The organism is Mucilaginibacter sp. OK268, assembly GCF_900103125.1.
GTDB lineage: Bacteria > Bacteroidota > Bacteroidia > Sphingobacteriales > Sphingobacteriaceae > Mucilaginibacter.
The window spans coordinates 57,672-115,342 of the sequence record NZ_FNJV01000014.1 but is presented as its reverse complement, the minus strand read 5'-3'; the positions used below and the strand labels follow the sequence as shown (position 1 = coordinate 115,342).

Below are 57,671 nucleotides of genomic sequence, written 5' to 3'. Positions count from 1 at the left end.
ATTTGGTGCAATAAAGCAATCCTCGCCCCAAACAGGGCTTTTATCTTTAACAGGCAGTATAACAGGCATCTTATAAATTATTGAATTAATGATTTACTGAATTATTGATTTGATGTACTTTTTATTTATGTTTGGATACAAATTTAAGCGGAAATAGCTCAGCTGGTAGAGCATCAGTTTCCCAAACTGAAGGCCGCGGGTTCGAATCCCGTTTTCCGCTCTTTATTCCCACCACGTCATTGCGAGGTACGAAGCAATCCCTAAAATACAGAGCCGCCCTACTAATCGGGGATTGCTTCGTACCTCGCAATGACGCGTTTATTATTATCTATTTGTAATATTTAAAATACAGTATCCTCAACTTTCTCCGCATGCACCGGATAATCTGTTGTATAATGTAATCCCCTGCTTTCCTTGCGCAACATAGCCGATTTTACTACAATAAACGATACTTGTATTAAATTGCGCAGTTCACAAAGCTTTACGGATAATTTTGTTTTTTTATAGAAAGATTCTGTTTCCTCGTATAATAAACCTAACCTCCTTAAGGCTCTTTCCAATCTGAAATCAGAACGTACAATACCTACATAGTCATTCATTAGTTTTTGCATTTCGCGTACGTTGTGCGTAACCAGGATATCCTCATTTGATAACTGTACACCCTTTTCATCCCAATCCGGGATATTATCCGGGATAACAAAATCTTTAAATTTACTTACCGCATCATCATATATACGGTGCGCAAAAACCAAAGCCTCTAATAAAGAATTGGAAGCCAGACGATTAGCACCATGTAAGCCCGTCGAAGAACATTCGCCACAGGCATATAAGCGCAGTATAGATGATTGCCCAGTATGATCAACCATTACACCACCACACATGTAATGACAGGCTGGCGCCACAGGGATCATATCCTTGGTCATATCAATACCTATCTCCAGGCATTTAGCATATATATTAGGAAAATGATTTAAAATATCTTTTTTACTACGATGCCTGATATCCAGGTAAACAAAATCTTCACCCGATTTTTTGATCTCCGCATCAATAGCACGAGCAGTAATATCACGTGGAGCCAATGATTTGCGTGGATCATATTCCTGCATAAATTCTTCGCCATTGGTACGTCTCAACACACCACCAAATCCGCGAACAGCTTCTGATATTAAAAAGGAAGGATACTCACCCGGATTATATAAAGCTGTAGGATGAAACTGTATAAATTCCATATTCCTTACTTTTCCTTTAGCCCTGTAAACCATAGCAACACCATCACCGGTGGCAATAGTTGGATTAGTAGTTACCGCATAAATATGACCAGCACCACCCGAAGCCATCACGGTTACCTTTGATAATATCTTTTCAACAATATTACTTTCTGTGTTGAAAGCATAAATACCATAGCAAGTGATATTCGTACTGGATTTACCAACCAGCTCGCCCAAATGATGCTGAGTAATCAAATCAACAGCGAAATAATGCGTTAATATTTCAATATTTGGGTTCTTATGGATCTCTTCTAATAAGGATCTTTCTATTTCCCAACCGGTTACATCTTTATAATGTAGCACCCTGAATTCGGAATGTCCACCCTCTTTAGCCAGGTCATAAAAGCCTTCATTTGTCTTGTCAAAGTTAGTTCCGTAATCAATAATTTCATTGATACGTGCTGGACCTTCTTTAACAACAGCTTCCACAACTTCTTTGTCGCAAAGCCCATCACCCGATATCAAGGTGTCTTCTATATGTTTTTCAAAAGAATCTTCTTTTTTATCCACAACCACCGCTACACCTCCCTGGGCATACTTAGTGTTTGATTCATCTTCGTTTGATTTTGTAACTATCAGAACCTTACCATGCTTTGCCGCTTTTAGCGCAAAACTCAATCCGGCGATACCGGAACCCACAACCAGAAAATCAACTGTTTTGGTCATATTTATGTGTAAATTGTGTAAAAGTATAATTAATGTTAACAACAGGTATAAAACCTGTTAATTTCATGTAAACAAATAGCTAATAAATAATCAAATAGTTGATAACTCCCATTTTTGATGCTAATATGAATAATTTTTGAGCGACTTTTGAGGTACTAAAGTCATATAGCTAACATTTTACTCACCCACAAAATATTAACATAAAACTTTTTTAAATAAAATTTGATTGTCATACGAATCACAAAATCAATCAAATATAAGATCAAAAGATGTGGATAACTGTTAGTAAAATGTGAAAACTAATTAATGAGACAAAATATATCACGACTTTTGCACATAACTAACACACCAATAAACAATAGTTTTATTTATATAAAAAATTAGTTGTTATTAATTGAAATGTTGAAATGGATATCTTCGAAGAATTAAATGTGAAAGGATTTGTGGACGAGTACATCGACCCCACGCTTGATCTTTTTGATGAGATTGAAAAACTTAAAAAGGAAAAAAATGCAGTTATTTTGGCTCATTATTACCAGGAACCCGATATCCAGGATATTGCGGATTATATTGGAGATAGTTTGGGGCTTTCGCAACAAGCCGCAAAAACTGATGCCGATATTATCGTTTTCGCCGGGGTACACTTCATGGCCGAAACTGCCAAGATACTTTCACCAAACAAAAAAGTTTTATTACCCGACTTAAAGGCAGGTTGCTCATTAGCTGATAGTTGTCCGCCCCATTTATTTAAAAAGTTTAAGGAAAACTATCCCGATCACCTGGTGATCACCTATGTAAACTGCACGGCCGAACTGAAAGCTTTAAGTGATATTGTTTGTACATCGAGTAACGCTGTAGCCATTGTAGAGAGCTTACCAAAAGATCAAAAGATCATATTTGGACCGGATAAAAACCTGGGTGCTTACGTGGCTAAAAAAACAGGAAGAGACCTGGTATTGTGGAACGGAGCCTGTATGGTTCATGAAATTTTTTCCAGGGAAAAGATCACTAAACTCAAGGAAAGATACCCCAATGCTAAACTGCTGGCACACCCTGAATGTGAGGAAGTTATACTTCAAATGGCCGATTATATAGGTTCAACAACCGGGATACTAAAATATGCCGGCAGTCATCCGGATAAAGAATTTATAGTAGCTACCGAAGCAGGTATATTACACCAGATGCAAAAGGAAAACCCGGATAAAACGTTTATTCCGGCGCCGCCAAATAATAATTGCGCTTGTAACGATTGTCCGCACATGAAACGTAACACACTGGAAAAATTATACCTGTGTTTAAAGAATGGATCACCGGAAATTACAGTCCCTGAGCATATTATTGAACGTGCGGTAAAACCGATTGAACGTATGCTGGAAATATCGGCACGGTTGGGGTTATAAGAGGTGGGATTTTGTTAGGAGCCTAAAAATCCTAAAATTTTTTCCGCCTTTGGCGGATATATTGGGTTATTACGCCGTCAGATATTTGTAGTGATTAGCAGGCTAAAATCCTAAAAAAATTTCCCGCCTTCGGCGGTAGACATCATGTTTGTTTTTAGCGACGGCCCGGAAATTTTATGAAGTCCGAAATGTTCCGGCGTCAACAATACGGCAGAACATTTTTGTACTTTTGCAGATTATCATATTTAAGAAAAAATGTTTGAAAATCAGGATAGGACGAATTTAGAGGACTTGGGTGAATTTGGCCTCATAGGACATCTTACAAAAAATATAAAACTGACCCAGCAAAGTACCGTGAAAGGCGTTGGTGATGATGCCGCTGTACTTGATTTTACGGGTAAAAAAGTGCTGGTAAGTACCGATATGTTACTGGAAGGCATCCACTTTGACCTGGCTTATACCCCGTTAAAACATTTGGGTTACAAAGCTATACAGGTAAACCTGAGCGATATTTATGCCATGAATGGTACCGCTTCGCAGGTTACGGTATCTATCGGTATGTCGAGCAAGTTTCCTTTGGAAGCTATTGAAGAACTATATGAGGGCATTTATATTGCCTGCGAAAAATATAATGTAGACCTGGTTGGCGGTGATACCACCTCGTCAAAACAAGGCTTGGTGATCAGTGTAACCTCTATTGGTTATGCGGACGAAGCCGATGTAACTTACCGCAATACAGCCGGTGAAGGCGACCTGATCTGTGTATCAGGTGATCTGGGCGGCGCCTATGTTGGTTTGCAATTGTTGGAACGCGAAAAACTGATCTACCTGGAAAATCCAAAAATTCAGCCCGATCTGGAAGGCAAGGATTATATTGTAGAGCGCCAGTTAAAACCAGAGGCCCGTCGGGATATTGTAGAATTGTTGAAAAGCATCGACGTAAAACCAACGGCCATGATCGATGTATCTGACGGTTTGGCCTCGGAGATATTGCACATCTGCAAGCAAAGTGATAAGGGTTGTAATCTGTACGAAGATAAGATCCCGCTTGACCCAATGACCTTTGAAACAGCCCGGGAGTTTAACCTTGATCCTACCGTTTGCGCGCTGAGTGGCGGCGAAGACTACGAACTCCTTTTTACCGTGAAACAAGCCGACTACGACAAGATCAAGTTCAAGATGGATATCACTATCATTGGGCATATCACCGAGCCCTCAGCAGGCTGTAACCTCATTACAAAAACAGGTAACGTACATGCCCTGAAAGCCCAGGGATGGAATGCTTTTAAAAAGGATTGATGAGGAATGTTTAATAGTCTTTTCAAAAAATTCACCGGGCAGGATAACGATAAGCCAAAACAAGTTGCTACCGCGGTAATGTTGTTATATATTGGGTTCATCCTGTCAATGATCACAGATTGGCTCGATGGTATTGGCATTATCCCCTTTCTTGTTGTTTTTATTGTGATCACCGCTGTGATCACGGCTATTTCGGCAGGTAAAAAATGGGCCCGCATCCTGATACTTCTTTTTGTTATTTTCAACCTGATCTCTTTCGGGTTCAATATAGCTCAGTTACTAAGCCATAGTGTAAAAGAAAAATTCACCAATCTGGTTATGGTACTATACGGTATCGAGATAGTTATTGAACTGATAGCCTTACGCCTGCTGTTTTCCAAACCAGCTAATATTTGGTTTAATGAGCAAAGGGAAATGAGAGGAGATGTTTAAAGCATCTTGTCATGCCGAATTTATTTCGGCATCCCATATGCTAAGCCGTTTTGCAATACTGACTAACCTGTCCTGTGGGATGCTGAAACAAGTTCAGCATGACCTGTTTTTATTATAGGGCCCCTACTCTTCCCCAATAAATTTCTGATCGATCTGTTTATCAGCTTTAGCCCCAAGCTTTTTGATCTTCTCGGCAGTGGTGGTTAAATTTCCGCGGCCTTCTGATAGCTTGTTCAGGGCGGTATTATAAGCGTTTTGGGTTTGGTTGATGTTGCGGCCAATGCTATCCATATCGCCCAGGAAACCTACAAATTTGTCATACATATCACCACTCAGACGGGCAATTTCCAGCACATTACGGTTTTGGCGTTCCTGTTTCCACATACTGGCAATGGTACGTAACGTAGCCAGCAGTGTTGATGGACTCACGATCACTACTTTTTTATCCCAGGCATAATTAAACAGCTCACCATCCAATTGAACGGCTATGCTGAAAGAGGATTCAATAGGTACAAAAAGGAGCACAAAATCGGGTGAGTTGATCTTGTACAAGTCGTGATATTTTTTGGAGGATAAGCCACCGATATGATTACGGATAGATTCGATATGGGCTTTGGAAAAAAGCTTCCGGTCTTCCTCTGTATCGGCATTAACCAGGCGCTCATAGGCTATCAGGGATACTTTAGAGTCGATCACCAGGTGTTTATCATCGGGCAGGTCAATGATCACGTCAGGCTGATATCGGGTACCATCGGTGGTTTGCATGGCTGCCTGAACGCGGTACTCCTGGTCGCGTACCAGGCCCGAGCGTTCCAGTACCCGCTCCAGGATCACTTCGCCCCAGTTGCCTTGCTTTTTGTTGTCGCCTTTGAGGGCTTTGGTTAAATTTTGTGCCTCGTCACTGATCTGCTTGTTCAGGTCCATCAGCTGGGTGATCACTCCTTTCAGTGTATTGCGCTCAGCGGCTTCCATATTGTAAACCTTTTCAACCTTATCCTCAAAAGCTTTCAGATTTTCCTTCAGCGGGTTCAGGATCATATCCAGGTTGTTGCGGTTCACATCAATAAACTCCTTCGATTTTTCTTTCAACAGCTTTTCGGCTACATTTTCAAATTCGCGTTGAAACTGTTTGCGGATCTGCTCCACCTCTACTTTTTGCTCCTGCAGTTTTTCCTGTTGCGATTGATAGTAGGACTTAACACTTTCCAGTTGTTGATTAGCCTGGGCCAGTTGAGTGCGTTCAAATAGCAATTCATCCAGCAGCCGGGTTTTCTCGTCTTTCAGCAACTGGATAATGTTTTCTTTTTCTGCAGATATGATATCACCTTTTTCTTCGGCTTTGGCCAGGTTAATTTTAAGCATATCCTGCTCGTTCCGGAGCCGGTTCAACTCCTCCGGCGATATCAGCTCCAGCGCTTTTGGTTTCTTTAAAAACAAAAAAACAGAGAGCAACAGGATCACCAGGGAAACAACTAATAAAATATCACCACTCATTTTGATAAAAATATTAGTAAAATTATGATAATATTTTTAGTAATGCAAGGGTAATACGGGAAGGAGAAGATTCTATAAGAATAGAATGACCGAAATATCTACGGTGTAACTGTATACCAGGGAATCTTAAGCAATCCCTTTTTCAAATGAACATTTACAGTTGACCCGACAGGCTCCTGAAAATATTCACTTTCTGATACATCAACATTTCCTATGTTTGATTTCGGGCCCCAGGGACTTATGGAAATATGATAATGTGTGCCTTTACTATTTGTAATGCTATGACTTAATACCGTAGCTTGATAAATCTTTTCTGCCGAACGGTCAAAATCGCAATTGGTTAATGTAACAAAGCTGAAACCGTATAGACACCCGGTTATTAAACCGGCGAAAATTAAAGAAGACCCCATGGTTGTGGCACTATTGTTCGGGTCAGAAAGCTTTATGAACATACCTAATGCCAGAGCTGCAATAATAAAAGGGAGCCAAAAATGATTGAATTCAAGAATAGAGTAATCGGCCGCCGATTTGATAAACATCGGAATGATAGCGCCGAATGTACCCATCCAAATGGTGTAATATGGAGTACGCGGCTTAGCAAAAAGTTTGATTAAACCTTTACTGGTAAGAATGATAACCACTGCTATAATCGGATAAATTAGAAGGGCTGCATCAAAAAGTACACTTTTTTTAAAAACAAAAAGAAGGATTAAAAGAATACCCCCAATAACATTGTAAATAATGGCGGTTATCCGGGCTTTATGAATTGCGCTTTTTCTATCAGTTTCTGTGATCCCTAAGCAGGGATCATTCAAAATACTTTGTAAATCGGTTTGATAATCTACCTGGTCAAGATCTGTAAAGTTTTCGCGAAGCCACTTAGTCAACTCGCCTGAACTGGCGTAGTCTATATAATTGTTGATCGTAATTTTGGAGGAAGATGAGTCATTGGGGATAATATTGATCACTTTTTGACCTATCCTACAGCCTTTGATATCAATCAAAGAAAGCTCCCGGGTTCTGAATAGATTGGTGTGCACAATGCGATCATCGCACACAAAAATTTTTCTTTTAAGCGTGCCTATTACAATAAGTATTGATGACCCGGCTAAAAACATACCAAAAACGGAAAATCCCGGATTCCTTGAAATAAGAGCTATCCATAGGAAAACACCCAATATTAACGTTATTAGGGCCAGAACAAAGTAAGAGATTTTAGATCCCGTGGATACCGGAAATTCGCGGTTCATACAATGATAATTAGGTAGAACAAGATAGTAAAAACCTACTTCGCTTTCTCTACCCTTAAACCCACGTCGCTCACCTCATGCAGGGGGTTGTCGCGCATGTTTTGTTCTATCTCAAAACGATAATTGCCTTTAGCCGGGAATTTAATATTTGTTTTGAATGGCACCTGGTAGCTGTATAAATTGCCAGATCCTTTGCCAAACCATTCACCATCTTTGCCGGCAAGCTTTACTTCGTAACGGGTAACGCTTACCTTTTTATCGGGCGATGTTTCATAGATAAGCACAAACAGGTTGGAGTACTTATAATTGTCGGTAACCCGCAAATTCAGGTACAGGTTATAGGTTGCCGCATCATCATCAATTTTGCAATCAAACCTTATCCGGTTCACATAGCTCCAGTTATGATCGGTAATGGCGGTATTATTATCCATAACCCAATTGGAGTTGGAGCAGCTACCCAACAGCATAATCAACAAAACACCTGTTATTGTACAAATGGTTTTTAGGGCCCGTTTCATTCTGATTTACTATCCGGAGGTGGGTTGTTATTGTTTTTATTAGGACGGTTTGGTCTGCGCCGGTTGTTTCGGTTACGGTTTTCCTGTGCCGGTTTATCACCCGGGGTCTGCGGCGGGCGGTTAGCCTGCTGTTGTGGCGGCCTGTTGGCTTGCGGCGCTTTAGGGGCGTCAGGATTTTGTTGCGGAGCCGGTTTATCTGCCGATGGAGCAGCTCCCTGCTGGCGTGGTTGATTGGCTTGGTTGCCGCCACGGTTATCAGGTGCAGGGCTGCCTGGTTTGCGGTCCTTATTACGGTTCCGGTTATTGTTATTCTTCTTTTTGTTATTGTTGCGGCGCTCATCAAGCCTGGTCAGGCTATCCTGGCCAACCACATTTTCATAATCAAGCACTTTTGCCGGCTGAGTTTCTACCTCTACCAGTTCGCCCAAATCGGCAGGAATAATCCCCTCTTTATTTTGCTGCTGAATTTCTTTTACCTTACTAATGGGCAAAGGCACCCATGATTCTTCACGGGGATAGCTAAACCACATGATCTTTTTAAAGATATCCGTTTTTTGTAAACGCGCGTCGCCTTTTTCGGTACGCAGCACATTCACATTATCCGGGATATATTTCAGGGCATCCATGTAGGTATCCAGCTCGTAATTAAGGCAGCATTTCAGCTTACCACACTGGCCGGCAAGCTTTAAGGTGTTAAGCGAAAGATTCTGGTAACGTGCCGCCGAAGTAGATACGGTTTTAAAATCGGTAAGCCAGGTGGAGCAACACAACTCGCGACCACAGGAACCGATACCGCCTAAACGGCTTGCTTCCTGCCGCATGCCTATCTGCCGCATCTCGATACGAATACGAAAAGTTTCGGCCATCTTTTTGATCAGTTCCCTGAAATCAACGCGGCCTTCGGCCGTATAATAAAAAGTGGCTTTGGTTTTATCGCCCTGGTAATCCACATCGCTCAGTTTCATGCTCAGGTTAAGATCAAGGGCCAGCTTGCGCGATTTATGCATGGTTTCCCATTCCATATCTTTGGCGGCTTTCCACTTATCCACATCAGCAATGGTAGCTTTGCGGTATATCTTTTTAACCACGTCGGCCTCTTTTACATGGCGTTTAACCATTTGCATACGCACCAGTTCGCCGGTTAACGATACGTGACCGATATCATAGCCACCGGTAGTTGCTTCTACAGCTACCAGCTCGCCGGCTTCCAGGTAAATATTGTCGGTATTTACAAAAAACTCCTTTCGCGAACCTTTGAATTTTACTTCAATAACCGGGAACGGCTTATAATTTGTTGGCATATCCATGTGGGACAGCCAATCGTAAACATCTAATTTGCTGCAACCATTAGTAAGGCATGAACCATTACTTTTGCAGCCCGCAGGCGAACATCCGCCACCTGTTGAGCAACTTCCACAACCCATAATTAATTTGGTATATATTGACTCCCCTGAGGGATGGTTTTTAAATTTAGTATTTTAATAATCTGTAAAGATACATCTAAAAATAAAATTTTAGGGTTTGCATTTCTCTCTACATGATAATGCGCTTTTTCCAGCTCATCGCTTATATATTGTGCCTTTTCGATGCTTAGTACATTGGTCATTTTTTGGGCGGTTTCCAGCTCCTTTGCCGGCAAGTGCACCAGGTTACCGGCGCCGGCCATCAGCAGGCAGCACTCACGTATAAAACTGATGCCGTAGCGTAAAAAGTTTTTCTGGTTTTCGCGGCCCATTTTAGCAAACTGATCAACAAAGGTTAAAACCTCCAGCCCCTTGTTGCTAAAGCAAAGGCGCAGCCACTGTACAAAAAGATTATGATAGCCTTTATTATCCTGCTGCAGCATGGTCAAGGCCTCGGTTAAGTTGCCATTGCTCAAATAAGAAATTTCCGCGGCGGCGTCCTCGGTTTGGTTATGCTCGGTAAGCAGGGATTGTTTTATTTCCTCGTAAGTAAGACAAGGGATCTTAATCAGTTGCGTACGCGAAAGGATGGTATTCAGTATCTGATCCTGATTTTGCGCTACCAGGATAAACAGCGTGTTGGGCTGCGGTTCTTCAATAATTTTCAGTAGGGCATTACCCTCTTTATCCAGGTATTCAGGCAGCCAAAGGATCAGGATCTTATAAACCGACTCAAAAGGCTTAAAGCTTAGTTTTTTAATGATCTGATGACACTCGGCTATATTGATATTAGCCTGTTTGTTTTCGGCATCCAGGTAGCCGCGCCAGGTGTCCAGGCTCAGGTACGGATTGGCTGTAAATGCATCGCGCCATTGCTCGATAAAAGTAAGGGCGGTATCATCCTTATGTTTAGCGAAAAACGGGTATGAAAAATGCAGATCGGGATGCATCAGTTTTTGGTACTTGCGACAGGAGCTGCACTCGCCGCAGGAATCATCGGGCTGTTTATTGTCGCACGATAAAAATTGCGCGTAAGCAACAGCCAATGCCAGGCTGCCCGACCCTTCGGGACCCAAAAATAACTGCGCATGGCTTACCCGGTTCTCTTTTACCGAGTTTACCAACCGTTGCTTTATAGCTTCTTGTCCAACTATATCTTTAAACTGCATTTGGTGCAAAATAAGAATTAGATTTGAGATGTGAGATATGAGATGTGAGACTGCGTTGTTTTTTGACAAAGAGGAAGGGTAAAAAGGGGAAAAATCAGCAATACAAAAAGTGCCAGGTAAGTCCGGAGCAATAAAAAAATCTCACATCTCATATCTCACATCTCATATCTTTACAAAATGAGAATAATGGCTTTTGATTATGGTACCAAGCGTATAGGCATCGCGGTAACCGATCCCTTGCAGATCATCGCTACTGGGCTGGATACCATACACCCGCAATATATTGTAGACTATCTGAAAACGTATCTGCAAACCGAGCAGGTAGAGCGCTTTATTGTAGGCGAACCCAAACAGATGGATAATACTCCATCACAATCGGCCGGGCATGTGAAGGGTTTTGTGACCCTGCTTAAAAAGAATTTTCCTGATGTCCCCATCGAAATGCTCGATGAGCGCTTTACCTCCAAAATGGCATCAGCCACCATTGCCCAAAGCGGCATGAACAAAAAGCACCGGCAAAATAAGGAGCTGGTTGATACCATATCGGCCGTGATATTATTGCAGAGCTACATGGACCGCAGATTATTTTGAACCATGATTTGCTTGATTTGGGGATTTCTTGATTCATTACATAATATCTGAACCAATGATTAATAAGATTTTATAATCAACACGATTTTGGAAAAGAAGATTCTTATTAATCCTTTAATCAAGCGAATCAAGGTTCAGAAAATAAAGCATGATTAAACGCTCAGAAACGTCCCAATAGCTTATTATTATGTACGCGTTTAAATTGCAGGCTTTTTGATCCAAAGTTAATTAACAAGCCTATTTCCATTTTGTAGGCTTCTAAATAATTCATGGCTTGAGCCAAGTGTACTTCTTCCAAGGATGTGATGGCTTTTAGCTCAACCATAATAGTGCTCTCAACAAAAAAGTCAACCCGCCTTGTGCCTATTTCAATTCCATCATAGTAGATAATCATATCCAATTCTCTGGAGTAAGCCAAACCTGCTTTTGATAATTCTATGGCTAATGCCCGTTGATAAATCACTTCTTGAAAACCATTTCCCAAGGTATTATGAACTGTCATGGCACATCCAATTATTTTTTCGGTCAACTCTTTATGCTGCATAATGATCAATAAACTAAAATCAAGATAATCAATAAATCCTACTAATCATGGTTCAGAAATCCCATTAAAAACAAAATACCTATCTTTGCGCCATGGATATTCTACCCCATGACCTTCAGGCATACTTAGATGACCATTGCGATCCCGAGCCGGCAGCATTGCAAAAGCTCAACCGGGAAACGCATTTAAAAGTGCTCCGTCCGCACATGTTGTCGGGACATTACCAGGGGCGTTTGCTCAGTTTTTTGAGCAAAATGATACAGCCCAAACTCATCCTGGAGATAGGTACGTTTACCGGCTACTCTGCCATTTGCCTGGCCGAAGGCCTGGTGGAGGGCGGCATCCTCCATACCATTGAAGTGAACCGCGAGATGGAGGAGATCATCAATTCACACTTTAAATCAACAAATGTTGAAAATAAAATAAAACTGCATTTTGGCCAGGCAGAGGCCATTATTGCTGATTTAGAGGAAGATAATTTCGACTTGGTGTTTATTGATGCTGATAAAAAGAATAATTTTACTTACTTTCAAATGACTTTTGACAAAGTCAAGTCCGGAGGATTAATAATAATTGATAATGTTTTGTGGAAAGGAAAAGTGTACGGCGACGAAAATGATACCGATACTGAAAACATTCGCAAACTAAATGACCAGATAGCTGTTGACCCCAGGGTAGAAAAATTGATCCTGCCGGTACGCGATGGGCTGCTGGTTATCAGAAAAAAATAAATTATGAAAAAAATCTTACTGATTACAACACTGTTGATCTCAACATTAGCTGCTTCAGCACAGAAAAATACCCCAACTTCTTACATAGAAAAATTCAAAGACGATGCCATCCGCATCATGCACGAAACCGGAATTCCCGCAAGCATAGTTTTAGGTGTGGCCATGCATGAGTCGGCCAGCGGAAACAGTACCCTGGCCCAGCATTTAAACAACCAGTTTGGCGTAAAAGGCGGCGGCGGAACGGTTTTTTACAAAGGGCATAAAAAAGTACATACAGCCTATAAAAGATATGATTCGGTACTGGATTCTTTCCAGGATTTTGCCCGCATCATGACCGAGCGCAAACAATTCAGTCACCTGGCCGACGCGCTTACCCATTATGATTACCTGGGCTGGGCCAAAGGCATACAACGCGGCGGTTATGCCGGCAGCCGTAAATGGGCCTCGCAGGTATTGGGTATCATTAAAAAATATGACCTGCATGATTTGGACGAAAAGCCCGAAGATCAGCCCAAAGCGGCGGATAAACCCCAATTAGCAGAAACAAATTAATAAAGGATTGAGAGTCAAGAATTAAGAGTCAAGAATCAAGATGGAGGAATAACGAATCCTTTCTTCCTGATTCTTGACTCTTAATTCTTGACTCTTTTTTTTAACCGTATGCAAAAACAAATCTATCTACTACTCGTAGCGGCTATTTGCCTTGCCTCCTGCTCGGCCAAAAAGAAAACCATCTCCAACAGACAGGTTCGGCAGAATAACAATACCATCAAAAAACAGAACCAGGATGCTATTGCCAACTACCAGTCATATACATCTCTTTCCTATATCGAACGGTTTAAAGGCATAGCCATACAGGAAATGAACCAGTATGGCATCCCGGCAAGTATTACCCTGGCTCAGGGTTTATTTGAATCAGGCAGCGGTAACAGCGACCTGGCTAAAGTTGCGAATAACCACTTCGGCATTAAATGCACCAGCGACTGGAAAGGGAAAAGCTATTTTAAGGACGATGACAGTGCCAACGAATGTTTCCGGGTGTATGACAATCCCGACGACTCCTACCGTGACCACTCCGCTTTCCTGAAACGTAAAAACTACGCCCGTTTATTTGAGCTGGATAAAAACGATTACGAGGGCTGGGCCCGCGGGTTAAAACAATGCGGGTATGCTACAAATCCCAAATATCCGGATTTGCTGATCAATATTATTGTACGCTATCATCTTGACCAGTATGATCGCCCGGAGGGAGAAATTGCCAAGATCAAACGTGAAGACCAGGTGCTAACGCAGATCAACAATAATATTGGCAAAGCCGATACCGACACTATTGCCAAAACTAAACCAGACGATAAAATATATACCGTTAAGCAGGGTGATACACTATACAACATATCCAAGCGTTTTGGAATAACAGTTGATGAGTTAAAAGGGTTAAACAATATAGTTGATGACCACATCGCTATTGGCCAGAAGCTGGTAGTGGTAAAGTGATAATAGAGTCAAGAGATTAGAATCAAGAAATAAAATATAAAAGCGTCATTGCGAGGTACGAAGCAATCTCTATACTATACAGAGTAATCCAGCAGAGGTGATTTGCTTATGTAGAGATTGCTTCGTACCTCGCAATGACGGGTTTGAAAGTATGTGTCTTGATTCTTGACTCTAACATCTTGCCTCTTTCTCAAAAAGCTGTTAATTGTTGTTAAATAATATGACCAGGAACGGCCGAACGTTTATTTTTGGCGTCAGAATGAAAATATGGCTGCTATTGTTTTTATGTGCGTTATCTGTAACGGTTTTTGCCCAGCAAAAAACGGTTGACGGTATTGTATTTGATAAGGACAGCAAAGGCCGTATTGCCAAAGTGAATGTGCTGAACGCTACAACGGGCAAATCGGTTTATAATACCTTTAAGGGCGAGTTTAACATTGAGGCCAAACCCGGCGACGTGCTTATTTTTACCAAATCCGACCATTACGCCGATACCCTGCAATTGCAAAACAATGCTTCGCTGGCTGTTTATATGAAACGCTCGGCCATACAGCTTAAAGAGGTTTTTGTGCGCGATACCCTGCTCAACCCTCAAAAGCAGCTGGAAGCCACAAAAAGAGACTACACTAAAATTTATGGATCGCTGGATAATCACGACCTGCTTTCGGTTGCGCCGGGCATGGGTGCGGGCCTTGGCATTGATGCTTTGTGGAACTCGTTAAGTCGAAGCGGTCGCAATGCCGAAAAACTGCGCGGCATTATTGAACGCGATTACAGGCAAAACGTAATCGACTTTAGGTTTAACCGTACCTATGTGGGCAATATCACCCATTTGAAAGACCAGCAGCTTACCGATTTTATGCAGCGTTACCGTCCCGGCTATTACCTGGTGACCACCGCCAGCGACTATGAATTCATCACCTCTATCAAATCAAACCTGAGGCGCTTTTTACGTTCGCCCCGGGCGTTTGCTTTACCGCAGTTGGTTACACCAAAGCCGCAAGACCTGGCAAATTGATTATGCTGTTTCAGGCAGATCAATATCATCAGATATTAAATAGCTATTGCCGGGATTTATAGTCTCATAACAAAAGAAACAGTTGGGCTAAGTTCAAAAATTAACCTATCTGCCAATATTTTTTCTTTGGGCGTTAAATAATAACATAATATTATCCATTAGTTAACGGGTATTGTCCATTTTTAGGGTAAATATATTTACAGATATTAGAGTAATATTTAACCTATAATATAACCAAACCAATAACCTAAACCAATGAGTCACCTTATCCTGAGGATGTTATGTCCTGTTTTTATTTTGGTGCCAGCCGGTTGGTTCTTTGTAAAAAGCATCAATTAATCAACTAAATAAATAAAAACAAAAACTATCTAACCATGAAATCAAAATCACTATTGCCTGTGCTGCTGGCCATGATCGCTATGCTGTTTACCCAGTGTAAAAAACAGGAAGACATTATTGGCGGCCCAAATGCAAGCAAAGCAGCAAAACAAAAGGTTAACACTGTAATGTGCGCGGATTGCGCCGAAAGCCCTTCCAAGATCACCGGCTCGCAGGCCCAGGCATTGGCCGCAACCTATGCCCCGACCTTAAAATTTGACCGCGCCACACCAGATTATCCAACCAGCGTGGAAGACGTGTGGGCAAGTACTGATCCTAATAGAATTGTCTGCAACGGAACATTAGTGCTGGTTAACCGCGACGCTCCCCGCAGTACCAATTTCCCAACTTATTTCGAAGTACAGCAAAACCCGAACGACGTGAATAAGGTTTTTATTGATTATTGGTGGACATACAAAACCCAATCGACCTGTTTCGAGAACCTGGGAGGCCATGATTATGATTGGGAACACATCGTTATACAGGTAAATACACAAACCAACCGTATTATTACCGTAACCTACTTTCAGCATGCCGGATGGTATACCCGCGACTGGCGAAGCGTAACGCCTGGTACCCGAGTGCAGGTATATGTCGCTAAAACCAGCCACGGTAGTTTCCATTTTGGCAATTCTATTTCTTTCCCGGGTTATGCCTGCTCCTACTATGGCGATTACCGGAACCCTAATGGTACGGCAAACGATGTGCCTACCGGCGGTAACCTGGTTGAAATGAGCTGTAATGTTACCCAATTGAGCTTTAATGGTTTCTGGGGTACAGGCGTAGGTAAAGGACCATTGTACCGCAACCTTGCCTATTGGTCATACTCAACCTGTAACGGGCACGATGGTATTACCGGTACCGATGGCTGCAGCCAAAGTAGTTTCCCGGATGGAACGATTTTAGGCGGTATTTAAGCTGAATTAAAAACAGACTGATAGAAACAAAAAAGGGCCGCTATAATTAGCGGCCCTTTTTTGTTGAAGTGATCTGTGCGGTTAATAATACCTTGACAGTAATAATTGCAATAAATTTATGGCGGTAACTAAAGGAAATATAATGATTAAATAAGTGGCGACTGGTTTAAATTTGTGCAATTTATTGGATAAGGTTGGGTTGATTAGCCCAAGTGCAAGGAATGGAAAAATTGGTAACAGATACCGGCCCTGCATCCCGCTTAAAACCGGGGAATCCAGCGCTGTCCAGGTGATGTATTGAACAGACATTACGGCAATTAATGAAGCCAATACCGCGATAAGAAAAGCTATTCGGAGCGCAAAATGTTCATCTTTTTTAAACCGGCCATAAATAATGAACCCGACAGTCAAGATGGAGAATGCCATGATATAATAAAACTGCGAAAAATTGGCATCGAGCCAGCCCAGTATACCAATAAATGATTTAATGTTGAAAAGAACCGCGTCTTTATCAACATCAAAAAACATTGCCGCAAATCTGAATGGATGCTGAAAAATGTGTAAGATCTGGAGTTTTGCATTAATATGAAGTGAAGGAGGGGCGAAAATTACACCTAAATTAATACGATCTATATAAAGCCATGTAGCAATGATCAGGAAAGGGATGCCTAAAAGAAGCCCTTTTAATTTAGGATTCAATCTTAGAAATAAAAAAACGATCGAAAAGAGTGCATAAGGGGGCTTCGCCATTCCTATAATACTCATCAGTATGATTAGGACATAAATATGCCATTGCCGATATTGGGGTTTTTCACCAAATTCTGCATGATCAATAAGGGCTACCAATAAAAAGGAACAACTAATTAAAATAGCGTCCTGGCTTACCGACGCGAATAATTCGATGGTCATGGGGAAAAGCAAAACGATGAAAAGCAAAATATTACTTCGCCGGGCCAATAACAAAGCGAAAAAGCTTAAGGTTATGGCAAATACCCCATTACATAACCTTGCAACAAAAAGGGTTTTAACAACAGACAGGTTAAGTAGCCTGCCCAAAGCAACGCCTAAGGCGGGCATGGCGTAAACTAAAGGAGTATAAATAGCGGTATTGCCAAAATTTGAATAGGCTATACCAGAGTCCCATTTAATGTCTTTGGCGGCACGAAGCAAATGATCATTTACTTTAACATCAGCGTTTGCTTGTATGGAGAAAAAAAGATCGGCTGCTGCAGGTATGCCTTTATCAGTCTTGAATCCTCCCGGCTTTGGATATAGCACTGTCGAATCAGGTGATGCTGATCTTTTAGGTTGATGTTTGTAATAAAAAGAAGGGACGAGCTCGCCTCTTGAAACCTGCTCGGCCCTCATAAAATGGTTAGGTTCATCCGGGTTTTGAAATGGCGGGATCATAGCCGCGGCCATATAAACCATCGGGATGGCATAAAGCAAATAGATATAGTGTAATTGTTTACGGAGCTTTAAATAAAAAGTATGAATATTAATCATGCAGGGTAGTTTCACAGTAGATAAAAGGAGCTGGCCGCAAAGTTAATTATCTTAACATTACATTTAACTTCTGATTAGCCTAATTGTTGTAACAGCTTACCGCTGAATTATGATACCCGCTACCATAACAAACACCCTGCATGAGCCGATCAAAAATTAGGATCGAAATTAAAATAGATCGGGTTTGACAAACCCACCATATTGCCGCTGAGCGCCATGGAGCCCGGAACTTGCGGATACGCGGTTGGCGGTCCCTGTACCTCTACACGGTAGTAGCTGCGGCCTTGAGTTTGCGGTGTGTCCGTGAACTCTACCGAAGCTGTTTTGCCGTTTACCTGGAAGGTGCCGAATTTGTCGCCATTTTTTATGACGTTAACCGTATAGGTGGAGTCGGCAACGGCTTTCCCGGTTAACCGAACCTGGAATTTCACGGGTTTGCCTGTAGCTTTGGTGTTATCGCCCATCATCATATCCATTTTACCATCCTGATCAATGTCAGCATAAAATTCAACCCTTGGGGCGTATGGGTTGGAGCTTACGCAAACCCGGCCGTTAGTAAGCGCGTCTATCACAGCTTGCGAGGTGCGTGCTGTAGCAAATACCCAGGTGGTAGGTGTGCCTACATAATTGGCTTTGGCCTGGTAGGTGTTTTTGGTGGGCTGCTCCGTTCCTTCTGGCGTGCCATGATGTGCGTCGCTGCCACCCCTGCCAGTTAGTTTACGACCGGAGGAAAGCATATCGTCCCAGATCATGATGGCGTTGGCGTTTTTTGACCAAATGGCCGAGTTCCATACTTCGATGGAGTTCACCATATCATATGAATATCCAAAATGGTCCTTCCCGCTTGGATGATTAGCCGACAGGTGGATGCCCAATTCCTTTTTCACCGCGCCAATTACCACGTCGCGCTGGTCGCGCACATCATACAGCCGTTGGTGATCATAAGGTTTGGCCGAAAACGCGTTGCCATGACCGCGAACGGTGGTCCACTCGGCGCCATACAGCAGCAGTATCGAGTCCGACTTAAATTCGGAGTCGGCCCAGGTATTATGCGCTACGTCGCCGTTCACATGGTTGTCATGATCGGTGATGCAGATATAATCGATACCCACCGTTTTAGAAAAAGCCAGAATCTTAGCGATGGAATTATTTGATGATTCCTTGCTATGGCGGGAGTGTACATGCAATTCGCCTTTAAGCCATACGCCTTTGCTCAGGCTGGCAATTGGGGGCAGTACCTCGGGCGTAACCGGAGCCCAGGGATTGCTGTGGCTTGATGGCGATGGAGTCTGCGCATAACCGCAAAAACAGGTCATGAGCAAGGCGAGCGCGGTACCGGCCATGCGCTTTGATATAGATCTTCCCGGATAAAATTTCTGTAAAAGAGTGGTCATTTGCTTTGTTTTTTGATATGTAAGGCGTTTAGCCCGCAACATAACCCTCTGATATTAGCAAATTGTTAAAGTGGCTGAAATGCAATAGAAATGTGACAATATGAACGACTCAATAGGTGTTGTTTTTTCCTTTTTTCTCTGAAATGGATCAAATCATCCTTTTCGCCTCAATATATGACTAACCTCAAATGCATTTACGGTTTGGTAAGAGCTGCTTAGCTCCCAGCCTTGGGTAGCCAGGTAGTTAAACGCGTCAACCACCGATGTGAATGTTTTAACAGTTTCCTCATCTTTTTCGTGCCCGGACTCCTGGCCAAAATCAATTTCAATATCCACTTTGGAAGAAAAGGAATGTTTTGTTGTGGTAAGCTTACAGTATTTTTCAGTTGGGGATGGCATGTTAATGGGTGTTTTTGTTAGCACTAATATAATAATCTTTCTTCAGGCGTCGCCTTATCCAAGTGTCTTACAATAACTTTTGCTGTACGGCAGCCATTAACAGCTCGGCGGTATTTTTTACGTCGAATTTTTGCAGCAGATTTTTCCGGTGTGTATCAACTGTTAAGGGGCTCAGGAACAGTTCGGTGGCGATAGTCGCGGTGGTTTTACCCTGAGCCAGTAGCTCCAGGATCTGTTTTTCTCTTTTGGTGATCGATGCCACCTCATTAAGCCCGGCTTTTGATGGACGGCCCATGATCTCTTTGGCCTCCCTGCTAAACGTGATGAGGCCCTGCAGCGCTTCCTGTATACAGGTGAGCAACTCATCGGGCGATACATTTTTTAATAAATAGCCACTGGCCCCGCTCTGCAGCATTTGCAGCATAATACTTCGTTCGGTTTGATTGCTCAGACCAAGCACAATAGTTTTAGGCGAAATTTTCTTGATCTCTTTGCACAGTTCAATCCCGTTGGCATCGGGTAAACTAATGTCCAGAAACACCAGGTCTACTTCGTTCTGGCTTAAAAAAGAGATAAACTCCCGCCCGTTTGTAAAGCTTACAGTGGTATAAATAGCGGTTTCGGGTTTTAACAACGATTTTAAACCCTCAATCACCATCGGGTGATCATCAACAATGGCGAGTATAATTTTATCCTGCTGCATTCAATTCAATGTTAATGGTGGTCCCCTCGTTGATCACCGATTCTATATCCATTTTTCCTTTCATGTAATCCACCCTGTTTTTGATATTGCTAAAGCCAATTCCCTCGGCGTTTAAACCTGCTGTGGTATCAAATCCAATACCGTTATCTTCTATGGTTATTAAAAAGATCTCGGCATTCTGGCTGCATTGCAATATAATTTTACTGGCCTGCGCATGCCTCACCGAGTTTGATAAAAGCTCCTGCACAATACGATAAATATTGGCTTGGATAACCGCCGGCATATCTTTCCGGATATCATACGCCTGAAATTTGATCTGTGTCTGCTCGCTCATTAACGATTCGCACAAGTCTCGCAGGGCTGTTTCCAGGCCCAGGCGCAGCAAGCTTTCGGGCATCATGTTACGGGCTATGCGCCGCAGCTCTGTTACCGAATGGTCCAATTGCTGTATCACCCCATCAAGTTCCTGGTGGCCGCCCGCTTTGGCCTGTCCCGAAAGTTTTATTTTAATTCCCGAGAGCATACCACCCAGGCCGTCATGCAGATCCCGCGCTACGCGCTGCCGCTCCTGCTCTTCGCCCGTAAGCATGGCTTGTGTAAATTTTAATTGCTGCTGCTGTTCTATTTCTTTTAATTGTTGCTGGTGGTTTAATTCCTTCTGTTGCGCCAGCTTTTTACTGTTGCGATAATAGTAGATCAAAAATGCCGTGATGATCAGCAAGGTGATACTGGCTATGCCGAGCAACCAGTTGGTGAGTACCGCTTTTTGCCTGTCGGCCTCCAGCTTGGTGATCTTTTTTTGCTTTTCGGCGGTTTGGTATTTGATATCCAGGGCATTTATTTTGGCCTGCAGGGTGCTTCGCGAAAGACTATCATTCAAAGCGGCGTACCGTTTCATCCAGTCATAGGCGCCGGCTTTATCTTTCAGGTCTTCGCTGGTTAATGCCAGGCAATAAAATAGCTGTGAGCGGTTAGCCGCCTGGGTCATATACGGGTAGCGATGGGTAAGGTCGAGCGCCACGTCCTTTGCTTGCTTAAAGTCCTTTTTATTATAAAGGGCATAAAACTTTTGCATTAGCAAGCGCTGCTCGGGGTAAGCCTGCCCGAGTTTTTGTGCCAGTGCGATACCCTTGCCAATTACGGCAAGCGATTGTTCGTACTGCTCAGCTATGGTAAGTCGCATGCCTTCGCCGGCATAGTAATCAAGCCAGGCGTCGGAGTCGGGATAGGGTTGCAGTAAAACCCGCATACTATCCAACATCGCTGCGGCCTGTTTGGATTTGCCCGACAGCGAATAGTTTTCGGAAATGGTATGATAAGCTGATGCCAGGTATGATGATGACCCGGGAGCGTTCCTCAATATTTTGATAGCCAGGATCAGGTATTCATCTGCCTTTTTAAAGTCGGTTAGGTTTTTAAATGCGAAAGCAACATCCAGGTAAATTTTACCAAGATAAGCCCAGTCGCCGGCTTGTTTGGCCAGAGGGGCGGCTTTGTTCAGCAGCATGTTTACATAACCTTCAAGGTCGTCACTGGTAAATTGCAGCATCCTGGCATAATCATGCCAACACTTGGCCCGTGCAGAAAAAGCGTCGATAGTTTTAAACGATTGCAGCTCCTTATCGGCCTGTAAAAACATTTTGGCGGCAGAATCAGCATCATGAGCAGGCATTGCCCCGGCTCGATAAACCAACGAAACAGACCGCAAATATTTATTCCCTCCGGCGTACTTCATCCCTTGTTGTAAATTCTGGCGGGACTTTAGGGTATCTGCCGTGCGGATAAAATAATCGGATAGCAGGAAATAGCTCCGGGCTTTCGCGCTATCGGATACCGTGTTGTTTAAGGCTAAGCGGATGCTATCGGCGTAATGCTTTCCGTTGAGGGGGAGCTGCGCCCTGCCGCTTAGGGCAATAGCCATAAAAATAATAAAGCTGTAATATGTTTTCATTTGGTTTTGTGATAACCGGTGGTAGATGAAGGATAATCAGGGGCCTAAATTTAATGGTAATGTTTTCTTTTATCCAAATACCTCCACGAAATTCCCTTTATGCAAAGTTGAATTATTTGCAAAGCATTAAAAATACCTAACTATAGGTATAAAAAAATACCGGATATACCCGATTGATTGGTTTTGCAACCCACCCTACTTTTGAAACGCCTACTCCCTAACAGGGCACCCGCCGACAAAAAGACTGAAACGCTTTGGAGGAATGAAACATAAATAACAACAAATAATACAATCAGGAAGAACAGGCATATCCATATCGAATGATCAGGATGTGGAAGATTTTACAAATAAATAATCACAAACAATTTAAAAACAACTCTTATGAAAAAGGCAATTTTATGGATAAACCTTGTCGTTTTTGGTTTATTGATCTTTAGCGGATGCTCCAGCAAAAAAGATGATCCGAACCCACCCCCAAGTCAGACTCAAAAAAACATGAAGTTTACCCTGACTACTACGGGGCTTCTGGCTTCTGACGATTTTGATTTAGCTATTGTAGGAACTACAGCTACAGCAAATGAGACCACCATTTTTAAATTAAATGGTGTTGTGCAACCCAATCAAACATCCCTTACCATTACAAACGCCCAATTTAGGGCCGGGCAGGTAGTTATAGAAACAACCACACCAATATATCTTGCTGCTATTTCTACAGGAGGGTTTAGCGCTACAAATGGTCATAGCTTCACCTTTAAACTGGAGCCTGTAATTGATGGAGCCGCGCAGCCTGTTATTACCAAAACCATTACCACAACACCATATACGGGTGATTTTCAATATAAAGCAAATTGATAAAGAAAAAGCCTATCCTTATCACCACCAACATCTTTATCTTAAAAACCCCGGACGCGAGGCCCGGGGTTTTTTAATTTTGGAAGAAATGCCTTCGGCTCAAGAGGGTTTTTAGCTCCCTCCCCACGGGAGGGGTGTGGCTGCCGGAGCGATGGCAGGGAGGGGTTTATTGAACTGTTGTTTGACCAGTTGCTGAGCCGACTCTTCCGGTCTGCGCTTCGCTGGACCGCCCTCTCCTCGCCTCTTTCTCTTCACGCGTCATTGCGAGGCACGAAGCAATCTCTACACAAGCCGGTCAACTATTCATCTGCTCTGTACAGCATAGAGATTGCTTCGTGCCTCGCAATGACGCCCGTAATGATTTCCCCATCCCCTCGCTAAAATCTCAATTTTTTAAAACCATCACCTCGATTTTTTATTAATCTGTTATAAAAGGAGATTTTTTGCTTTAATTTGTTCACTATGTTTAAAACCCGACTTGTACTGCCATTTCTGGCATTAATAGCTCTGGGCATCAACGCCAAAGCACAACAAACCGACTCCCTGAAGCGCGACACAGTTAAAATTGATACCGCCCAGATCAATAAACTCCGGATAGATTCCCGTAAAAACGCGATCCCAACCCGCGTACGGCCTGTTCAGCTGCAAAGGGCCCAGGTACCATTAACCATGTTGGATTATAAAGTGAACTACTGGAAAAAAGCCATCACCTTTGGGCTGAATTTCAGCCAGTCGGCTTTTAGTAATAACTACGCGGCGGGTGGCGTGAACGCGGTAGCTTTAGGTACCAATTTTATTTATCACACCGAATATAATAAGGCCCCTTTCAGCTACGTATCTGAACTTAACCTGCAGTATGGCGTATCCAAAAACAAAGGACAAGGCAAACGCAAAACCAACGACCGTATTTACTTTGACAACAAGATTGCCTCGCAATTATCCAAACATTGGTACCTATTTGGATCGTTAACCTTTGAGTCGCAATTTGATAAGGGTTATAATTATGTTGATAATGGCAACAGCACTTTTAGCTCTCAGTATATCTCCAATTTTATGTCGCCGGGTTATTTAACCGAGGCGTTGGGTTTTGAGTATAAACCAACCGGTTATTTTGATCTGCGTTTGGGTACCGGTACGGCCAGGCAAACTTTTGTGCTTGATCATGACATTCACCATTTTCAAACAGATAACTATGGTGTGGATACACTGAAGACGGTAAAAAACGACCTGGCATTCCAGATCGTGGCCTTGTTTGATAAGGATATCATGAAAAATATCCATTTAAATACACGCTATGCCCTCTTTATCCCTTATGGCGAATCAACCAAATTTATAACCCATCGTATCGATATGGTTCTATCGGCCCGGGTAAACAGGCTTATCAACGTAACCATTAATGGTACCATGCTTTATGACAGGCATACTCAAAAAGATGTACAGGCCACAGAGGGCCTGGCGCTGGGTATGTTATATAAATTCCCGTAAGTGGAATAAATTTTGTAAATTTCAGCTGTCTACCTTCTGGAATGTAATAGCTTAAGAAACGCAAAGTTTTAAGCTATTGCTATTAATAAATTTGTACTAAACCCTAAAATGAAACCAAACCTTATCTGTCTGGCATTTTTAATGCCATTTTCTGCTACGTTGCACGCGCAAAATATTTCCTCTGAAAAAATCGAATTTCAACTGCTTAAACAGCCGCAAGTGGTTCTTGATGAAAGCATTAAAAACTTTAAAGTTACTGTAACGTCCCCGTATAATCTTACTTCCGACGATGTGATAAAAAAATCTAAAGCCGATTATCAGAAAGCGGTTAATGATTATGGCAGCGTGGTTGCCGGCAGCGAAAAGGATTATCAGCAAAAATTGAAGGATTATGACGGCGATGTTCAAAAAGCTAAGGATAAATATGAAACAGAATCGACTCAGTTTAAAAAACTTTCGATGATTGAACGCTTAACGTTAACAAGTGACGGGAAAAATCCAAAACTGGTACTGCCTGCAAAGCCGGTGTATTATAAGCCGCAGCCCCCTGTATACGTTGAACCGAATTTGAATAATTATACTATTGTAGATAATAATGTGCTGGCCTCCCAAATAGCTGTAACTGGTTTTACAAGGGGTGACGCCGATATAGATATCAATGCAGATATAAAGCAGGTGAACTTTCAGGATAATGCCGGGCAAACATTTGTTAACCAACCTACCAAACTGGTGGTAAAAATAAAGGGTGTTGAAAAGGTAAACACCTCGTTTTTTCAGGACTATGTTTTTCTGTCGTCCTCGCCAACTAACAACATCAACAAACCGCTCGAAGAGAAAAACCACTTAACCACGGTAATTAAATCTTTGAACGATTATATCAATAACCTGTATGGTTTTCAGGCAAGCACTAAAAGCGTTAAAATATTGAGCGTAAAAAATAAGGGAAAGTATGACGATTTGGAACGGGCCGATATTTATGTAAAAACCAATTTAAGGAAACTACAGCCAACCAACAGCGAAATGAATACCGCTGCCTTTGCTAATATGCAAAAGGGAATAGATATCTGGACGCAAACATTAAGCAAAGTAGAGTATAAGAATGACAAGGCCGATTTTAATGACAAGATTGCCAAGTACATATATTTCAATTTAATAAACCTTAACGTTGCCCTGAATAAGAGAGCGGAAAGTGAAAAGTATTTAAACCTGTTACAGGATAACCTGGTGTATATTAAGCTCTCCTACGATGAAGGAAATGAATTAAAGAGAATGGAAAAAGAAGTTTATCAATTAAAAAAATAGAAATATGAAATATATATATGCCATTATCCTGTTATTCAATTTTCTTTCTTTCAGCTCTGCTCAGGAGGGGAAAAAGGAATATGGAGAGAAATTTGAGTTTGATTCAGAAAATGAAAAGGATCCGCATTTTGTACTGCTGGATAATTATAACAGTTACCTGTTAAGCGTTATTGATGTGTATGGCATGATGGCGGGGCACCAGATGATTGTCAGAAAATTTGATCAGAAAAACACACTGGTTGAAACATTTAAATATGATTTCCCCATAATTGGCGAGAAGAATATGTTTAACAGCTCCCTGTTCAACTATTTGGGATATGCCGAAGGCCAAAATGGCAAGGTTGCCGTATTTACAGAAGTATATTCAAACAAAACAAAAACCTACCAGATTCATAAACTGGAGTTTGATAAGGCCACCGCCAAATTTACCAGTACTGTACTGGCCGAAGGGGAAATTCCTTCTGCTATGAAATCTGGCTGGCTGTATTCAGAAAAATCGGAAAACGGCAGCTACCTGGCCATTAATTATCATAAATACCGGGCAAAAGGCACCCCAGACAAAAACCAGTTGATAGTTATTGATACAAAAACACTTAGTGTTGCATGGCAAAAAGAAGTAAGCTTTGATAACGAGTTTAACTCGCATAAATTTACGGTTACCAACTCCGGCAAAGTGGTTTTGGTGAGAGACATGAGTGGCTCAAAAAAAGGCATAACCTATCTTACGGTTATATCAGCTAACGGCCAGGAAGACAAAAACTTTGAATCGCAGATTTTCCTGGGTGAGATCAAATCGGTATCCATCGGGTCACAGGAATATCTTGTAGCATTAAACGGCAGTGCTATGGATTTTAAGGATGAAAGCTACAGGAACCTGCTCTTATATGACCTGCAATCTGGGAAGATGCTGAACAATAATAAGATTACTGCGTTTTCATTTTCATCGGTTAAAAATATTACTGACGTAAGTATCCGCAGCATCATGCTGCAAAATAACGAAATGCATATTTTTGCAGAAGCCAGGACCGAGTTGAAGGAAAAAATGACAACAGGTTTTGAAATGATGAACGCTAAGGAAAAGTATAATTTTGGACCGGCCTATTTATTTGTTCTTTCTTTTGACGGGCAACTGAAGGCTACAAAAAAATTATCAACACAGCTTTATTGTAGTGCCGATCTGCATCATTCTTTTGGCCTGGCTAATATCAAAGGTACGTATTACGTAAATGCAGGTGAATATTATGGTATTTATGTATTAGGTGATAATCTCCAAAAAGAAGAAACCAAGATAAGCTTTAATATTCCAAAATGGCAAACGGAAAGCCCAAATCAGTTTGTCAATCAGTTATTTACTTATTTCCCTGATAAAAACAGCTTCCTATTGGCCAAAGTAATGAGCAAGGGCGAAATGGCATTGGTAAACATCTCCGGATTTTAATTAAGGTTAAAAGCAAGTATTAATTCTAAATTTCGTATATTTGATATACAACAACAGCCCGGTTCCCAACCAAAGGAAACCGGGCTGTTCTGTTAAAGAGAAAAAGGGCCAAAAACCGACCGTTTGGTGTATAGTTATTTGAATATCAGTAAATTAATACTTTTTAAAGTTTTAAAAAACACTCAAAACGGGGTTAAAATTTGTTAAAAAGTGTTAAAATGAGGGTTTTTCAAGCAATTTTCGGCCCGTTTTACCCTGTTTTTGGCCGAAAAAGTGTTAAAATTTGAGGCTTAAAAAGTTTTTGCAGGCTGGATGTAAAAGCTCTTTTCAAAATGCGGGGTCGGGGTCAAAATAATTCAACGGATATATTTCAAAATCATACCTTTGTAACCTTTAAAGATTAAAGTACTGTATAATAATGTTTGAAAATCTTTCGGATAAACTCGACAGGGCGTTCAAGGTCCTGAAGGGTCAGGGAACTATTACTGAGATAAACGTGGCCGAAACCATGAAGGAGATACGCAAAGCCCTTCTGGATGCCGACGTTAACTATAAAACCGCCAAAGCCTTTACCGACGACGTAAGGCAAAAAGCACTGGGACAGAATGTATTAACAGCCGTTTCGCCAGGTCAGTTGCTCACCAAGCTCATGAACGATGAGCTGGCCGAGCTAATGGGCGGCACCACTGCTGAGCTTACTTTCCCGGCTACGCCAACCATTATCCTCATAGCAGGTTTGAATGGTGCGGGTAAAACAACCTTTACCGGCAAACTGGCCAACTACTTAAAAACACAGAAAAATAAAAAGCCCCTACTGGTTGCTGATGATATTTACCGTCCCGCGGCTATTGACCAGCTGGAAGTATTGGGCCAACAGATAGGTATCCCCGTATATGCCAACCGCGAATCGAAAGATCCGATAGCTATTGCCCGCGAGGGTATTGCCCTGGCCAAACAGAACGGCCATAATGTAGTGATCATTGATACCGCCGGTCGTTTAGCTATTGACGAGGCCATGATGGTGGAGATTGAGCAGGTAAAAGCAGCGGTAAATCCGCATGAGATCCTGTTTGTGGTGGATTCCATGACCGGTCAGGATGCTGTGAATACCGCCAAGACATTCAATGACCGTTTGGATTTTACAGGTGTGGTTTTAACCAAGCTGGATGGTGATACCCGTGGTGGTGCCGCCTTATCGATCAAATCGGTAGTGAACAAACCGATCAAATTTATCGGTACCGGCGAAAAAATGGAAGCGCTGGATGTTTTCCACCCCGATCGTATGGCCTCCCGTATCCTGGGTATGGGCGACGTGGTATCCCTGGTAGAACGGGCACAGCAACAATTTGACGAGAAAGAAGCTGCCGAACTGCAAAAGAAGATCCGCAAAAACAAGTTTGATTTTAACGATTTTTACAGCCAGATACAGCAGATCAAAAAAATGGGTAACATGAAAGATCTGATGGGCATGATACCCGGTGTGGGCAAAATGATGAAGGATGTGGAGGTTGACGATAATGCCTTTAAAGCTATCGAAGCCATCATCCAATCCATGACCCCATTTGAAAAAGGAAACCCCGAAACCATTAACCAAAGCCGCCGTACCCGTATAGCCAAAGGCTCCGGTACCGATCTGGCCGAAGTAAACCGCCTCATGAAGCAGTTTGACGACATGAAAAAGGTGATGAAACAAATGAGCAACCCGGCAGCCATGGCCAGCATGATGCGCCGTATGCCTAAAATGTAATTTATTAACCCCGCCATCTTTGGCGGGGTTTCCCAAGACAAAAAAATTCCCTTGTCGCAGCTTTTTTCGGGTTATACCATAGCCATATACCTAAATGTGTATTTTTAGTAAAATATGAGCAATGAAAAAGCTGTCCGTCATTTTACTTTTGTTTTTTACCAGCCATGCATTTGGGCAAACTATTTCGGTAGCTCAAAACCTGCATAGCGAAATAGCCGAACCAATCAGATCGCGGATCATAACTTCGCTGGACAGCCTGTTCAGCAAAATAGAAACCAATAAACTAAGTGGGAACGAGGTTTCAAAAGACAAGGCAGCGCTCAGCGTTTCCATCCTGAAATCGTTAAAAACAGAATCGAACGCTGTCCCGGATCACAAGGAGCTAATCAATTTATACCCGGTTTCGGGCAAACAGTATTTTGTAACTATAGCCATTAGAGGCATAGATAATCAGTTAAAAACTATTTTTAATTTGATGGCCCTCGATGAGGAAAAACAGATCATTTTTACGTTGCCTGTTAATTACCTCACACGTACATGGAAGACCAAAACCGTTGGTCGTATTATTTATCACTATCAGGATAAGCTTAATATTGCACGGGCGAAAAAGTTTAGCCAAAACAATACGCTCATTGCCCAAAGACTGGGCTTGTCGCCCGAAGCAATGGATTTTTACATGTGTGCCAATTATCAGGAAGTATTGCCGTTGCTGGGGTATGAATATGACCGGGCATCAAATGGCAAAACCAAAGATGGTTATGGTGTTGATGGCAACTGTATTTTTTCGATCATGAATAATGAAGATTTTTCGCACGACGCCTTTCATTATTACACAGCGAAGATCCGGACGAGCTCCCGTAATTCGGCCGCCGAAGAAGGCATTGCCTACAGCTGGGGCAACGCGTATTATACCGATGAAAACGGCGAAATGATATTACAAAAACAACTGGTTAAAGAATTAAAGCAATATGTGCTACAGCATCCGCAGGTAAATTTATATGATCTGTTTACCACCAACCCGGTGGTCTTTAACTCAATGGCAAAGGTACGGTCGGTGATTGCAGGTTTAATAGCGGATGAGGTGGAACAAAAAAAGGGTATACCGGGAATTATAGCGCTAATTAATTGTGGTAAGGGCGATGAGAATTATCTATCGGCAATTGATACTTTAATAGGTATCAACAAAGTGAATTTTGATACCAGGGTTAGGGCATTATTAAAATAGTATATCACCAACAGGTAACATCGTTTTTAAATATAAAGAGGGCGCTGTTTTGACCGCTTTTTTATTTTAGTTTTGTGTAAAACGATGCTATCTTCCATTTAAAATATATGCGTAAAACGATATTATTTTCGGCCCTTTTAATTTTAAGCATGGCCACCCAGGCACAAATCCCCGGTGCTATTATTGATGTGCAACATTACAACTTTGCCCTGCAATTAAATGATATCGATAATAACATCAAAGGGCAGGCTACGGTGGACGTTAAGTTTTTGAAAAACACGTCAACATTTAACCTCGATTTGGTTAAAAAGAATACAGAAGGCAAAGGAATGCTGGTATCTTCCGTTACCGAAAAGGGAAAGAAACTCAAATTTACACAGGATAGTGCCACGGTTAAAATATATACAAACGCCAAAACAAGCAGCCTGCACAGCTATAAAATAAGCTATACGGGCGTTCCTGCCGATGGCTTGATCATATCCACCAATAATTTTGGTCACCGTACTTTTTTTGGTGATAACTGGCCAAACCGGGCGCATAATTGGTTGCCCTGTGTAGATGTTCCGGCCGATAAAGCCTCGGTTGATTTTGTGGTAACCGCGCCCGACCATTACCAGGTAATATCCAACGGGTTGAAAATAAAAGAACAGCAATTGCCCAACCATTTGAAATTAACGCACTGGCACGAAGCTGTTGTGCTGCCTACCAAAGTAATGGTGATAGGTGTAGCCGCATTTGCCATTGACCACCCGGGTGATGCCGGTAATATCCCGGTATATACTTATGTGTTCCCGGAGAGTAAAGATGCAGGCTTTAAAAGTTACGCTGTGGCCAAAGACATACTGCCCTTTTTTATCAAAAATGTTGGTCCGTTCAGTTACGAAAAATTGGCCAATGTGCAGTCAAAAACCATATTTGGGGGCATGGAAAATGCCAGCGCTATATTTTACTTTGAGGAGTCGGTAACCTCGCCGGGCATAGAGGAACTGATGGCTCACGAAATTGCCCACCAATGGTTTGGGGATGGTGCGAGCGAAAAAAGTTTCTGGCACCTGTGGCTCAGCGAAGGTTTTGCTACTTATATGACTAACCTGTACCTGGAAAATAAATATGGCACCGATACGCTGAAAAAACGTCTGATAGCCGACCGTAAAAAGGTATTGGGTTTTGAAAAAAAGCGGCTTACCCCGGTAGTAGACAGCGCGGTGAAAGGCGACTATATGCAATTGCTTAATGCCAATAGTTACGAAAAGGGAAGCTGGGTATTGCACATGCTTCGCCGCAAACTGGGCGATGACCTGTTTTGGAAAGGTATACAAAATTACTATGCCAAATACCGTGGCAGTAACGCCAATACCGACGATCTGCGGCGGGAAATGGAGCAGGTTAGCGGTCAGGATCTGAAACCGTTCTTTAACCAGTGGCTTCGCAAGGCAGGGCACCCGGATCTAAACATAGGCTGGCATTATGATGCTGACAAAGGATCGGTTAGTGTTAGCATTGAACAAAAACAGGATAATTTATATGAGTTCCCGCTTGATCTTGCTATTAATGGAGAGGTATTCCATATTCAAGTAAAAGATAAAACTACTTCGGCCCAATTTCCTGTGAAAACAAAGCCCGATGCAATTGTGACTGACCCTAATGTAAATGTGTTAGCCTCATTTAATATTGTCGCTCAATAGTTCGATACGGAAAACACAGAAAAGTTCTTCATTCCTCTTGATTTATAAGAATTTATAATTATCATTGTGTTAAACAAACACAATGATAATTATAGAAAAGATCTTGTTTTAAATAGACTGATTCTGTTATCCAGCCCCCTGCTTATCTGTAGTATCATTCCTGGTTGTTATTCGGCTTTCTATAAGCCCATGATCTATAAACCAATTATACTAAACCAGATAAGTTATGAAAAAACGTTCCACATTTTGGGCTGTTTTAGCCCTATGCCTGTTACCTGTTTATGGATGGTGCCAAGGCAATAGCGGCGATGCTATTTTAGCCGGTAAAGATATCGCGGTAACCAGTACCGATAACGGCCAGGTACGCGGATACATCCATAATGGCACTTTTACCTATAAAGGCATTCCCTATGCTAAAGCACAGCGATTTATGGTGCCAGAAAAACCTGCGTCGTGGCCGGGAGTTCGTGCGTCTCTGACGTATGGAGCCGTTTGTCCCATAGATCCTACTACCACCGTAAATGATCTGTTGGAGTTTGGTTTTAACCACAACTGGGGCTATATGAATGAGGATTGCCTGAAGCTTAATGTTTGGACACAAGGCATCAATGATCAAAAGAAACGCCCGGTAATGGTTTGGCTGCATGGTGGTGGCTTTAGTGCAGGCTCGGCTATTGAGCTTCCCTCCTACGATGGCGAAAACCTGAGCAAAAAAGGCGATGTGGTGGTAGTATCTATCAATCATCGATTAAACTTATTGGGTTTCTTAAACCTGTCGGCCTATGGCGATAAGTATAAAGCATCGGCCAACGTGGGTATGATGGATATTGTATCGGCCCTGCAATGGGTAAAACAAAACATAGCCAGCTTTGGCGGCGATCCGGATAATGTGACCATCTTCGGCCAATCAGGTGGCGGAGCCAAAGTAGGCACGTTGATGAACGCGCCATCAGCAAAAGGCTTGTTTCAAAAAGCTATTGTAGAAAGTGGCAGCTACCGCAGCAATTTTATGACGGCCGAAGTTTCTAAACGCATTGGTGCGGCTGTGCTGGAAGTATTGAATCTGCAACCCAGCCAGGTTGACTCATTGCAATCCATGCCTTATGAGCGTTTGAGCGCGGCTTGTAAAAAAGCTTTTGTAAAAGTGCAGCAACAGTTAAAAGCTGAAGGTAAGCCTGTTGGTGGATTCGGACTGATGTGGGAGCCGAGTATTGATGGTAACTTTTTGTCCTATAATATGACAGACCCGGCGGCTATCGAGCTTTCCAAAAATGTACCACTGTTAGTAGGGTCTACCAAAAATGAATTTATGGCCTCGCTCATCAACCCGGCTATCGCGGGTTTTACTATGGATGAAGCTAAAACTTATCTACAGAAAAAATATGGCGATAAAACCGACGCTTATATGGCCGAAGTTAAAAAGGCATATCCCAATACTGTAAAACCAGCCGACTACATCGATATCGACCTGACTACCTTCAGGCCGGGAACAGTACGGCAGGCCAATGCTAAATCGGCGGTAGCTGGGGGCGCCCCTGTTTATATGTACCAGTTTGCATGGCAATCGCCGGTAATGGATGGTATGTACAAATCGGTACATTGTATGGATATTGCTTTTCAGTTTAATAATATCAGCCGTTGCGAGGAGTTTACAGGAGGTGGAAAAGAAGCCTACTCGTTAGCAGCTAAAATAAGCCAGGCCTGGATAAATTTCGCACATACCGGTAACCCCAATGCAAAAGGTTTGCCCAATTGGCCCGCATATACCGAAAAAAATGGAGCCGCGATGGTGTTCGATAATCAGTCGGAAGTAAAATATCATCATGACCAGGTATTATTACAGATGGCCGCTGCTAAATAGAGGTTGATATTTTTTCGGTATCAGTAAGGATTATTTGCAACAATTTCATTTTTTGGTGAAATGAGGTGTTTATTTAATAAAAATGCAGGGGTGATAAAAAATATTTGTTTTGACGCAATAAAATTCTGAAAAAATGCGTTATTTCGATATATAATATTACTAAACGCCATTATTAACCTTAAACCAACGACCTATGAACACTGCAAGATTTTATAAATCCGTGTATGTAAGCTTTTACAGATGGAGTTTCAAAAATTTCGGTCAGGGTAGTTTACCCCGCTTTAATTCGCTTTTTGGGCTGAATTTTTTGCTGATCGTATTGTTAACCACTTTACTGTTAATTGCGCAGCTTTGTTTAAAATCGAGTTGGTTTAATGTAAATCCCATGTCGGGCACATATATATTATTGGGGGCGGTCGGCGCGTTGCTGTTAAACTACTTTGTATTGTTAAACAATAAGCGTTTTAATAAACTCAATATCGCTTTTGAAAAAATAAGCAAACATCATCAAAAAGCATGGTCGGTTATGATACTGGCCTGTGTCATTGCATCCTGCGGGTTTTTGATGGTTATTGCCCGGGTAGCCTAATTTCAAGATCAAAAATAGCGGCCTGTCATTCTAATAATAGATGGCAGGCTTTTTTGTGAACTTATTTTAATATGGTCTCCCTTCCTCTGCTAATTAAAAATATTTAACTTACGCGTTGATTAAACTTTATCACAGTGTTGGTTAAAACTTTTGGCAGTGCGGTTTATGGTATCGAGGCTATTACCATAACCGTTGAGGTAAATATAGCGGCGGGTACCAAATATTTTATTGTTGGCCTGCCCGATGTGGCCGTAAAAGAGAGCTATTTCCGGATAGAATCGGCGCTTAAAAATACCGGTTTCCGGATGCCCCGGCAGCAGGTGGTTGTAAATATGGCCCCTGCGGATATCAAAAAAGAAGGATCATCCTATGATCTCACCATTGCCACGGCTGTTTTAGCAGCCTCAGGCCAATTGGAGCCGGAAAACCTGGATAGGTATATCATTATGGGCGAACTATCATTAGATGGGAGCCTACAGCCAATTAAAGGAGCCCTCCCGATTGCTATACAAGCCCGAAAAGATGGTTTTAAAGGGTTTATTCTCCCGAAACAAAACGCCCGGGAAGCAGCCATTGTAAACGATCTGGAGGTTTACGGTGTAGACAACATCAAAGAGGTGGCCGGGTTTTTTAATGGTGATCTGAACCTTGAGCCTGAGAAGGTAAATACCCGAGAGGAATTCTACAACAGCCTGAGCAATTACGATAGTGATTTTAGCGAAGTCAAGGGACAGGAAAACATTAAACGGGCACTGGAAATTGCAGCGGCTGGTGGCCATAATGTAATCTTGATTGGTCCGCCGGGAGCGGGAAAAACTATGCTAGCCCGTAGATTGCCTTCTATTTTGCCGCCGTTGAGTTTATATGAATCGTTAGAGACCACCAAGATACATTCTGTGGCCGGTAAACTGGCTGCGGCAGATGCCTTGGTTACGGTTAGGCCATTCCGCTCGCCGCACCATACCATTAGTGATGTGGCATTGGTTGGTGGTGGCGGTAATCCACAGCCCGGCGAAATTTCGCTGGCGCATAACGGCGTATTGTTTTTGGATGAACTACCAGAGTTTAAACGCAGCGCTCTGGAAGTAATGCGTCAGCCGTTGGAAGAACGCCGGGTAACTATATCAAGAGCTAAATTCACCGTCGATTATCCGTCAAGTTTTATGCTGGTAGCCAGTATGAACCCCTGCCCTTGCGGTTATTATAATCATCCTGAAAAGGAATGTATCTGCCCACCGGGAATGGTACAAAAATATCTGAGTAAGATCTCCGGTCCGCTGTTAGACAGGATCGATCTGCATGTAGAAGTAACCCCGGTAAATTTCAGCGAACTTTCCTCAGACCGCGCAGCCGAAAAAAGTGAGCTGATCCGTGAACGGGTGATAGCAGCCCGGGACATACAGATAGAACGCTTCGGCAACCGCCAGGATCTGCATGCCAACGCACAAATGAGCCCACAGATGGTCCGTGACCTCTGTAAGATAGATGCAGCCGGCCAAACCCTGCTCAAAAGGGCTATGGAAAAGCTGGGCCTCTCTGCCCGGGCATATGACCGGATCCTGAAAGTATCCCGCACTATTGCAGATCTGGCCGGCAGCGAAGAGATCAAACTGGAGCATCTGGCCGAGGCTATACATTTCCGGAGTTTGGATCGGGAGGGCTGGGCTGGGTGATGAAAGGACATAGACGTTGAAAATTAGTGTCAATAGTTGAGGATAAATTAAACCTCTCCTATCCCTTATTATGTGTACAGTTATTTATAGTTAGAATTATGATACAGCTTACTTTTTTACATGGTTATGCAGGATTAAGATTAAAAAACAATAAACCGATTGAGTTTAAAAAAGGCATAAATCTTATTATAGGTAAGAATGGAAGTGGCAAATCTAATTTGGCAGTATTACTAAAATATATCTTTAACAGTAATAATTTATCCAATAAGAAGCTTTTTGAATCAACTCTTATAGAGCAATTAATTAAGGATGCTATTAAAAAATATGAGGAACGGAGAACAACGAATGAGCAGATTCTTGAAGAGGTTATTCCTGCAGACTTTAATAACCACAATGGAACCTTTTGCAAATTTTTGTTTGAAGGAACGGAGGGAAGTATATACTTTAAATTAGATCACGGTCGTCTGGTTACTGATTTTCCACGCTATATGAAAGATGCACGATTTACATCTGAGTATATTTCTATAAATCCATCCCGTAATTTATTTAATTCTGATATTGAAGCAAAAATTCAATTAAATAATAGTGACATTGTAATAAATCAAGGATATAATCTATTCGGTAGTAATGAACAAGCAAATCCAATAGTCAATTCTATAGTTAATTCTTTTAATAGTTTTTTTCAATCAAGACTTAAGCAATTTAGAGAAGCAGATTCGATATTATTGGAAGAAATAAATAAGCTCCAAGTTTCAGTAATAGAACAGTATAATAATTTTTTTGAGCAAACCAGTAAAAAAATTCATATCACCCTTGATCCTGTTAAATACAATGGAAAAGCATTAGTGCTTACTGAGGGTGAAAATATAATTGAGTTTGAAAGTTTAAGTGATGGTGAAAAAAATTTATTTAATTTAATTATAAACCTTGCAACAGCGCGAGAAAACAAACCAGTACTTATATACTTCGATGAACCAGAGTTGTTTATGCATGATGATATGATTAGGACGTTAGTGAAAGAAATTCATTCACTATCTGGAGATCTAACAGATACCTGTATTATGGTCTCTACCCATTCCAGTGTTTTAATTGAAGCTTTAACTGAATTAGAGAAAGGGAAATTAAATTTAATCACAATTACAGATAAGCAAATATCAAATTCAAATGAAGATGTTGAATTCATAAATGTGTTGCATAATAATGGTGTTAAATTCAGTCCTTTATATTTATCTAAAAGGCCCAATTTGTTTATCGAAAATATTGGAGAAACAGGGAAATTACATCAAGAGTTTTATTCTCGGTTTTTTCATAAATCAAAATCCCCCAATATAATTCCTATAGGAAGTAGTGGGCAAGTTAAAACATATCAGAATTATACTTCAATAATTCAGCAAATAGTGAAAACTCAGCCAGGTAGCAATACATCTGGCATTTTGGATGGAGATATGTTTATCGTAAAACCATTACAATCTTTTTTCAATGATGAGAACGACCTCTCTACTTTAATTAACGACCTAAAGGCGAATAAATCCTTTTACATTTATCCATCGAATTATTCTACAATTAAAACATGTTATTTTAATTGTTGGGAAATAGAAAACTTATACATTTTAAATGAGATCATTCCTTATTGGAAACTTAAAAGTGACCCTACTCAAAGATTAGTGTTTGGTGAGTTTGTGAATATTGTTAAGAATATTAAATCTCGGATAATTAAAAGTTGGTTAAAAACGTATAAAAGAAGTATTGTTCCGGCGCTCTATTTTGACAATGAAACATCTGAAAAATTAAGGGAAAATTTTGAAAAAATGATTGACCCATTAAAAAAAGCTGAAAGTATAAATGATGAAATGCATCAAAAAATGGAGGCCTTTTTTGATGCATTAATTAAAGAAGAATTACTACAATGGCTGCCTGGGAAAGAAGTTATTGGAGAATTGAAATCCAGGTATACATTAGACCAAGAATCAATACCATTTGATACCTTAAGTATTACAGGTAAAATCAGGTCGATTATTGAAGTGTGATAAAGTTATATTATGAATTAAGCGAAACCCCGTATAAATATTCAATGCCTTACTTAATTTGTGCAGTCAACCATAATATACAAAAATTGCCTTAGCGAGGTACGAAGCAATCCCAACTCACAGAGCAGCCTTTCCTATTTGACCTCCACATCGGGGATTGCTTCGTACCTCGCAATGACGCGTGAAGATAGGCTACGCTTAAAACCGATCTTACTCCATTTACCTCCAGCTACCGCAAGCGTCCCGCTTGTGGTAAATGTAAACATGGAAGGCGTAAAATAGCCTTATGCCACAAGCGTCCCGCTTGCGGGAGCGGAGGATATAATTCCATTCTGAGCACGGCGAAAGATCTGATCATTAATCAATGACTCCTCACCGTGCTTAGAAGGGTAATTTCTGGGTTTACACTGTAACCCGTTTTTTATGATAGAAAATATATTAATCAATTGATTATCAAATAAATATGTAAAAATAAATCCAGAAAAGTGTAAACCATGTAAACCCACTTTTAAATTTACTTATCCTTCCAAAACTGTAGCCAATGCAGGTTATATCCTCCTTTATTGGCATACACTCTTACCTTGTTGATCCCGACTTTTAAACGGATGTCTTTTACGGTGATCACCTGCCAGGTTTTAAGGCCCCCGGTATTGGGTACCGCGACTTCTTTTGCCTGATCGGCACCGTTTATGTTGAGCGATAGTTTGGCATCATCAGTAGCTGCCGCTACCTTTAGTTTAACCGAGTAAACACCGGCTGTTTTCGCTTGTATGGTGTATTGGGTCCATTCGCTGGTTTCTATGTGGTCAACATAAAAGCTATTGTAGGCAGTGGAATCTTTGCTGATGTCCACGCCATCATTACGATAGATACGGCCATGGTTTCCGATGCCCGGTTTTCCGGAGGTATGATAATCGGCCGTATCGGTATCAAAATAGGCAAAACCGTTGCGACCAAGATCATAGTCAACCGCATTGATAATAGTGCCGTTAGTTACTCTGTTTGCTTTGAACGGTTTGGTTGCGGTAGTGAACGGCTGCCTGAAAATAGCATCGATCACATCATGGTGAATGATGGCGTTCTCCAGTTTAGCATGAATAGCCATTTCGAGCGTCCCGCTGTATACATTGCTCTCCTTGGGCTTGTGTTTCCCGGTATTTAGATATCTGGTCACATCGTCATAATTCAAGTTGGAGGGGATCTCGATCGGGTTGTTGTTGCCCATCTTTTTCAAAGGCCATAGTGCCCAGCCTAAATTGTTTTTCTCCAGCAAATGTATTTCCTCTGTCAGCCATACATTGGAGTTTTCGCCGGTTTCGCCTATCCAGGCCGGCACATTATACTGGTCGCGAGTTTTGATAATATGCTCCACTGATTTTTGATCATTGAAATTCCAGTATTTGTGAAAGCTCAGCACCATGTTTTTATCCCAGGTAGGGAGTATACCGTTATAATTATTACCCCAGCCATTACCTTCGATAATGATGATGTGTTTTTTATCAACCTCGCGAATAGCAGCAGTGATATCAACCATCAGTTTGCGTAGAGGTGCATTGGTTTTTTCCTTTAAACCATTTTTATCATTGGCCGGATCATCAAAACCCCAGTTAGGCTCATTGATGATATCATAACCGGCAATGTTGGGTTCATTTTTATACCTGTCGGCCAGTTTGCGCCAAAGGGCTATCATTTTTTGTTTATTGGCTTCGCTGTCCCATAATGATGGCACATCGGTGTTGCGATCTGATATATTGAGATCATTACCCTGACCGCCCGGTGTAGCATGCAGATCCAAGATCAGGTACATGTGATTGGCTTTGCACCAGGCTAGTAGGTCGTCGGTCATTTTAAAACCCTTGTCTATCCAGGTATTTTGGCCGGTGACAGGTTCTTTTTCAACCGGAAGCGTGTAAAGATTATAATGCATCGGCAAACGCACCGAGTTAAAACCCCAGCGGTGCATGGAGTCTATATCTATTTTGCGGGTATTGTTAGCCAGCCAGGTATCATAAAACTCCTTGGTTTCTGCAGGCCCCATCAAATCCTCCAATCTTTCGCGGATGCGGTATTGGCGACTATCCTTATTAATATGCAGCATATAACCTTCCTGGATCATCCATCCGCCCAGACCCATGCCGCGTAGCAATACATTTTTGCCACTTTCGTCCACTATCTTTTTGCCATCCGCCTTTAAAAAACTTTGGGCGCTAACCTGTAACGAAATAAACGAAATGGGTAAGGCTATGAGTAATGCCCTTACCGATATATTTTTAAAAGTTTGTAATAACATGATATACTTAGGTTATTGGTATAAACAAATAGTTAAAGAACGCTTACCAGATATACGTGCCTACAGAACCCTTATCCAGCGTAGCAGCAACCGCTTGTCCGTTATATTTGATACTAAAAGACTGCGACGAATCGCTGGTATTGGCTACAATGAGCACCTTTTTACCATCCGGTGTTTTAAAAGCAACATTGGGCAGCGTATCTGAATTGTTTGAAGCAATACGAACCGAGCCCGGGCGAACAAATTTAGACGCGTGAGCTATAGAATAATAAGCCAGGTTGCGTTTCACCGCGTTTTTATCAATAGTTACAGCACCCTGGCACATGGGGCAACCGCCCCGGTCGGTATAGGGTTTATAATCCGGATCCGCAGCCAGGTTCCATTCCAGCACGTTACGGCTCCAGTTACGGGTTGCGCCAATGATCAATCTTTTAACCGGCGAAGCTATATTGATGGTTGCGCTGTTCTCTTTTTCAACCACCATTTGCTCCGTAAAATAAAGGTTTTTATCCGGGTGGGCATTGTGCACATCAGTTAACGCCTCAATATCCCCTCCGTATAAATGGAAGCCGGAACCGTCGATATATTTACGGGCGGCGGGATCATTCAAAATGGAGATAGGATAATCAGGTCTGTCGGCATTATGGTCATAAATAATGATCTTGGTTTTGATGCCAGCAGCCTTAAATGCTGGTCCGAGATTGTTTTTGATAAACTCGCCTTCATCCGGTGCTACCAGCAGTAAACTGGGGTTATTACCAGGGTGTAAAGGTTCATTTTGAATGGTGATGGCATCGATAGGTATACCATTAACTTTCATTCCCTGGATGTATTTTACCAGGTATTTGGCATAAGCGCCATAATATTCTGGCTTTAAACGACCCCCGCGAGTGTCTTCATTGGTTTTCATCCATGCCGGTGGCGACCAGGGCGAGCCTAATATCTTGATAGCTGGGTTGATAGCCAGTATCTGTTTCATCACCGGGATCACATCCTGCTTATCGGCGCTCAGGTCAAAATGTTTCAATGTTGGATCTGTTTGACCGGCTGGCATATCATCGTAGGAGAACACTTTTTCGTTCAGGTCAGACGCACCTATGCTCAATCTGATATAGCTTACCCCAATATTATTACCATTGGTAGCAAACAACTCTTTTAGCAAGGCGGCACGGCTATCCGGGCTCATATGGATAATGTGCATAGCACTGCCACCGGTTAATGCAAAGCCAAAACCATTAATAGGCTGGTATGTTTTTTTGTCATCAACGGTAATGGTAAATCCGTTATCGCTCGCTGGTTTAAAGGTTAAAGCCTCTTTTTGCTTTTCAAATAAAACGGATCTGTCGGCTTTGGTTAGCCATAAACTGGCCTGATTCGCCTTTTGCGCGTTGGCGGCAATTGTGGTGCTAAACAGTAACGGCCACAATAAAAGTGATCGGATATTTTTGTTCATAAATTAAAATTTAACAGGAAGCGTATTACTGTAAATCGGTTTAAATAAGGCTTAAATTGGACGGTAAATTTATTATTGTTTTCAATATAAAAAGGTATAAATTATTGAGTAACTAATATATTACGAAGGTGTAAAACATACACCACATTGCCCTTTTGATATAATGTTTTTATACCCTATTTAAACACTACAGCAAAAGGAATATAAACCCAAATATTAATTTAACTGCTACGTATATTAATTAGGACTTTAATTATTTGATAGTATTAAATTTTATTTATAGTTTCACTGGAAGTATACGAATGGAAGAACCGCATAAAAAGATCATCATATTTGATGATGATGAAGATATACTTTCTATTTGCAGTTATATCTTAGAAGAGAAGGGATGGGAGGTGCATACTTTTACCGATTGCAATAATATTGTTGATAAAGTTTTGCCGGTTTTACCAGATGTGATATTGATGGACAACTGGATCCCAGACGCGGGGGGAATTGTTGCTACCCAAACCCTCAAAAAATCAGAAGAATTAAAGCATATTCCGGTCATATACTTTTCTGCCAATAGTGATATTCAATTATTGGCCAGCCATGCCGGCGCCCAAACATATCTGGCTAAACCCTTTGACTTGGAAGACCTGGAGCGGGTTATTAGTAATGTATTGACAACGCATTCGAATTAATGATCAATCGCAAAAGCATACCATGAAAAAAGCCTCATCTATTAAGATGAGGCTTTTTTGTGGACTATTATTGTGGTCCGCCGGGGATACCTGGAGGGCCTCCGCCATTACCGCCATCACGCCTTCCGCCGCCATCCCTGAACCGGCCGCCAGGACCCATATTATCCTGAACCGGTGCTTTGCCCGCAAATTTTTTCAGGTTAAGCGTAAAAGTTAACAGGTAATATCTTGAAAGACGGTTAACGCGTGATTGCGTTAATGAACTGGCTGTTGATGTTGATGAGAAGCCTGTGTTTTGATTAAACAAGTCAAAGCCTGATAAACGGAGAGTTGCTTGTTTATTTTTCAAAAAGCGGCGTTCCACATATAAGTTCAGGATATTAGGGTTGGTAACCTTTATATCCGAGCTATAACCATAGTTAGTAGCCTTGGAGTAATCATAGCTAAAAACCCAATCGCCGAAATAGTTTTTACCGGTAAGACCAATATTCCAGGTCCTGATATTGGATGTTCCTTCTAACAGCGGGTTTTGTACAGAGTTGCTGGTTCTGTTGATAGCGTAGTTGGTTAAAATTTGTGCATCAACAACGTTATTGATGTCAACCCTGAAACGCGCTTCCGGGGTAAATACCAGGTTTTTGGCAATGTTTTTCTCAGTAGTAGCCGCAAACGAAGTAGAATCGATATTGGTCAGGTATCCTATATTATTGGTGTAGGTAGCTGTACCGTTAAAGGTAAGGGTGTATTTGCGGTTTTCCCATGGTTTAGAATAAGTTAAACGACCAGAACCGGTATAATACCCATCGGCATTTAAATACTGGGTTAAAATAGTATTTTGAAATCTTGAGTTAGGCGGATAAAGACGAGGATAGGTAATCGTATTGGTTACCACCTGATTTTGCACACTCTGGAACGACAGGTTAGCAAAGAATACATCTCCAGTCTGGAAACTAAACTTATTATACCTGATCGAAAAATTGTTGGTAAACTGTGGTTTCAGGTTAGGATTACCTTCAACCGGGTAAAGCGCATTTGAAAAGTCGATCACCGGTTGTAGTTGTGAAAAACTTGGCGTGCTGCTTGACCCGTTATAGTTAACACTGAATGACTGGCTGCGCGAAAAATTATAGATGAAACGGGCAGTTGGGATTACATTAAATGTTGAGATATGGGTTGAAACACCTGTTACCGGCGAGCTGCCATCCAAAACAGATGGCTGAACACCTATACCCAGCGTATAATTGTACTTCTTTTCAATAAAGCGATAGTTTAAGCCAACCTTGTTGGTTGTAAATGTATAGTTGTAACGGTTGCTTAACGCGCTGTCACTTCTGAACGAAAAATCAGCCTCATTAAAGAGGGTATCTGTTTCTTTATTATTGGTTGTAATAGCACGGTTGAACGCGTAGTTAAGTTCCAGGTATGAACGTTTGCCTATCGGGTTCAGGTATGAAACATTGGTACCATAACTGTTGGTACGGCTATAGGTATTGATCATTTGGTTTATTGGAGCAGTGGGGTTACCAGCTGTATAATCATAAACCGGATTTTGGTATGACCAGCTTGGTGCCGAACTTACCGTGGCGTTGATGCTCAGGTTATGACGGTTTTTAAAGCGGTGGTTAAATAATGCCGTAAAACCATAATTTGGTGCTTGTGAATCGCCATTGGTGATCGCTGTGTAAGCAGATGAGATATTACCATTTCTGGTGAAATTTACGGCTTCAGACTCGTTGGTGTTGGTGCCCGCGTAAGAGAATGTTGGAGTAACTTTTAAATAGTTAATGGTATCTGGCTTGTACTCCATGTTCCAGGTAAAGCGGTGATTTATATTTTGGTCTTTTTCAACACTATTTTGATTCTGTGTGGTGGGGTTTGAGGCCGATCTGTTTTCCTGGACCGTATTGGTTGTTGTTGAAACGGTATTATCAGCAAAACTATAACTACCATATACCGAAAGTTTTTTGCCCCATTGGTCGCGGAAGTTAGCTCCTAGGGAATGCGCGTTGGTTTCGCCATTTTGTGTAGTTATCAAACTACCCGAATTGCCACCACCCCGGCCTGCATTACCCCGGCCGCCGCCGCCAAAACCACCGCCGCCAAAGCCACCACCACCGCCACTCGCACTGCCGAATGAAAAAGTATTTACGTTGGTATTGTTGATACTGCCCAAAAGGGCAATTTGCTGGTCGCCACTAAAATTAAATGCATTTATGGAGCCTATATAACGGTTTTTATCAGGTATGCCCTGACTTTGAGGTAAGGCATCCCTACCGCTGCCGGCGGTAGCCTGCCCAAAATAACCATAGTTTTTATCCTTGCGAATAGTGATGTTCATGATCTTATCCGGTTCACCGGTTTTAACGCCGGTTAGGTTGGCCTGATCGCCATAATCATCAATCATCTGGATGTTCTCAATAACATCGGCTGGCAGGTTTTTGGTGGCGCTTTGAACATCGCCTCCCATAAAGTCCTTACCATTTATACGTACTTTGGTGACCTGTTTTCCCTGTGTAGTAATGTTTCCATTTACGTCGACATCAACGCCTGGTAGTTTTTTGATCAGATCCTCAGCCGGGGCATTTTCCCGTACTTTATAAGCGCTGGCGTTGTACTCCACCGTATCCTCTTTCAACGTTACGGGGTTAACACCCACAATAGTAACCACGTTGAGCATATTGGTTGAGGCTTTCATGATAATGTTACCCAGATCAACGGGTTTGCCATCAGGATCCAATGCAAAGTGTTTTTTGATAGATGTAAAACCAATGGATGATAATGTAAGCGTTATTTTGCTGCCCTTAATACCCGAAAACGCGAACTTTCCATTAGCATCGGCAATGGATATAGTACTATCGCCCCCGTTTGATACCAGCTTAATGCTGCTGCCGGGCAATGATAGTTTTGTAGTGTCAACAACGGTGCCGCTTACATCATGCGTGGTTTGTGCCAACGTGTTGAATGCGGTTAAAATGGTTAGACTTAAAATAAGGAACAGGGGTTTCATAAAGTATTTGTTCTGCTTGAAATTTTTATTAGTTATACATTGGACACAATCCAATTGCAAATGTTCAACTTATAAAGTATTAAATGTTAAAAAAGCATATGATTGTTACAAAAGGGGCGCTAAACGCTTATTAATCATAGCATTGTTACAAATAGTAAACATAAAAGGGCCGATAATATCAGCCCTTTTACGCTTAAGATCTCTCTTTATTAAATTAGTTGATGTGCAGAACTGTTGCTACTTCATTGTAATTTTTAAAGTTGATGCCTGGATGTGCGGTTTGCAGGGTAGTAACGCTACCTCCTGGAATAACTACTATTTTAAAATCGAGCCCGGTTTGTGAAAAATTGGCTTTGATATTCACATAGCCAACCCCAAAATCTGATAGGGTAATGGTCCTGCCGGCTTCACTATAAGGTAATGCATAATAAGCGCCGGTACTTCCTGTAGTTCTGAAGTAAGCTAAAACAACACCCTTGTCAACAATGTCCTGTGTAATAGCGGGTATCGCGAAGTTGGTGAATCCGGTTAGCGTTACGCTTTTGTTAATTAACAAATAGCTTTTAACACTCATGGTACCATCGGCTCCGTTAGCACCATTAGCACCGTCGGCGCCGTTAGATCCTGCTGGTCCTTGAGCGCCTGTTGGGCCCGTTGCCCCGGTATTGCCTGTGGCTCCTTGTGGTCCACCCGGTCCTTGTGAGCCGGGATCACCTTTTGGGCCTTGTGCTCCATCGGTACCATTGACACCTGCAGGTCCCGGATCTCCTTTTTTGCAAGCACTCATGCAGCATATGCATATCAATAAAGCAGGGAATAATAGTAGTAGTTTTCTCATGAAATTTTTTAAATTTTAGGTGGAGTTGTGGCCTTATTACGGATGTATGAATAATTAGTTGCAGGTGGTGAAGATAGCGGAACAATTATTGTTGCCGGTTAAAAAAGGAAATTAGTGTATTGTTTAAATAATACAAAAAATGAACAACAAAACCTGTGAATGTTTCGTTATGTTTAAAATCAAATTAACCTATGAATAATATTAGCAGCACACTGCACTCAAAAGTGCACAATTGGATTGATGCGATCGGTTTCCGGTTAAATGCGTCACAAACCAATAATAAGAGTCATGTAACGACTAATCATTATTTTTTTGAAACCTTTAACTTTTTTGAGAAAAGGCGAAGGAATCATCCGGAAAGCACAAAGTTTTTATGTTTTGATGCCTACGGAGAAAAAATCAATGTAAGGTCATTGCTTGATCTGCAGATTGCTTTTTTTGAAAATATCAGCCAGCTTAAATAGTATCACTGTCGCTGGATATTAAATCTTGTTCAATTATTCCTGACCAATGCTGCGTGTGTCAGGTATACTCATAAAAAAACCTGCTTATAAACTAAGCAGGTTTTCTATTTAAATCCTAAGCCAATTAATTATCTGTTGGTGTTTTTGGCCAACAATTCATATATCCATTGTCCGAATTTTCTTTCATCATATCATTATTGTTAATACCGCGCATCAATGTCCCCTGGAAATTGATGATGGCTTTATCCGGATTTAAAGCATCCTTGATACGCAGGTGAAGATCGGCAAAGTGGGCTGCGGTTAATGCATCACCACCTTTTGGTAACCCTGCATCTATTTTCTTCAATTCTGCGCGTACCATTGGCCTGATGTCAGATAAGACAATGTTTATTGGCGTTAAGCCAAAAGAAGCCAATTGAGCACTTGTTACGCCTGGAAATGAAAAACTCGCATCGGTAGTCAGTAACCCTTTCAGGTTTTCAATGTAACCTCGTTGCAGGTTACGTTTAAAAGCGTCTGGTTTGTTACTATTGAATACACCTGTGCGTACATCAGTAAATAATTCAGCAACGGTGTATGCGTTAGTGCCATTTTTTGCCTCGTTATCATACATGCGGGCCAGTCTTGATGGGTTAAGCACATTTGATAATACGGCAACTTGCATGGCTTTGATACGGTTAAGCGTAACTCCATTATCAAACTTGCTTAGTTCGGGTTTGTTTATTAACCAAAGCGGGGTTTCAAACAATTGTTTGTTTAAAAACAGTGCAGCATCGTGCTGGCGATCTTTACTTACAAAATCATAAACGGCACCTTTTTGATCGTAGGTTTTAAAGTTTTCATTCATCCCGCCAATGTTGGTGGTTACATGCCCCATATAACGATAAAACTGACCCAGAACTTCGTTGTATAATTCTGCCACATCGCTAAAATTCTCATTTTTTTGGTATGTCCATTTTTCAAGATTAGGCAAAATGCGTTTTAAGTTGGCTATACCATAGGTACTGGCTTTCATGGCATTGTCACCCAGATCCTCATTCTGTAAACGTGGATCAATAGATGTGCCCTGACGACCAAAATAATAAAGCGGACTACCTGCTTTTTTATTGGTCCAGTCGGCAAGTATTTCTTTCTCCTGTAAAGCGGTTTTGTTGCCCGGGAACCAGCTGTAACCCCATTTTATAGACCACAGATCATATTCGCCTATTTGTGGATAAAGATGAGTAACACCATCGCCTGGTTGAGCTATATAGTTAAAGCGGGCATAGTCCATAATAGATGGAGCAGTGCCATGTTTATCTGTAAATGTTTTGGAGCGAAGTGAATCAACAGGATAAGCGTAGCTTGAGCCGAAATTATGCGGTAAACCAAGTGTGTGGCCAATTTCATGTGATGATACAAAGCGGATAAGCTCGCCCATTTGCTCATCAGTAAATTGGGCTTTGCGGGCAGCTGGGTTTACGGCTGCGGTTTGTATCAGGTACCAATCGCGCAGTAGGCTCATTACATTATGGTACCAACCTACATGGCTTTCCAGGATCTCGCCGGTACGCGGATCCGAAACATGTGGTCCATAGGCGTTCTCCACATCCGATGCAAAATACCGGATTACACTGTAGCGAGCATCTTCTGTGCTAAACTCAGGATCCTGTTTATGAGATGGCGCTTCTTTACCAACAATAGCATTTTTAAAACCAGCAGCTTCAAAGGCCTTGTTCCAGTCGTTTATGCCGGCTATAAGGTAAGGCACCCATTTTTTTGGCGTTGCCGGATCAATGTAATAAACTATTTGTTTCTTAGGCTCAACCAGTTCGCCGCGTGAATAAGCAGCGGGGTCTTTGGGCTCCAGTTTCCAACGATGTATATAAGCGGTTACCTGGGCTTTTTGAGCACTTGTGCCATAATCGGTTTGGCGCTGACCAAAAAAACCAACCCTTTCATCACTGATTCGGGCCATCATAGGTGTTTTTGGCAGGAGCAGCATGGAGGTGTTGAATTCAAAAGTTATAGCTCCGGTAGAATTATCCGTAGGCGATTCTGCAGAGCGATAGGTTTTCAAAGTGCGGGCTTCCAGATTGATCGGGAAACTTTTAATAGTATCAATATATGAACGGGTGTTATCAACTCCCGAAACTTTGTATGCTTTTTTAACATTATCGGTTAAACCAATAGCGCTTATATCGCCATTGTAAAAATCGGTAACATCAATGAGTACGCCTGTGGTGTCTTTATTGAATGCTTTAATATCAAAAGAAGCCAATACGGCGTCGAGATTTGAATTTTTAACAGACTGATACATATCCGTAGTACTATCGGCCCTTATAGAATAGCTGGGTACACGTATGAAGATCTGTTTATCATGACGTTCCCATTTCCAAACCTGGTCGTTCAGTTCTTCACCACCATATTGCTGACCAAACGTTTTTAATCCGCCCGGAGTTTTAACGTAACGGGTAACCACCAGCATTTCGCGGTTGATCAGGGAATCTGGGATTTCGTAATAATACTTACCATCAACCTTATAGGTGTTAAAAAGACCGCTATCGGCCTTTGTTTTGCCGGTTATCACATCGCTGAATTTTTTAATGCCCTCTTTTTTGGGAGCGCCAACTGTTGCTGTAGCTACAGCCGCTCCGCCTGGGCCTGATGTTGTTTTAAGGGTTAAGGTTTGGTTTGCTGTGTGTTTCCTGGTAGCGCATGAGCTGGCTAAAACAGCAAAAATAAAAGCAGAGCCCCGTAAATAACGGCCTGCGATAAGGTGTTTTTTCATTTATGTCGATACTTAAAACGTAAACTTAAATAAAATAAGCGCCATGTAATAGTATATAATAGGGTGATTTTTAAAAATCACCCTATTATATACGCCTTTTTAAGGTAAGCACTACTTTATCTAGTTTTTTATCGTGATAAACATCGAGCAAAAGGCTACGGTCGTTCCGGGATTTGAATATCTCGTCAATTTCTTCAAGGGTCATTTTAGATACTGGTTTAAAATTGATGGCCACTATTTCATCATCCCTTTCCAGACCAACCTCATCAGCGGCAGATCCCGGTTCAACCCGGTTAATAATGATGCGGTCAAAATTATCTCCGGCGGCATAATATTCCAACCCGCTCATATCATGTTCAAACGGATCCTTAAAATTAGGACCGGATTTTAAATACATGGTGTTATGGGTATAATCCAGTATGACCGAAAAGCGCTTTAAAGTTCCAATGCCCAGGTTGCCATCCCGGGGAACAGAGAGCGCATTTTGATTGTTGTTGGCATCCGGAAAGGAAGCGATAACCTGTTTAATTTTAAATTTTCCCAGTTCCAATGATTCGATGCGCCCGATATAGCCGTTAATGGGGCCATTTAAACCAATACCCAGGTTGGCCGAGGCAATAAATTTTTGTGGAAGGCCATAACGCTTTACCACCGTTTCAAGAGAGATCGGATGCCCGGCCCCCAGATCGATGATCAACTTGGTTTTTATATTCTCACCACTTTGCAGTTTTACCCATGTTTCTACATAAGGCTTCCTGTCTTCAATCGTGATGGGAATTGGAACACCCTTTCGAAACACTTTCAGATCTTTTGGTCGCCAAACGGTTAAGGAACTGTCCGGAACATTGATCCTGACAGCAAGGTTGTTGAAAAACTCGTAGCCAATCAGGCCATGTATAGGCATACCCGCATAGCCTGATAAACTGAACAGATCCTTTTTAAGAATGGCCGCAGCTACATCATAACTTACCAGTCCGGGTATTTCAACATCTAAAGGGGACGTAACATACGCTTCAGCATCCTCTCCCTCACCAAGGCCAGGTATTTTTAAGGTTCGTTTGTTAGGAATATAGATAGAATCGGCTAATTTGGGGTCGGTAATGATCATCAACCCCACACCGGTATCTAATATAAAATTGAACGGGCCCTTATGATTAATGCTTAATTTAATAACCATGAGGCTCCGCACCAGACGAAAAGGAATGGTTACTTTTTTTTTATGATAGTCCAGGTCAAAGTATTGCGCCTGGGCGGCAAAAAAACAAACCGAAAATAAACACGCCAGCCATACTGCCCGGAATTGCTTTATTTTATGAAATAGCGTGAGTAGCAAGGTTATTATAGTTGGTATATTAAATTTACAACAATAATTGGTTAAATTGAATAAATGTATGTTAAAAACAACTTTTATATTTCTGCTAACAATTGGCGGTTTGTTATTATTTAATGATACCGTTTATGGCCGCGCTATAAAAAAAAGGAAGATAAAAAGAGAATTTAAGCATTCCCAGATCATGCGGGATCATTTTACGGGCTTTGCCTTGTATGATCTGGATGATCAAAAAATGATATATGAGTTAAATGCTGATAAATATTTTATCCCGGCATCAAATACAAAGCTATTTACTTTTTATACCTGCCTGAAAATGCTGGGCGACTCGATCCCTGCTCTTCGTTATGAGCTGCATAATGATTCACTGGTGTTTTGGGGTACTGGCGATCCTTCTTTTCTGCATAGCGATCTCAAAGGGATCAATGGTTTAAGCTTCTTAACCCGGAGTAATAAAAAATTATACTATTCAGCAACAGGTTACACGAACGATTTTTTTGGAGCAGGTTGGGCCTGGGATGATTATAATGATTATTACCAGGCAGAAATAACGGGCTTGCCCATAGAAGATAATGTTGCCTTATTATATGCTGACGGCGACGGTAATTTACAGATTAAACCATCTTATCTCAAACGGTTTTTAAACAGTGATACCAGCTATCATCCTAATAAATTTAAGGTTAAACGCGATTTTTTACGCAATAATTTTGTTTACCCGGTAATGCCCGTGCCTCCAAACTTCAGACAGGAAATTCCCTGGAAAACAAGTACCGAGCTGACACTGGAGTTGTTGAGAGACACGCTGAAAAAGCCCTTATGGTCTATAAATATGCCATTAAGCGCAACCGCGAAAACAATCTACAACACTAACAGCGGTGCTGTTTATAAACGAATGCTACAGCCCAGCGATGATTTTATTGCAGAGCAACTATTGCTGGCCTGCTCATCGGTAAAGTTTAATACCCTCAATACCGATTCGGTGATTAGCTATTCCAAAACACATTTTTTGAATGATCTGCCTGATGAACCGCAATGGATTGACGGATCGGGGCTTTCGCGCCTGAACCTGTTTACCCCCCGAAGCATTATTGCTTTGTTACGAAAAATTAAAAACGAGGTAAATAACGACTCGCTATTGTATAGTATGATGCCGGCGGGCGGCGCTACCGGTACACTTAGAAATGCTTACAAAACGGATAATGGACAAGTGTTTGTGTGGGCAAAAACCGGCTCATTATCCAACAACTATAACCAAAGCGGTTACCTGGTTACCCGTAAAGGGAAACGATTGGCTTTTTCGTTTATGAATAACAATTTTACCCGGCCCGTTAAAGAAATACGCGACGAGATGGTCCGGATCATGACGTATATTCATGAAGAGTTTTAAACCCCTCCCAATCCTGCCCGGGGAATAATAGCCCGTCAAAGGCTGCTATCCCTAAAGGGTGTCATGCTGTCGTTATACCTTTTCATGGGTATTCCCTCCCCCAGAGGTGGGATTTTAGGTTAATCTTCGCATCAGCTGTTCTTCTACCATTTTAAATACCTGTACCGGTTTTAATGTACGCCAACCCAGGTCATCAAGTACACCGCCAAAATTGATATAGTAATCTATATTGTTGCGCTTAAACTCATCTATCACGTGCTCGCGGAAATTGATGCCGGCTATCCAGCCGTCTTCAATATCCTGAAACCACTCTTCGTAATAACAATCATCGGATGAGTGGAAATTGAGCACATTTTCACCTATCAGTATAAACTGGGTAATGCCATTATCAATCATCAGCTCCAGCAGTTCGCGCTTAAGCATCATGATATCGTTGTTGATGGCATCGTTCCACTCACCAATAAACTCAATAATGGTATACCCTTTTTCATAATCGGCAAACAACACTTTGAGGTATAAAGTATTGGAGCCGAAGGAATCCCACTGCGGGTGCAACAGATAGTTGTATACCTGCTTGTCAAATTCAAACTCACTGTATTCAGTAGCATAAAAAGGTGAATATTCATCCTCTGATGCTATATAATCATCACGCCAACGGTAATATGGTTCTATCTCGTGCATATCTCAGATTTCAAATGTGCGTATATACAGATGTGCAGATTATAAATGTGCAGATGTGCAAATTGTGTCCTTTCCTCAATCATCTGCACATCTGAAATCCGCACATTTGCACATCAATTCGTTTTCTTATAATTATCAACCGCGTTGCGCACGCTTCCGTATTTTTTTAACAGCTCGGCAGCAGCAGCTTCATTTAGGCCGGTTTCTTCCATCACCATGCGGGCCCCGCGATTAACCAATTTGTTATTACTTAGCTGCATATCAACCATCTTATTCCCTTTTACACGACCTAGTTGTATCATGACACTGGTGCTTAGCATATTTAAAACCAGTTTTTGAGCTGTGCCGGCTTTCATGCGGGTTGATCCGGTTAAAAACTCCGGTCCGGTAACCACCTCAACCGGGTATTGTGCCTCGGCTGCTACGGGACTGCCGCTATTACAAACTATACAGCCGGTTACAATATTATTTTTATGGGCCATTTTTAACCCTCCTATTACATAAGGCGTGGTGCCGGAAGCGGCAATGCCTACCACAACATCTTTATCGGTAATGTGAAATTCTGCAAGATCTTTCCAGGCTTGTTCTGTATCATCTTCGGCAAACTCCACCGCTTTACGTATAGCGCCATCGCCACCGGCAATAATACCTACAACCATATCAAACGGAACACCAAATGTTGGCGGGCATTCTGAGGCATCAACCACACCTAAACGACCACTGGTACCTGCACCAATGTAAAACAAACGACCACCATCGCGCATTTTAGAGGCTGTTGCGGTTGCCAGTTGTTCAATTTGCGGCAAGGCCTTTTTTACAGCCAGGGGAACTGTTTGGTCTTCCTTGTTAATGCTTTCCAGTATCTCAAGAACAGATAGCTGCTCTAAATTCTTATAATGTGATTCCCTCTCAGTAATGGTTTCCATTAATTTTAAATAATTTATAACAAAATTCGGTAAAAAACATCAAATGCAAGGATGCCAATAAAAATTATTGATGTGGCATTGATTAACTTTGTTTGCTGAATATGAAAAAGACTGCGGGAGTTATTTTCAGGACGATGATCCTGGTGCTGTTAGGGATTACCATCGGGTTGCTGATTGGTGATAGAAAATTTGCTGATCGTAACCTTGGTTTTTCTTTTTCAGATAATAACAAACTGTCGAAAGTTTTGGATCTGGTTGGTCATAACTATGTGGATAGTGTTAATATCGATAGTATTGAAGGAGCATCGGTTAATGATATGCTGCAAAGCCTCGATCCGCATTCGCTTTATTTACCACCCCAACAGGCCCAATCAATTAATGAGCGCTTAGATGGGGGTTTTAATGGCATTGGTATTGAATTCCAGCTATTACGCGATACCATGATCATTACCCAGGTTTATGCGGGTGGCCCGGCCGCTAAGGCAGGCTTACCAACCGGCAGTAAGGTAATTAATGTAGATAATAAAAAATTCGCCGGAACCAAGCTTACAACGGATAGGGTGAACAAAGTTTTCAGAGGAGAAAAGGATTCATCATTATTACTTGGTGTTACCAACGGGGCAGCAATAAAAACCTATGCTATAAAACGAGGACGTGTTGACCTGAGCAGTGTAAATGCGGCTTATATGGCCAACTCAACAACGGGTTATATCAAAATAGGCAAATTCGCGTCGACTACCGATACCGATTTCCGCAAAGCGTTGAGTAGGCTTAAAACAGATGGGATGAACAGTTTGCTGCTTGACCTTAGAGGCAATGGCGGCGGATATTTAAATGCGGCTACATCTTTGGCTGATGAGTTTTTAGGCAAAGGCAAATTAATTGTATATACCAAAGGCATTCATGAACCCCGTACGGATTATTTTGCTACAGATTCCGGATCATTTCAGGAAGGAAAAGTAACCGTATTGATTGATGAGTACTCGGCCTCGGCCAGTGAAATATTGGCCGGTGCCTTGCAGGACCTGGATAGAGCTACTATTGTTGGCCGCCGCTCTTTTGGCAAAGGCCTGGTGCAGCAGCAGTTTCCGTTTGGTGATGGTTCTGCTGTGAATTTAACTGTAGCCAGGTACTATACCCCATCAGGCAGATCGATCCAGAAATCATATAAAGGAGGCCTGGAAAGTTACCGGAACGAACTGGCACTACGTATGAAAAAAGGGGAGTTGTTTTCGGAGCAAAGCATCCGGAACGATTCTGTTTTTAAAGGATCATACCATACGCTAAACGGGCGTAAAGTTTTTAGTGGCGGCGGCATTATGCCTGATATTTTTGTGCCCGCGGATACCACACAAAACACCATGGTGATACAAAATTTAATTGATCAGCAGCTTTTTTCGGCCTTCGTGATCGACCGGATGCAGCCTCTGTTAAACAAATTTGCAAGTGGAGACGATTTTATAAAGAATTATACCGTAAGTGATGATGATTTCCACAACTTCATCCTGTACTCTTCAAAAACATTGAAGGAAATGGATTCGCATGAATTGCTGATCTCCCGCGATTATATCAAAAGCATCCTCAAAGCCAATGCTGCCCGTTTTAAATGGGGCGACAACGCTTTTTACCAGGTGATGAACAGTAATGACGAAGCGTTTAAGAAAGCGCTGAGTATATAGTTGATGTGCAGATGTGCGGATTTCAGATGTGCAAATAATATCCGCAATCAAAAAATCATCTGCACACTTGCACATCCGCATATCGGAAGCTTATTTCTGTCTGAACCAAACCTGTATAGGTGCTCCTGAAAAGTCAAAGTTTTCCCTTAACTTATTTTCGATGAAGCGGTAGTATGGCTCTTTTACATACTGAGGCAAATTACAGAAGAAAGCGAACATGGGCGATGAGCCTGCAATTTGGGTGATGTATTTAATTTTTACGTATTTACCTTTGATAGATGGCGGCGGATAGTTTTCGATGATCGGCAACATCACCTCGTTCAATTTTGAAGTAGCTATTTTACGGGCCCGGTTCTGATAAACCTGGTTGGCTACATCAATTACCTTTAATACACGTTGTTTTTCGGTAACCGAGGTAAATACGATAGGTACATCGGTGAATGGCGCGATCTTTTCGCGGATCTGCTCTTCAAAAACTTTAACAGTTTTGTTGTTCTTTTCGATCAAATCCCATTTATTGACCACCACCATGATGCCTTTTTTGTTCTTTTCGGCCAGGTGGAATATATTGATGTCCTGCGATTCGATACCTTCTACGGCATCAATCATCAGGATGATCACATCGGCTTCTTCCAGCGCTTTAATGGTACGCATTACAGAGTAAAACTCAATGTTTTCCTTAACCTTTGTTTTTTTACGCATCCCCGCAGTATCAATCAGCATAAAATCATGCCCGTACTGGTTGTAATGGATGTGTATAGAATCGCGGGTGGTACCGGCAATGGGGGTAACAATGTTACGGTCTTTACCTATAAGCGAGTTGATGATGGATGATTTACCCACATTTGGCCGGCCTACAATGGCATATTTAGGGCGGGTGTTTTCTTCTAAAACCTCATCCTCAAAATGTTTAACTACTTCGTCAAGCAATTCGCCGGTACCAGAGCCGGTCATGGATGAAATGCTGTAAATTTCGCCTAAACCCAGGCTGTAAAACACCATCGAATCGGCCACCTGACTATTGTTGTCCAATTTGTTAACTACTACAAAAACAGGTTTGCTGCTTTTGCGCAGGCGGGTAGCTATTTCATCGTCAAGATCGGTAATGCCGGTAGTAACATCAACAATAAATAAAATTACCGAAGCTTCTTCAATGGCAATATCAACCTGCTCGCGGATGGCGGCTTCAAAAACATCATCAGAGTTGGCTACATAACCACCGGTATCAATAACGGTGAACTGATGATTTAACCACTCGGCCACACCATAGTGCCTATCCCGGGTTACACCGCTAAAATCGTCGACAATGGCTTTGCGGGTTTCGGTTAAGCGATTATATAAAGTTGATTTGCCTACGTTAGGCCTGCCCACTATGGCTACTATGTTACTCATTCTTTTTAGATTTGAGATGTAAGATTTGAGATGTGAGAGCTTTCAAGCCTCCATATCCAAATCCACATCAAAATTATTTGATTAATTTATAAATACCAGATTTATCTCAAATCTAATATCTCAGATCTCACATCTGTGTTGTTTATTCGTACCCGAATTTTTTAAGGTAATTTTTTTTGCTGCGCCAGTCGGGTATCACTTTTACAAACATTTCCAGGAAAACTTTCTTTTGGAAAAACTCTTCCATATCGCGGCGGGCGTAGGTGCCTACTATTTTAAGCATCTTACCACCTTCGCCAATGATGATATTTTTTTGCGAATCACGCTCCACAATAATTTCGGCGCTGATGCGGTGCAAGGTT

47 protein-coding genes and 1 tRNA gene (2 of these 48 cut by a window edge) are annotated in these 57,671 nt (G+C 41.8%); 25 read left to right on the top strand and 23 right to left on the bottom strand.

What is annotated here, in order from left to right:
• Window positions 1-69: the 5' portion of a gamma carbonic anhydrase family protein gene (locus tag BLR84_RS28795; protein ID WP_090473718.1), read on the bottom strand. It extends 444 nt beyond the left edge of the window; the window shows 69 of its 513 coding nt (coding positions 1-69); it begins with the start codon at window positions 67-69; its stop codon lies beyond the left edge, outside the window.
• A gap of 78 nt (window positions 70-147) precedes the next feature.
• On the opposite strand from BLR84_RS28795, the gene BLR84_RS28790 reads away from it, so the two are divergent.
• Window positions 148-220: transfer RNA gene (locus BLR84_RS28790), tRNA-Gly, on the top strand.
• 121 nt (window positions 221-341) lie between these two features.
• Here the strand turns inward: BLR84_RS28790 and nadB are convergent.
• Complete coding sequence (nadB, locus tag BLR84_RS28785; RefSeq protein ID WP_090473717.1) at window positions 342-1,934, bottom strand: L-aspartate oxidase; 1,593 nt, start codon at window positions 1,932-1,934, stop codon at window positions 342-344.
• Window positions 1,935-2,341: 407 nt separating this feature from the next.
• On the opposite strand from nadB, the gene nadA reads away from it, so the two are divergent.
• The 3 genes from nadA to BLR84_RS28770 all read left to right on the top strand — a co-directional run bounded on the left by nadA (window position 2,342) and on the right by BLR84_RS28770 (window position 5,065).
• Window positions 2,342-3,334 carry a quinolinate synthase NadA gene (nadA, locus tag BLR84_RS28780; RefSeq protein ID WP_090473716.1) on the top strand — a complete coding sequence of 331 codons (993 nt, stop codon included), beginning with the start codon at window positions 2,342-2,344 and terminating at the stop codon, window positions 3,332-3,334.
• 255 nt (window positions 3,335-3,589) lie between these two features.
• Complete coding sequence (gene thiL, locus BLR84_RS28775) at window positions 3,590-4,633, top strand: thiamine-phosphate kinase (RefSeq protein WP_090473715.1); 1,044 nt, start codon at window positions 3,590-3,592, stop codon at window positions 4,631-4,633.
• A 6-nt stretch (window positions 4,634-4,639) separates the two neighbouring features.
• The gene (locus BLR84_RS28770) at window positions 4,640-5,065 is read left to right on the top strand and encodes a hypothetical protein (protein ID WP_090473714.1); all 426 of its coding nucleotides are present in this window, start codon (window positions 4,640-4,642) and stop codon (window positions 5,063-5,065) included.
• Window positions 5,066-5,188: 123 nt separating this feature from the next.
• Here the strand turns inward: BLR84_RS28770 and rmuC are convergent, their stop codons facing one another.
• The 5 genes from rmuC to BLR84_RS28745 all read right to left on the bottom strand — a co-directional run bounded on the left by rmuC (window position 5,189) and on the right by BLR84_RS28745 (window position 10,899).
• Entirely contained in the window at window positions 5,189-6,559 is a 1,371-nt protein-coding gene (rmuC, locus tag BLR84_RS28765; RefSeq protein ID WP_090473713.1) for a DNA recombination protein RmuC, read from the bottom strand.
• Between the two features lie 98 nt (window positions 6,560-6,657).
• Complete coding sequence (locus BLR84_RS28760) at window positions 6,658-7,527, bottom strand: hypothetical protein (protein WP_143014019.1); 870 nt, start codon at window positions 7,525-7,527, stop codon at window positions 6,658-6,660.
• Between the two features lie 317 nt (window positions 7,528-7,844).
• Window positions 7,845-8,327, bottom strand: a complete 483-nt coding sequence (locus BLR84_RS28755; RefSeq protein ID WP_090473711.1) for a gliding motility lipoprotein GldH — start codon at window positions 8,325-8,327, stop codon at window positions 7,845-7,847.
• Window positions 8,324-9,751 carry a regulatory iron-sulfur-containing complex subunit RicT gene (gene ricT, locus BLR84_RS28750; protein WP_090473710.1) on the bottom strand — a complete coding sequence of 476 codons (1,428 nt, stop codon included), beginning with the start codon at window positions 9,749-9,751 and terminating at the stop codon, window positions 8,324-8,326. Before ricT ends, BLR84_RS28755 begins: the two co-directional genes overlap by 4 nt.
• Window positions 9,752-9,753: 2 nt before the next feature.
• A complete protein-coding gene (locus BLR84_RS28745) occupies window positions 9,754-10,899 on the bottom strand; it encodes a DNA polymerase III subunit (protein ID WP_090473709.1) in 1,146 nt (381 codons plus the stop codon).
• A 177-nt stretch (window positions 10,900-11,076) separates the two neighbouring features.
• Here BLR84_RS28745 and ruvX point away from each other — a divergent pair, with 177 nt between their 5' ends.
• The gene (gene ruvX, locus BLR84_RS28740) at window positions 11,077-11,490 is read left to right on the top strand and encodes a Holliday junction resolvase RuvX (RefSeq protein WP_090473708.1); all 414 of its coding nucleotides are present in this window, start codon (window positions 11,077-11,079) and stop codon (window positions 11,488-11,490) included.
• A 160-nt stretch (window positions 11,491-11,650) separates the two neighbouring features.
• Here ruvX and BLR84_RS28735 read toward each other — a convergent pair whose 3' ends face one another.
• Window positions 11,651-12,034, bottom strand: coding sequence for a GxxExxY protein (locus BLR84_RS28735; RefSeq protein WP_090473707.1), 384 nt, complete (start codon window positions 12,032-12,034; stop codon window positions 11,651-11,653).
• A gap of 92 nt (window positions 12,035-12,126) precedes the next feature.
• Between BLR84_RS28735 and BLR84_RS28730 the strand changes: the two genes are divergently transcribed.
• The 5 genes from BLR84_RS28730 (at window position 12,127) to BLR84_RS28710 (ending at window position 16,572) form a co-directional block, all read left to right on the top strand.
• Window positions 12,127-12,765 (top strand): O-methyltransferase, encoded by a 639-nt coding sequence (locus BLR84_RS28730; RefSeq protein ID WP_090473706.1) that lies wholly within the window; start codon window positions 12,127-12,129, stop codon window positions 12,763-12,765.
• Window positions 12,766-12,768: 3 nt separating this feature from the next.
• On the top strand, window positions 12,769-13,317 hold the full coding sequence (locus BLR84_RS28725) for a glycoside hydrolase family 73 protein (protein WP_090473705.1): 549 nt from the start codon (window positions 12,769-12,771) through the stop codon (window positions 13,315-13,317).
• Window positions 13,318-13,425: 108 nt separating this feature from the next.
• The gene (locus tag BLR84_RS28720) at window positions 13,426-14,259 is read left to right on the top strand and encodes a glucosaminidase domain-containing protein (RefSeq protein ID WP_090473704.1); all 834 of its coding nucleotides are present in this window, start codon (window positions 13,426-13,428) and stop codon (window positions 14,257-14,259) included.
• A gap of 220 nt (window positions 14,260-14,479) precedes the next feature.
• Window positions 14,480-15,277 (top strand): hypothetical protein, encoded by a 798-nt coding sequence (locus BLR84_RS28715; protein ID WP_143014018.1) that lies wholly within the window; start codon window positions 14,480-14,482, stop codon window positions 15,275-15,277.
• Between the two features lie 374 nt (window positions 15,278-15,651).
• Complete coding sequence (locus BLR84_RS28710; RefSeq protein ID WP_090473702.1) at window positions 15,652-16,572, top strand: NPP1 family protein; 921 nt, start codon at window positions 15,652-15,654, stop codon at window positions 16,570-16,572.
• Window positions 16,573-16,653: 81 nt separating this feature from the next.
• On the opposite strand, the gene BLR84_RS28705 is transcribed toward BLR84_RS28710, so the two are convergent.
• The 5 genes from BLR84_RS28705 to BLR84_RS28685 form a co-directional block, all read right to left on the bottom strand.
• Window positions 16,654-18,078, bottom strand: coding sequence for a DUF2142 domain-containing protein (locus BLR84_RS28705; RefSeq protein ID WP_090473701.1), 1,425 nt, complete (start codon window positions 18,076-18,078; stop codon window positions 16,654-16,656).
• A 149-nt stretch (window positions 18,079-18,227) separates the two neighbouring features.
• Complete coding sequence (locus BLR84_RS28700) at window positions 18,228-19,472, bottom strand: CehA/McbA family metallohydrolase (RefSeq protein ID WP_255367069.1); 1,245 nt, start codon at window positions 19,470-19,472, stop codon at window positions 18,228-18,230.
• A gap of 153 nt (window positions 19,473-19,625) precedes the next feature.
• Window positions 19,626-19,871, bottom strand: coding sequence for a hypothetical protein (locus tag BLR84_RS28695; RefSeq protein WP_090473700.1), 246 nt, complete (start codon window positions 19,869-19,871; stop codon window positions 19,626-19,628).
• 67 nt (window positions 19,872-19,938) lie between these two features.
• The gene (locus BLR84_RS28690; protein ID WP_090473699.1) at window positions 19,939-20,574 is read right to left on the bottom strand and encodes a response regulator; all 636 of its coding nucleotides are present in this window, start codon (window positions 20,572-20,574) and stop codon (window positions 19,939-19,941) included.
• The gene (locus BLR84_RS28685) at window positions 20,561-22,525 is read right to left on the bottom strand and encodes a sensor histidine kinase (protein ID WP_090473698.1); all 1,965 of its coding nucleotides are present in this window, start codon (window positions 22,523-22,525) and stop codon (window positions 20,561-20,563) included. Before BLR84_RS28685 ends, BLR84_RS28690 begins: the two co-directional genes overlap by 14 nt.
• 381 nt (window positions 22,526-22,906) lie before the next feature.
• Here BLR84_RS28685 and BLR84_RS28680 point away from each other — a divergent pair, with 381 nt between their 5' ends.
• The 11 genes from BLR84_RS28680 to BLR84_RS28630 all read left to right on the top strand — a co-directional run bounded on the left by BLR84_RS28680 (window position 22,907) and on the right by BLR84_RS28630 (window position 38,409).
• Complete coding sequence (locus BLR84_RS28680) at window positions 22,907-23,377, top strand: hypothetical protein (RefSeq protein WP_090473697.1); 471 nt, start codon at window positions 22,907-22,909, stop codon at window positions 23,375-23,377.
• 462 nt (window positions 23,378-23,839) lie between these two features.
• Window positions 23,840-24,862 (top strand): DUF3078 domain-containing protein, encoded by a 1,023-nt coding sequence (locus BLR84_RS28675; RefSeq protein ID WP_090473696.1) that lies wholly within the window; start codon window positions 23,840-23,842, stop codon window positions 24,860-24,862.
• A gap of 108 nt (window positions 24,863-24,970) precedes the next feature.
• Window positions 24,971-26,164, top strand: a complete 1,194-nt coding sequence (locus BLR84_RS28670) for a hypothetical protein (RefSeq protein WP_090473695.1) — start codon at window positions 24,971-24,973, stop codon at window positions 26,162-26,164.
• Between the two features lie 4 nt (window positions 26,165-26,168).
• Window positions 26,169-27,602, top strand: a complete 1,434-nt coding sequence (locus BLR84_RS28665; RefSeq protein ID WP_090473694.1) for a hypothetical protein — start codon at window positions 26,169-26,171, stop codon at window positions 27,600-27,602.
• Between the two features lie 418 nt (window positions 27,603-28,020).
• The gene (gene ffh / locus BLR84_RS28660) at window positions 28,021-29,349 is read left to right on the top strand and encodes a signal recognition particle protein (protein ID WP_090473693.1); all 1,329 of its coding nucleotides are present in this window, start codon (window positions 28,021-28,023) and stop codon (window positions 29,347-29,349) included.
• Window positions 29,350-29,470: 121 nt separating this feature from the next.
• Window positions 29,471-30,574 (top strand): hypothetical protein, encoded by a 1,104-nt coding sequence (locus BLR84_RS28655; protein ID WP_090473692.1) that lies wholly within the window; start codon window positions 29,471-29,473, stop codon window positions 30,572-30,574.
• 107 nt (window positions 30,575-30,681) lie between these two features.
• Window positions 30,682-32,259 carry a M1 family metallopeptidase gene (locus BLR84_RS28650; protein ID WP_090473691.1) on the top strand — a complete coding sequence of 526 codons (1,578 nt, stop codon included), beginning with the start codon at window positions 30,682-30,684 and terminating at the stop codon, window positions 32,257-32,259.
• A gap of 226 nt (window positions 32,260-32,485) precedes the next feature.
• Entirely contained in the window at window positions 32,486-34,120 is a 1,635-nt protein-coding gene (locus BLR84_RS28645) for a carboxylesterase/lipase family protein (protein WP_090473690.1), read from the top strand.
• A gap of 193 nt (window positions 34,121-34,313) precedes the next feature.
• Window positions 34,314-34,709 carry a hypothetical protein gene (locus BLR84_RS28640; RefSeq protein ID WP_090473689.1) on the top strand — a complete coding sequence of 132 codons (396 nt, stop codon included), beginning with the start codon at window positions 34,314-34,316 and terminating at the stop codon, window positions 34,707-34,709.
• Between the two features lie 134 nt (window positions 34,710-34,843).
• Window positions 34,844-36,382 carry a YifB family Mg chelatase-like AAA ATPase gene (locus tag BLR84_RS28635; RefSeq protein WP_090473688.1) on the top strand — a complete coding sequence of 513 codons (1,539 nt, stop codon included), beginning with the start codon at window positions 34,844-34,846 and terminating at the stop codon, window positions 36,380-36,382.
• Window positions 36,383-36,480: 98 nt separating this feature from the next.
• On the top strand, window positions 36,481-38,409 hold the full coding sequence (locus BLR84_RS28630) for an AAA family ATPase (RefSeq protein WP_090473687.1): 1,929 nt from the start codon (window positions 36,481-36,483) through the stop codon (window positions 38,407-38,409).
• A gap of 514 nt (window positions 38,410-38,923) precedes the next feature.
• Here BLR84_RS28630 and BLR84_RS28625 read toward each other — a convergent pair.
• Together BLR84_RS28625 and BLR84_RS28620 are read right to left on the bottom strand one after the other, a co-directional pair.
• Window positions 38,924-40,699 (bottom strand): cellulase family glycosylhydrolase, encoded by a 1,776-nt coding sequence (locus tag BLR84_RS28625; RefSeq protein ID WP_090473686.1) that lies wholly within the window; start codon window positions 40,697-40,699, stop codon window positions 38,924-38,926.
• A 43-nt stretch (window positions 40,700-40,742) separates the two neighbouring features.
• A complete protein-coding gene (locus BLR84_RS28620; protein ID WP_090473685.1) occupies window positions 40,743-42,152 on the bottom strand; it encodes a glycoside hydrolase family 30 protein in 1,410 nt (469 codons plus the stop codon).
• Window positions 42,153-42,454: 302 nt separating this feature from the next.
• Between BLR84_RS28620 and BLR84_RS28615 the strand changes: the two genes are divergently transcribed.
• Entirely contained in the window at window positions 42,455-42,835 is a 381-nt protein-coding gene (locus BLR84_RS28615; RefSeq protein WP_090473684.1) for a response regulator, read from the top strand.
• 67 nt (window positions 42,836-42,902) lie between these two features.
• On the opposite strand, the gene BLR84_RS28610 is transcribed toward BLR84_RS28615, so the two are convergent.
• Entirely contained in the window at window positions 42,903-45,842 is a 2,940-nt protein-coding gene (locus BLR84_RS28610; protein ID WP_090473683.1) for an outer membrane beta-barrel protein, read from the bottom strand.
• Between the two features lie 214 nt (window positions 45,843-46,056).
• A complete protein-coding gene (locus tag BLR84_RS30190; protein ID WP_090473682.1) occupies window positions 46,057-46,680 on the bottom strand; it encodes a collagen-like protein in 624 nt (207 codons plus the stop codon).
• 191 nt (window positions 46,681-46,871) lie between these two features.
• Between BLR84_RS30190 and BLR84_RS28600 the strand changes: the two genes are divergently transcribed.
• A complete protein-coding gene (locus BLR84_RS28600) occupies window positions 46,872-47,144 on the top strand; it encodes a hypothetical protein (protein ID WP_090473681.1) in 273 nt (90 codons plus the stop codon).
• A 124-nt stretch (window positions 47,145-47,268) separates the two neighbouring features.
• Here the strand turns inward: BLR84_RS28600 and BLR84_RS28595 are convergent, their stop codons facing one another.
• Both BLR84_RS28595 and BLR84_RS28590 read right to left on the bottom strand, forming a co-directional pair.
• Window positions 47,269-49,914 carry a zinc-dependent metalloprotease gene (locus tag BLR84_RS28595; protein ID WP_090473680.1) on the bottom strand — a complete coding sequence of 882 codons (2,646 nt, stop codon included), beginning with the start codon at window positions 49,912-49,914 and terminating at the stop codon, window positions 47,269-47,271.
• A gap of 85 nt (window positions 49,915-49,999) precedes the next feature.
• A complete protein-coding gene (locus BLR84_RS28590) occupies window positions 50,000-51,247 on the bottom strand; it encodes an aspartyl protease family protein (protein ID WP_090473679.1) in 1,248 nt (415 codons plus the stop codon).
• Window positions 51,248-51,305: 58 nt separating this feature from the next.
• Between BLR84_RS28590 and BLR84_RS28585 the strand changes: the two genes are divergently transcribed.
• Window positions 51,306-52,631 carry a D-alanyl-D-alanine carboxypeptidase/D-alanyl-D-alanine-endopeptidase gene (locus BLR84_RS28585; RefSeq protein ID WP_090473678.1) on the top strand — a complete coding sequence of 442 codons (1,326 nt, stop codon included), beginning with the start codon at window positions 51,306-51,308 and terminating at the stop codon, window positions 52,629-52,631.
• Window positions 52,632-52,745: 114 nt separating this feature from the next.
• Here BLR84_RS28585 and BLR84_RS28580 read toward each other — a convergent pair whose 3' ends face one another.
• Both BLR84_RS28580 and murQ read right to left on the bottom strand, forming a co-directional pair.
• Window positions 52,746-53,312, bottom strand: a complete 567-nt coding sequence (locus BLR84_RS28580; RefSeq protein WP_090473677.1) for a hypothetical protein — start codon at window positions 53,310-53,312, stop codon at window positions 52,746-52,748.
• Window positions 53,313-53,425: 113 nt separating this feature from the next.
• Entirely contained in the window at window positions 53,426-54,238 is an 813-nt protein-coding gene (murQ, locus tag BLR84_RS28575; RefSeq protein ID WP_090473676.1) for an N-acetylmuramic acid 6-phosphate etherase, read from the bottom strand.
• A 101-nt stretch (window positions 54,239-54,339) separates the two neighbouring features.
• On the opposite strand from murQ, the gene BLR84_RS28570 reads away from it, so the two are divergent.
• Window positions 54,340-55,917, top strand: coding sequence for a S41 family peptidase (locus BLR84_RS28570; RefSeq protein WP_090473675.1), 1,578 nt, complete (start codon window positions 54,340-54,342; stop codon window positions 55,915-55,917).
• A gap of 90 nt (window positions 55,918-56,007) precedes the next feature.
• On the opposite strand, the gene der is transcribed toward BLR84_RS28570, so the two are convergent.
• Together der and era are read right to left on the bottom strand one after the other, a co-directional pair.
• Entirely contained in the window at window positions 56,008-57,309 is a 1,302-nt protein-coding gene (der, locus tag BLR84_RS28565) for a ribosome biogenesis GTPase Der (RefSeq protein WP_090473674.1), read from the bottom strand.
• 142 nt (window positions 57,310-57,451) lie between these two features.
• On the bottom strand, window positions 57,452-57,671 hold the 3' end of the coding sequence (era, locus tag BLR84_RS28560) for a GTPase Era (RefSeq protein WP_090473673.1). Its footprint extends 656 nt past the window's final position; only the last 220 of its 876 coding nucleotides appear in the window; its start codon lies beyond the right edge, outside the window; the stop codon is at window positions 57,452-57,454.

Bases quoted from the DNA above. Each gene is read 5' to 3' on its own strand.
- nadB (WP_090473717.1), bottom strand. From the start codon at position 1,934: ATGACCAAAACAGTTGATTTTCTGGTTGTGGGTTCCGGTATCGCCGGA.
- nadA (WP_090473716.1), top strand. From the start codon at position 2,342: ATGGATATCTTCGAAGAATTAAATGTGAAAGGATTTGTGGACGAGTAC.
- thiL (WP_090473715.1), top strand. From the start codon at position 3,590: ATGTTTGAAAATCAGGATAGGACGAATTTAGAGGACTTGGGTGAATTT.
- BLR84_RS28770 (WP_090473714.1), top strand. From the start codon at position 4,640: ATGTTTAATAGTCTTTTCAAAAAATTCACCGGGCAGGATAACGATAAG.
- rmuC (WP_090473713.1), bottom strand. From the start codon at position 6,559: ATGAGTGGTGATATTTTATTAGTTGTTTCCCTGGTGATCCTGTTGCTC.
- BLR84_RS28755 (WP_090473711.1), bottom strand. From the start codon at position 8,327: ATGAAACGGGCCCTAAAAACCATTTGTACAATAACAGGTGTTTTGTTG.
- ricT (WP_090473710.1), bottom strand. From the start codon at position 9,751: ATGGGTTGTGGAAGTTGCTCAACAGGTGGCGGATGTTCGCCTGCGGGC.
- BLR84_RS28745 (WP_090473709.1), bottom strand. From the start codon at position 10,899: ATGCAGTTTAAAGATATAGTTGGACAAGAAGCTATAAAGCAACGGTTG.
- ruvX (WP_090473708.1), top strand. From the start codon at position 11,077: ATGAGAATAATGGCTTTTGATTATGGTACCAAGCGTATAGGCATCGCG.
- BLR84_RS28735 (WP_090473707.1), bottom strand. From the start codon at position 12,034: ATGCAGCATAAAGAGTTGACCGAAAAAATAATTGGATGTGCCATGACA.
- BLR84_RS28730 (WP_090473706.1), top strand. From the start codon at position 12,127: ATGGATATTCTACCCCATGACCTTCAGGCATACTTAGATGACCATTGC.
- BLR84_RS28725 (WP_090473705.1), top strand. From the start codon at position 12,769: ATGAAAAAAATCTTACTGATTACAACACTGTTGATCTCAACATTAGCT.
- BLR84_RS28720 (WP_090473704.1), top strand. From the start codon at position 13,426: ATGCAAAAACAAATCTATCTACTACTCGTAGCGGCTATTTGCCTTGCC.
- BLR84_RS28715 (WP_143014018.1), top strand. From the start codon at position 14,480: ATGACCAGGAACGGCCGAACGTTTATTTTTGGCGTCAGAATGAAAATA.
- BLR84_RS28710 (WP_090473702.1), top strand. From the start codon at position 15,652: ATGAAATCAAAATCACTATTGCCTGTGCTGCTGGCCATGATCGCTATG.
- BLR84_RS28705 (WP_090473701.1), bottom strand. From the start codon at position 18,078: ATGATTAATATTCATACTTTTTATTTAAAGCTCCGTAAACAATTACAC.
- BLR84_RS28700 (WP_255367069.1), bottom strand. From the start codon at position 19,472: ATGACCACTCTTTTACAGAAATTTTATCCGGGAAGATCTATATCAAAG.
- BLR84_RS28695 (WP_090473700.1), bottom strand. From the start codon at position 19,871: ATGCCATCCCCAACTGAAAAATACTGTAAGCTTACCACAACAAAACAT.
- BLR84_RS28690 (WP_090473699.1), bottom strand. From the start codon at position 20,574: ATGCAGCAGGATAAAATTATACTCGCCATTGTTGATGATCACCCGATG.
- BLR84_RS28685 (WP_090473698.1), bottom strand. From the start codon at position 22,525: ATGAAAACATATTACAGCTTTATTATTTTTATGGCTATTGCCCTAAGC.
- BLR84_RS28680 (WP_090473697.1), top strand. From the start codon at position 22,907: ATGAAAAAGGCAATTTTATGGATAAACCTTGTCGTTTTTGGTTTATTG.
- BLR84_RS28675 (WP_090473696.1), top strand. From the start codon at position 23,840: ATGTTTAAAACCCGACTTGTACTGCCATTTCTGGCATTAATAGCTCTG.
- BLR84_RS28670 (WP_090473695.1), top strand. From the start codon at position 24,971: ATGAAACCAAACCTTATCTGTCTGGCATTTTTAATGCCATTTTCTGCT.
- BLR84_RS28665 (WP_090473694.1), top strand. From the start codon at position 26,169: ATGAAATATATATATGCCATTATCCTGTTATTCAATTTTCTTTCTTTC.
- ffh (WP_090473693.1), top strand. From the start codon at position 28,021: ATGTTTGAAAATCTTTCGGATAAACTCGACAGGGCGTTCAAGGTCCTG.
- BLR84_RS28655 (WP_090473692.1), top strand. From the start codon at position 29,471: ATGAAAAAGCTGTCCGTCATTTTACTTTTGTTTTTTACCAGCCATGCA.
- BLR84_RS28650 (WP_090473691.1), top strand. From the start codon at position 30,682: ATGCGTAAAACGATATTATTTTCGGCCCTTTTAATTTTAAGCATGGCC.
- BLR84_RS28645 (WP_090473690.1), top strand. From the start codon at position 32,486: ATGAAAAAACGTTCCACATTTTGGGCTGTTTTAGCCCTATGCCTGTTA.
- BLR84_RS28640 (WP_090473689.1), top strand. From the start codon at position 34,314: ATGAACACTGCAAGATTTTATAAATCCGTGTATGTAAGCTTTTACAGA.
- BLR84_RS28630 (WP_090473687.1), top strand. From the start codon at position 36,481: ATGATACAGCTTACTTTTTTACATGGTTATGCAGGATTAAGATTAAAA.
- BLR84_RS28625 (WP_090473686.1), bottom strand. From the start codon at position 40,699: ATGTTATTACAAACTTTTAAAAATATATCGGTAAGGGCATTACTCATA.
- BLR84_RS28620 (WP_090473685.1), bottom strand. From the start codon at position 42,152: ATGAACAAAAATATCCGATCACTTTTATTGTGGCCGTTACTGTTTAGC.
- BLR84_RS28615 (WP_090473684.1), top strand. From the start codon at position 42,455: ATGGAAGAACCGCATAAAAAGATCATCATATTTGATGATGATGAAGAT.
- BLR84_RS28610 (WP_090473683.1), bottom strand. From the start codon at position 45,842: ATGAAACCCCTGTTCCTTATTTTAAGTCTAACCATTTTAACCGCATTC.
- BLR84_RS30190 (WP_090473682.1), bottom strand. From the start codon at position 46,680: ATGAGAAAACTACTACTATTATTCCCTGCTTTATTGATATGCATATGC.
- BLR84_RS28600 (WP_090473681.1), top strand. From the start codon at position 46,872: ATGAATAATATTAGCAGCACACTGCACTCAAAAGTGCACAATTGGATT.
- BLR84_RS28595 (WP_090473680.1), bottom strand. From the start codon at position 49,914: ATGAAAAAACACCTTATCGCAGGCCGTTATTTACGGGGCTCTGCTTTT.
- BLR84_RS28585 (WP_090473678.1), top strand. From the start codon at position 51,306: ATGTTAAAAACAACTTTTATATTTCTGCTAACAATTGGCGGTTTGTTA.
- BLR84_RS28580 (WP_090473677.1), bottom strand. From the start codon at position 53,312: ATGCACGAGATAGAACCATATTACCGTTGGCGTGATGATTATATAGCA.
- murQ (WP_090473676.1), bottom strand. From the start codon at position 54,238: ATGGAAACCATTACTGAGAGGGAATCACATTATAAGAATTTAGAGCAG.
- BLR84_RS28570 (WP_090473675.1), top strand. From the start codon at position 54,340: ATGAAAAAGACTGCGGGAGTTATTTTCAGGACGATGATCCTGGTGCTG.
- der (WP_090473674.1), bottom strand. From the start codon at position 57,309: ATGAGTAACATAGTAGCCATAGTGGGCAGGCCTAACGTAGGCAAATCA.